This window comes from Bradyrhizobium centrolobii (assembly GCF_001641635.1).
In the GTDB taxonomy this organism is placed as follows: Bacteria; Pseudomonadota; Alphaproteobacteria; order Rhizobiales; family Xanthobacteraceae; genus Bradyrhizobium; species Bradyrhizobium centrolobii.
Genome location: NZ_LUUB01000028.1, coordinates 14,256 through 68,942 on the forward strand (window position 1 = coordinate 14,256; position 54,687 = coordinate 68,942).

The window sequence follows — 54,687 nt, forward strand, 5'->3', positions numbered from 1 at the left end:
GGCGGGCGCGGCGGCGCCCGCGCGGCCGCCAAAGACCATCATCACGATAGTGATCGCGATGCGCAGCACGAAGCGAAGGATGATGTTCATCTGCGATACCTTTCGTTGAGTGGGTTGCGGCGTCAGTTCAACTGCGCCATCAGCGCATCGGCGCCTTTGTCGACGCCGGCTGTGGCGGCCGCGAGCGAGCCGACGCTGGCCTTGATGTCGTAGGCGCCCGGGTACTGCTTGGTGACGTAGGCGCTAAGCAGGCGCGAGGTCGCGGCGTCGAAGATCTCGACGCCGTAGATGACCGAGCCGGTCATCATCCCCTCGCCGTCGCGCGCGGCCTGCACGCCGTTATAGACCGCGCCGGCGAGATCGAAGCGGGAGAGCGTGCCGAGCACCGGCGTGTTGGTGACGGCGCCGGTGAGCGTCAGCCGGATCCGCAGCGTGTTCGGCCCGCGCTCGCGCACGAGCGCGAAGCGGCCGCGCAAGCGGTCGGCGAAGCGGGTTTGCATGTAGGCGGCGAGCGTCGCCTTGTCCTTGTCGGACATGTCGCCGAACTGATGATCCCTGCCGCGGTAGATCACGACCGGTTCGAGGATCACCCTGTTATAGGCGCGCCAATCAACCGCCGTTGAATAGCGGTAGGGCACGCGGCCGGAAGCGTCCGACCTGTCCGGCGCCATGTAGGCTGAGGACGCCATCTCCGAATAGGGCACGGGCGCGACCGAGGCGCAGCCGACCACGACCGCGCACAGCAATAGCGTTCCCAGACCGCGCAGGGCGATCGAGCGATCCATTCCAGACTCCTCTTGCGGCTTTTAGGTAAGGCAATGGCGACCGCAGCCGCGTGCGGGACCAGACGCGGCTGCGGCGCTCACCATCGCCGGCTCAAGGCATCGTCCGGGGCCATCTCAGACGCCTTGGGCCGCCTCAGTGTTTCCACTTATAAAACCGACCAGTTGGTTTGTAAAGTACCGAAATGACGGCCTGACGCATTTGGCCACAGGCGCGGCTTTGGGCAGCGATCGGTCGGAGACTGTTAACGATGAATCAGGCGCGCTTGCGCGGCCTTGCGGTCTTTGCCGCCGGCGCAGCGGCCTTGACGCTGCGCGACCTCGTCGGCTTTTCCAGCGTGCTCCACTGGCTGTCGTCGAGCAGGCGTTCGAACAGGCGTTCGCGCTCCGCCTTGGGCAGCGGCGACATGCCGAACAGCGCGCCCAGCAGGAGGCCGCGCGCCGCGGCCCAGCGCAGCATTGCGAGATCCGGGTCCGTGGCCTCGGCCTTGATCGCCGCGATCGTCTTTTCATCGCTCGCGCGGGGCATGGCCATCAGGTCGGGATTCTCGACCATCGCCGCGAGCAGTGCGAGCGCGGCCGAATTCGGCGCGTTGACGGCTTCCCGCACCGTGGCGATCTCTGTGGCGAGCTCGGGATTTGCAGACTCCGCGCGCGCCTTCGCGCGGTAAGGCGTCGAGAACTCCTCGAAGCGCGCCATCTCCCGCTCGAGCAGCGCCTTCAGCACCGCTTCCTTGGTGCGGAACTGGTGCATCACGCCGCCCTTGCTGAGGCCGCTCTCGCGCGCAATCGCGTCGAGCGTCAGCCGGCCCGGCCCGTCGCGCGCGATGATGGCTAGGGCCGCATCGAGCGCAGCGTTGCGGGATCGTTCGGAGCGCGTCGCATTGTCCATGCCCCGACTTGTCTCCGTGACAAGAGAATGAATCAAGTGAAAACAGGACGCGCTGTACATTTTTTGTGCGATCGCTGTCGAGACTTTCATCTTGCGGCGCCGAATGCGACTGTGTGAGCCTCGATACTGGATGGGGACTGGGATGGGCCGGCCGTAGCTTTGCGCGCGAGGACGTTGCGAAGCGTTTACGGCTGGTCTCGCTTGAGAAAGATACGACATGCCAAAACGAGTGTTGCTTGGTCTCCTCCTGGCTTGCGGTCTCACGGCTTCGGCGCTGGCGCAAGAGCCGAAGACAGGGGGCGTGATCAATGCGGTGATCCAGCCCGAGCCGCCCGGCCTGATGCTTGCGATGATCCAGAACGGTCCGACCCAGATGGTGTCGGGCAACATCTTTGAGGGACTGCTGCGCTACAGCCCCAAGCTCGAGCCGCAACCCGAGCTCGCCGAGAGCTGGAGCGTCAGCGAGGACGCCAAGACCTACACCTTCAAGCTCAAGAAGGGCGTGACCTGGCATGACGGCAAGCCCTTCACCGCCGCCGACGTGCTGTTCTCGATCGAGATGCTGAGGCAGACGCACGCGCGTGCGCGTAACAACCTCGGGCAGGTCGACAAGGTCGAGGCCCCCGACGACGACACGGTGGTGTTCACGCTGAAGCAGCCGTTCGGCCCCTTCCTCGGCATCTTCGAGGTCGGCTCGATGCCGATGGTGCCGAAGCATCTCTATGAAGGCACCGACTGGAAGACCAACCCCTACAACAACGCGCCGGTCGGCACCGGCCCCTTCATGTTCAAGGAATGGCAGAAGGGCTCGTTCATTCGCCTGGTCAAGAACCCGAACTACCACGAGAAGGGCAAGCCCTATCTCGACGAGATCTACTGGCAGATCATCCCCGACGCCGCCGCGCGCTCGGTGGCGTATGAGACCGGCAAGGTCGACGTGCTGCCCGGCGGCTCGGTCGAGAATTTCGACGTGCCGCGCCTGTCCAAGCTGAAGGACACCTGCGTAACCGGCGCCGGCTGGGAGTTCTTCTCGCCGCTGGCCTGGCTGTGGCTCAACAACCGCCAGGGCCCGCTCGCCGACAAACGGGTGCGGCAGGCGATCATGTATGCGATCGACCGCGATTTTGCCAAGGACGCGATCTGGAACGGGCTTGGCAAGGTCGCCACCGGACCGTCGGCCTCGACCATCAGGTTCTACACCGACGACGTGCCGAAATATCCGTATGACCCGGCCAAGGCCAAGGCGCTGCTGAAGGAAGCCGGCTACAAGGGCGAGAAGATCCGCCTCCTGCCGCTCGCCTATGGCGAGACCTGGCAGCGCTGGGGCGAGGCGGTGAAGCAGAACCTCCAGGACGTCGGCATGAACATCGAGACGATCGCCACCGACGTTGCCGGCGGCAACCAGAAGATCGGCGACTGGGACTACGACATCGCCTTCACCTATCTCTACCAGTACGGCGATCCCGCGCTCGGCGTCGGCCGCAACTACGTCTCCAGTGCCATCGCCAAGGGCCAGATCTTCAACAACGTCGAGGGCTACTCCAATCCCGAGATCGACAAGCTCTTCGCCGACGGCGCGGTCGCAACGCCCGATTCCAGGCGCAAGGAGATCTACGAGAAGGCGCAGAAGATCCTGGTCGACGACGTGCCGGTGGCCTGGATGCTCGAGCTGCAATTCCCGACCATCACGCGCTGCAAGGTCAAGAACCTGATCACCACCGGGATCGGCGTCAATGACGGCTTCAAGGACGCATGGCTCGACAAGTGATGGCGCTTCGCGTCCAATCTCTCGTGCTATAGCTTTTGCCGAATGATTGCTGTTCGAGCCGCCGACAAGGTGCACCTCTCCCGCTTGCGGGGGAGGTCGACGCGCGCCGGGCGATGCGAAGCATCGTCCCAAGCGCGGCGGGTGGGGGCTCTCTCCACTCGGAGACCTTCTCCGCGGAGACACCCCCACCCCTGCCCTCCCCCGCAAGCGGGAGAGGGAGTGCACCGTGATCGCGGTGACACGCAACCCAATCTCACTGCGCTATAGATATGCTCTCCTTCGTCGCTCAGCGTGTCCTCAAGGGCGTGATCGTCCTGCTCGCGATCGTCGTCCTCAATTTCTTCCTGATCCGGCTTGCGCCCGGCGACCCCGCGGTCGTGATGGCGGGCGAGGCCGGCGCCAGCGACCAGGTGTTCGTCAAGCAGCTCAGGGAAAAGTTCGGCCTCGACAAGCCGCTGCCCGAGCAGCTCTTCATCTACGTCAAGGGCGTCGCGACCCTCGATCTCGGCTTCTCCTTCCGCCAGCAGGCGCCGGTATCGAAACTGATCCTCGAACGGCTGCCCGCGACGTTGCTGCTCACGCTGACGGCGTTCGCGATCTCGCTCGCGCTCGGCATCCTGTTCGGCACCTTCGCGGCGCGCTTTGCCGGGACCTGGCTCGACACCGCCGTCACGATCTTCGCGCTGATCTTCTACGCCATGCCGATCTTCTGGGTGGCGCTGATGGGCATCCTTCTGTTCTCCGTCACGTTCGATTGGCTGCCGAGCTTCGGCTACGACACGGTCGGCGGCAATTACACCGGCTTCGCCCACGTGATCGACGTCGCAAAGCACCTGATCATGCCGGCCATGACGCTCGGCCTGTTCTTCATGGCGACCTACACGCGCATGACGCGGGCCTCGATGCTGGAGGTGAAGCGGCTCGACTTCGTCAAGACCGCGCGCGCCAAGGGCCTCAGCGATGCCGTGATCCAGCGCCGCCACGTGCTGCGCAACGCGCTGCTTCCGGTCGTGACGCTCGCGGGCGTGCATTCCGGCACGCTGATCGGCGGCGCCGTCATCACAGAGACCGTGTTCGCCTGGCCCGGCATCGGGCGGCTGATGTACGACGCGCTGTTGCAACGCGACTACAACCTCTTGCTCGGCGTCTTCGTGATCTGCTCCGCCATGGTGCTGATCTTCAACCTCATCACCGACCTCGTCTACCGCCTGGTCGATCCGCGCATCGAATTCGCATCATGAAACAGTTCTGGAAGTCGATGCTGCGCAGCCCGAGCGGCGTCATCGGGCTCATCATCCTGCTCTTTGCGATCGCGGTCGCGGTATTCGGGCCGATGCTATTCCCGAACTCGCCCTGGCGCATGGTGCAGCGGCCGTTCCTGCCGCCCTTCACGCTCTCGACGGTGCCGCTCGGCACCGACGCGCTCGGCCGCGATGTCTTCGCCGGCATGATCTTCGGCGCGCGCGTGTCGCTGCTGGTCGGCCTCATCTCGACGCTGGTGGCGCTGATCGTCGGCGTGCCGATCGGCGCCATGGCGGGCTATTTCGGCGGCAACGTCGACGACGCCCTGATGCGCTTCACCGAATTCTTCCAGACCATTCCGAGCTTCGCGCTCGCGATCGTGCTGGTCGCGATCCTGCAGCCCTCGATCTATTCGATCGTGGCCTCGATCGCCGTGGTGAGCTGGCCGCCGGTCGCCCGCCTCGTCCGCGGCGAGGTGCTGTCGCTGCGCACGCGCGAATATGTCCAGGCCGCCGTCGTCACCGGCCAGAGCAACACCTGGATCATCCTGCGCGAGATCTTGCCGAATGCGCTGTCGCCGGTGATCGTGCTGGCCTCGCTGATGGTCGCAACCGCGATCCTGCTGGAATCCTCGCTGTCGTTCCTCGGCCTCGGCGATCCCAACCTGATCTCCTGGGGTTACATGGTCGGCGCCGGCCGCACCGTGATCCGCCAGGCCTGGTGGATCACCGTGTTTCCCGGCGTCGCGATCCTGATTTCGGTGCTCGGCCTCAACCTGATCGGCGAAGGCCTCAACGACGCGCTCAATCCGCGCCTGTCGCGCGAGGGACGCTGATGATGACCGCGCCGCCCGTCGTCTCGATCAAGAGCCTCAAGATCGCACTGCCGAAGGGCGCCGAGCGGCCGTTTGCGGTCGACGGCGTCTCGCTCGACCTGAAGCCCGGCAAGATCGTCTGCGTCGTCGGTGAATCCGGCTCCGGCAAGTCGATGTGTGCGCATGCGCTAACGGGCCTCTTGCCCGACACGGTGAGTGTCACCTCCGGCGAGATCCAGTTCGAAGGCCGCGACCTGCTCAAGCTCGACGACGACGCCTGGCGCGACCTGCGCGGCCGCCGGCTCGCGATGATTTTTCAGGAGCCGATGACCGCGCTCAATCCGTTGATGCGGATCGGCGACCAGATGGCGGAGATGTTCGAGGCGCACGGCCTGCTCACGCCGAAGGAACGGCGCGCCAAGGCACTGGCGCTGGCGCGCGAGGTCGGCCTGCCCGACCCCGAGCGAATCGTGCGCGCCTATCCGCACCAGCTCTCCGGCGGCCAGCGCCAGCGCGCGATGATCGCGATGGCGCTCGCGCTCGAGCCCGCGGTGCTGGTCGCGGACGAGCCGACCACCGCGCTCGACGTCACCACCCAGGCGCAGATCCTGAAGCTGATCCGCAACCTCCAGCGCAACCGCAAGATGGCGGTGATGTTCATCACCCATGATTTCGGCGTGGTCGCTGATATCGCCGACCAGGTCGTGGTGCTGCGCCACGGCAAGGTCGTTGAGGAAGGCCCCGCCTCCGTCGTCTTCAATGAGCCGCAGCACGACTACACCAAGGCGCTGCTCGCGGCGGTGCCGTCCATGGATCCGCCGGCACGCACACCGCTCGACGATCAGGCCAGGGCCGTCGAGGTAATTGGGCTTGACAAGACCTATGTGACGTCAGGCGGATGGTTCCGCGAGGATCGAAGGGTCGATGCCGCGCGCGAGGTCAACTTCACGATCCTGAAGGGCGAGACGCTCGGCCTCGTCGGCGAGTCCGGCTCCGGCAAGTCCTCGGTGGCCCGCCTCGTGATGCGACTGATCGAGCCCGACCGCGGCACGGTGCGGATCGGCGAGACCGATCTCACCGCGCTCGAAGGTAAGGCGCTCCGTGCCGAGCGCCATCGCATCCAGATGATTTTTCAGGATCCGTTCGCTTCCCTCAATCCGCGGCGCAAGATCGGCAGCATCATCGCCGACGGCCCGATCGCAGCCGGCACCGCGCCGAAGGTGGCGTTCGATCGCGCCCGCGATCTCCTGAAGATGGTCGGCTTGGACGCCGGCGCGCTCGACCGTTACCCGCACGAATTCTCCGGCGGTCAGCGCCAGCGCATCGGCATCGCGCGGGCGCTCGCGCTCGAGCCCGAGATCATCGTCGCCGACGAGGCCGTCTCTGCGCTCGACGTTTCCGTGCAGGCGCAGGTCTTGAGGCTGCTCGAAGATCTCAAGGTGCGCCTCGGCCTGTCGATGCTGTTCATCACCCACGATTTGCGCGTCGCCGCCCAAATCTGCGACCGCATCGCGGTGATGCAGCGCGGCGCCATCGTCGAGCTGAAGCCGACCGCGCAGCTCTTCGCCGCGCCGGAGCACGCCTATACGCGCCAGCTGCTGGCGGCGGTGCCGGGACGGAAAGAGCGCGCGCCGGCGGCATAAGGCGCAGTCGGTCGCCGGGACGATCCGCCCTGGCTGAGTTGGCATCGCTCCGACGCCTGCGAGTGCGAATACGGAGGCACAGCGCCACTTCACATTGCCGGCGCGGGCGTGATTGAAGAGTTTCGCGGCAGCGTTCGCCGCGACGGCGCGTTCTTCGACGAACCGACCAACACGGAGAGCTATCTGGTCGCTGATCCGGCGACGAAGAAAGCCGCCATCATCGACCCGGTATTTGAGCTCGGGTGAGGTGGACACTCGCTCGGTCGAGGCGATGTTGAAGGCCGGCGAAGAGGCGGGGTACCGCCTTTGACCCGGAACTGATATGGGACCGAATCGGACCGTGCGCGCCGGCGCAGTCACGCGCTTTTTATTCTTCGTGACCGCCGCACAGCTTCAAAGCTGCAAGCGACATCCCACTTCAACATCGAATGATTTCCATCATCTCATGATGGACGCCAGTTAATGTTTGGAGTCGACATGGGCGAAGTTATTCAGTTTGTCTCAAGGTCCGAGCGCGAGCGATTGCGCCTCATTAAGGAGGCGCGCGCGATCTATGACAGCATCTTCCCGCCGGCTGCTCCGGTGAGCGCGCAGCAGGACAACGCAACGATCACTCGCGCGGCTAGGGGCAACGACGGGGGCAACCTCTCGTGATCAAGATCATCGCCGTGCTTTGCAGCCTCTCCTCTCCGGCAAATTGCCACGAGCAGATCGTCACCACCTCGGACTTCGCTGACATCTCGGTGCAGTCCTGCCTGATGGGCGCGCCACAGCTCGCCGAATGGATGAACCAGCATCCGGCCGAGCGCCTGGCGGCATGGCGCTGCGTGATCGGCCAGCAGAACGGCAGGGGAATTTAGGTGGAAGGGCGCTTCCCCGGTCGCTACGAGCGGCCTAATCGTAAACGCTGCGGCGACTGACGAGGCTCGAGCGCCACTGGCGCGCCTGAGCACTCGTAACAAAGACGGCAAGAACGTTCAGGACGCGACAACGGCCTACAAGAGGGCGGCCTGTTTCAACGTCACGCTGGTCGTCGAAATTCACCAACTGGATCAGAACGGACGCGGGTGTAGCCGCATTGTCGGGCCTTGACCCGGCAGTCCATCTTTCTGAAGAATGATGGATGCCCGGATCAGGTCCGGGCGTGACAACGTGGTGTCGAGACGTCATGGTCGATAAATCCGGCAAGCAGACAATCGAATACGGCGTTGTGCCCATCGACGTGATGGCATCGATGTCGGGGCTTGACTTCGTCCGCGCGATCTTCGCGAGGCGATTGCCTGAGCCCCCGATCATGCAGACGGTCGAGCCGTTCGACCCGCACGGGCTGCAACGGCTCGACCAAGTTGAGCGGTGACGACAATACACCGCCAGAGTAACATACCCTTTGGCTGCCTGGTCTGAGTATCGTCGACGAGCAAGCAGTAGAAGGGGAAACCGGATGGAAGTCGCCAGCCTCGTTCTTCCCGTGTTCGCGATCATTGTCACCGGTTGGCTGGCCGGGGCGCTCGGCTACCTGTCCCGCTCGCTCGCCGACGCCCTGGTGCATTTTGCCTACAACGTGGCGATGCCGGCGCTGCTGATCGTCACGATCGCCCAGGAGCCGGCACGCAATCTCCTGGAATGGCGCTTTCTGCTCGCATTCGGCGGTGGCTCGCTGCTCTGCTTCGCGCTCGTCTTCCTGGTGGTTCGCGCCAGAAGCGAGCATGATATCGCCAGCAGCACGATCTATGGCATGACGGCAGCGATGACCAATACCGGGTTCGTGGCGCTGCCGATCCTGCACGCCATCTACGGCCAGCCTGCTGTCTTGCCAGCCGCGGTGGCAACGGTGTTCGTGGCAGCCGTGATGTTCCCGATCACGGTCATCCTCCTCGAAAGGCGGGATGCTCGCGGGCCGTCTGCGCACGCTGCCGGACTGGTGAAGCAGATCCTGCTCAATCCGATGGTCCTGTCGACCCTCATCGGTCTCGTGTGGGCGATCACAGGCTTGCCGATTCCGGCGCCGGTCGCTGCCTATCTGAACATGATCGCAGCCGCACTCACGCCCTGCGCGCTCCTTGCCATCGGACTTGGTCTGTCGGTCGAAGGCCTGCGGTCCAAGCTCACGGCAACGTTCGCGCTCGCGACCGTGAAGCTGGTGATCATGCCGCTGATCGTCTACGGACTTTGCGTGGTCTCCGGCCTCAATCCGCTCTACACCGTCGCCGCAGTCGTGTGCGCGGCCGTGCCGACGGCAAAGACCGTGTACGTCCTGGCTCACGAGCACAAGGTCGAGGAGGCGCTGGTCGCGGCCACGGTCTCGATCACGACGATGCTGTCAGTCGGGACATTACTGGTCGCGCTCTACCTGCTTTCCGGATTGGCGACGGGCGTGCGCTAAAGCATGATGAAATTAGGTTCAGTCGGCTGTCCGGGGTTCACCTCTCCCCAACGGGGAGAGGTCGGATTGCGCAGCAATCCGGGTGAGGGGCCGCGGCGTTCGGTAAGTCCGTAACTCACCCGGATCGCATCTTTCGATGCGATCCGACCTCTCCCTACGGGAGAGGTGATCCGAATTCTGGGCTCGCATCGATTCAACCGAAACTCATCCCGCGCTAGGTCACACGTCCGATTGAGCATCGGCAAGAACTTGCCGGCGTCGGCATCGCCGAAATTGCCCTCTACCTGACCGGCGGGTTCGTATTGCGCCAGGTCGGGACCGCGTTGGTCACGCCGACTGACGGCCAGTTGTACGATCCGATCGACGGGGCCGTGACGGTCCCAATGGCCTGTCCAGAGCTTCCGTAGGTCCTGGGTTGCGTTGTTGCCGCCAGTCCGGCGCTCCCATGGGTCGGAGCCACAACAGCGGTGCCATAGCTATGGTGTCTGGCGGACCTGTGCTTCTTCGCCTCGGCAGCGAACGGCGCTATGGCCAGCCCGACAGTGATGAGTGCGGCAATGGCGAGTCTGGTGCTTGTCATGGCTGATCCTTTCATCGACGTGATCCCCACCGGCCGCTCGTCGATCGAACGGGCGCGGTGCGGGCCAGACTGGTAACGCCGCACAGATCGAAATGTGCCGCAACGCAGCGATGCTGCACGATCAACGCCGCTTCGGGCGGCACGCCTTGCGGTTATGCCGCTCCTTCACGGTCGCGACCGCATGCATCATATCCTTGAAGGCCGCGATCGCCTTGTTGTCGCCGATCACGTTCTCGGGATGCACCTCCAGATGCTCGATCACGGCGAGCAGCGCATCTGCGATCTGGCCGATCTGCTTGCCGTAACTGGCGACATCCGACAGAACGTCGCCCTCGACCTCCGGCGCCGAGGATTGCCCGATCGTAATGTTGACGAGGCCGAACCGGCCACCGGCCGGGCTGAAGAACGAGGTGATCGGCTTGATGGTCTGCACGACATCCCCCGACAAGGGCAGCTTGAACACAGGCATGCGACATCCCTTCCTTCACAGCCCGGCGCGCGCGAGACCAGCGCGCCGCGCGGGTCGCTACGTGCGACCGCCCGCCTTCGGATGGACCCGAATCAGCGTTACTGCATTGCCTCGGTGACTTCCCTGGACGCGACTGAGATGACGGGCCCCGAACTGAAGCAACTCCGCAGCGACCTCTCCGACGCCATCGACAGGAAGCTGACCGCGGCCGACATGGCAAAACTGTGCGGATTGTCGGAGAAGGGCGGCGCCGACACCATCCGGCGGTGGGAGGTGAGCGGCCCGACGGTGGCCGCAACCAAGGTGCTGCGCGTGCTCGCGATGGCGAGCGAGCGCTATCCGATCCTGGAGAACTTCAACGTCTTCGATCGCCATGACGTGCGCGAGGAAGACCGCCCCGCCCGGCGCGCGGCGTTCCGCGAGCAGATGCGCGACGAGGTGCGGCGCCGTCTTGGTTAATGAAAGCTGCTTGCAAGTTGCCGGAAGAGCGCAAAGTTAAGCCTTCCTTCATCACTTCTTAAGCCGCCATTAAGCACGAAAATCATTTGCAGCCCAATAAGTTAGGTTGACTGACGCTGTGCCACGGATGTGACAGCATTTTCCTCAAAAGCGAGCTATCTGCGAAAGCAACGACGGCGCGGCAAGCGCGCCTGCCGGGGATGAAGTGTTGGAGTTCAAGACAATGAAGAAGATTCTGTTCGCGACCGTGGCGCTGTTCGTGCTGGGCGCGGCCGCGCCCGCCGTTGGCGCCGATCTCGGCGCGCGCAACTATTACAAGTCGCCCGCGCCGGCCTATGCCGCGCCGATCTACAACTGGACGGGATTCTATCTCGGCGCCCATGTCGGCGGCGCGTTCTCCAGCGACAACAATTTCAACGGCCTCTCTACCGGCAACAACGGCAACGGCCGTTTCCTCGGCGGCGTGCAGGTCGGTGCGGACTGGCAGTTCAACCCGAACTTCGTGGTCGGCCTCGAAGGCCAGTATTCCTGGCTATCCGGCAATGTCGGCGCGGTTTTCCCCGGCGGCTTTGCCTACACCAACGACCAGCGCGGGCTCGGCTCGATCACCGGCCGCGTCGGCTACACCTGGGGCCCGGGCCTCATCTACGTGAAGGGCGGCTACGCCTATTCGGACAACAACGAGAAGGTGACGTTCGGCGGCGTGCCGATCGGCTTCGTCATCGACGGCGATCACCGCAACGGCTACACCGTCGGCGCCGGCCTCGAATACATGTTCGCGCCGAACTGGTCGGCCAAGGCCGAGTACCAGTACTACAATTTCGGCGACGCGCATTTCATCTCGCCCGGCGCGCTGGTGCCGGCCGGCAACTTCACCACCGACGACCACACCTTCAAGGCGGGCGTGAACTACCGCTTCAACTGGGCAAGCCCGGTCGTCGCGCGTTACTGATCGGTTAGCAAAACCTTATCCTGATGAAGGGCCGGCATTGTTGCCGGCCCTTCTTTTTCGCTCTGCGGAACGAGCGCAACCGATTGCGCGAATTGCGATTTTTTAACCGGCGCCGCCGATACTGCCGGCCGCAAAATATAAGCAAGAGCGTTGGGGGAATTTCGATGGCGATCCGTTTGAGTCTGGGCCGCTTCAGGCCTCGTTTCTCGTTGCCGAAATGGGGCGTGCGCGGCAGCCTGTTCGCAGCCTTCGCGGTGATCGCTGGCATGGGTCTCGTGATCTCCGCCGGCGCCGGCTTCGTGTTCAAGCATCTCGGCAACACCATGATGGACCTGAGCGGCCGCGACATTCCGCGCCTCTCCGCAAGCCTTCAGCTCGCCTCGCAAAGCGCAACGCTCGCCGCGCAGGGTCCGGGCCTCCTGGCGTCGGCCTCCGACGAGGCGCTGAACGAACGCACCAAGAAGGTGCAGGAGATCCAGCAGCTCGCCATGGGCAAGCTCGGCGAGATCATCGAGCTCGGCGCCGACCAGCAGATCGCCGGCGCGCTGCGCGACACCGTCAAGAGCATCGACGAGGCGACGCAGAGCCTGGTATCGGCCGCGCGCGAGCGCCTCGAAACCGGCGCGCTGCACGACAAGCAGTATGAAGCGCTGCGCAAGGCGCAGCTCGCCTTCGTCGGCGCAGCCGGTCCTGCGATGCTGGATGCGCAGACGCGCCTCAACGCGATCCTGGGCTCGGCGGAAGTCTCCGCCGACGATGCCACCGAGGCCGCGCGCACCGTCGCGCAGATCTCGACCATCTCCGCCAACGGCAATTTGATGGCTGCCGACATGATGGCGGCGCTGTCGGCCAACAACAGCGACACGCTGGAGGTGATCGAGAAGGAATTCAAGACCACTCGCGACCGCGTCAAGTCGAACCTCGAGGACCTCCCGAACGTTGCCTCGATGCAGGCGGTCCGTGACGCCGTGCAAAAGCTGTTCGCGTTTGGCGAGGGCAAGACCGGCGTGTTCAAGATCCGCCAGAAGGAGCTCGACTCCATCGACTATGGCCAGACCATCCTCGACGAGACGCGCAAGCTCAATGTCGGCCTCGGCATCAGCGTGCAGCAGCTCGTCGACGGCGTGCAGAAGGAAACCAACGCATCGACCTTCCAGGCGCGCCAGGAGATCTCGCTCGCGACCACGGCCATGCTGGCGCTGGGCTTGCTGACGCTGGTCGGCTCGGCCCTGTTCGTCTGGCTCTATGTCGGGCGCAACATCCTGCGCCGGATCGGCTCCCTGCAGCGCGCGATGCAGCTGCTCTCGGCCGGCGATCTCGACACCGAGATCGCGCGCTCGAGGCACAGTGACGAGATCGGCGCGATGACCGACACGCTCCAGGTGTTCCGCCAGAGCATGATCGAGGCCCGCGCGCTGTCGGGCGAGCAGGACAAGGACCGCGCCGCCAAGGCCGAGCGTGCCGCGCGCATGGAGGCGAAGATCGCCGAGTTCGAGGGCATGGTGCGCACCGCACTCGACAATCTCGCGCAGTCGGCCGATTCGATGCAGGCGACCGCGCAGAGCATGTCGAACACGGCCGACCAGTCCAACGCGCTGGTGAACGCGGTTGCTTCCGCCGCCGAGGAGACCTCGGTCAACGTCCAGACCGTGTCGGCCGGCACCGAGCAGCTGTCGTCTTCGATCCAGGAGATCAGCCGCCAGGTGGTCACCTCGGCCGAGATCGCCAAGAAGGCGGTCGGCGAAGCCGGCGCCACCGACACCACCGTGCAGAGCCTCGCCGACAGCGCGAGCCGCATCAGCGTCGTGGTCGACCTGATCCAGACCATTGCCTCTCAGACCAACCTGCTGGCGCTCAACGCCACCATCGAGGCGGCTCGCGCGGGCGAGGCCGGCCGCGGCTTCGCGGTGGTCGCCTCGGAGGTGAAGAGCCTCGCAAGCCAGACAGCAAAGGCGACGGAAGAGATCCGCACCCAGATCGCCAGCATGCAGTCGGTCACGACCTCGGCGGTCGGCGCCATCAGGGGCATCGGCCAGACCATCGGCGAGATCAACGATGTGACCACCGCGATTGCTGCCGCGGTCGAGGAACAGGGTGCGGCAACCCGCGAGATCGCCCGCAACATCCAGCACGCGGCCGGCGGCACCAGCGAGGTCTCCAGCAACATCGTCGGTGTGTCCACCGCTTCCGCCGAAGCCGGCGCTGCCGCCACCGAAGTGCTGAGCGCCTCCGACGCGCTCCGCCGCGAGGCCGACATGCTGCGCGGAGAGATCGACGCGTTCCTCAACAACATGCGGGCGGCGTAAGACGTCGGCCCGTCATTCCGGGGCGGCGTGCAGCACCGAAGCCCGAATCTCGCGCCACAACCTCCGGATTCCGGGTTCGCGGCTTTGCCGCGCCCCGGAATGACTGCTTGTGGAGACGCGTAGCCCGGATCGAGCGAAGCGTAATCCGGGGACCTTTCGCGCAAGATTCCCGGGTTTCGCTTGCACTCTATCCGGGCGACGGAAAAACACCGTCGGTATGACGGCCATGCACGCCGCCTCGCGTCGTTTTTCGGCTGGCGCGGCGCGGCAGGTCGGTTTAAGCGGGTAGCATGCATTCGAAGACCGACACCGTGCAGTCCTCGGCCGAGGCCCTGCGCTACCCCTGGGAACAGCACCCCGGCCCCGAAGAGGTCGTAGAGGTGAAGCCCGGCGTATTGTGGGTGCGGCTCAAGCTGCCGTTCCGCCTCAACCACGTGAACATCTACCTGCTCGCCGACGGCGACGGGTATGCGATGGTTGATGCCGGCTTCGGCAATGAAGAGACGATCGAAGCCTGGACAAAACTGTTCGACGGCCCGCTGAAGGGCGTCAACATCACCCGGCTTATTGTCACCCATTCCCATCCTGACCATGTCGGGCTCGCCGGCTGGATCGTCGAGCGGTTCAACTGCCCGCTGGTGATGTCGCAGGTCGAATACCTGCAATCGGTCTATCACCAGAACTGCGGCACCGAGGAGCGGCGCAACGCGCAGGCGTTGTTCTTCCGCCGCCACGGCATGGACGAGTCGCTCACCGAAAAACTGCTCGGGCGCGGCCAGGATTATCTCAAGCGCGTCTCGGTGCTGCCGCCGTCCTATCGCCGCATCTCGCACGGCGACGAAGTCGTGATCGGCACGCGGCGCTTCAAGGTGATCACCGGCGGCGGGCATGCGCTCGACCAGGTGATGCTCTATTGCGCCGACGACAAGCTGTTCCTGTCCGCCGACCAGGTGCTGAGCAGGATCTCGCCGAATGTCAGCGTCTGGGCGGTCGAGCCCGACCAGAATTCGCTCGGCGAATATCTGGCTTCGCTGGCAAGCCTCACCACCACGCTGCCCTATGACGTGCTGGTGCTGCCCGGCCACGGCGTGCCCTTCTACGGCCTGAAGACCCGCATCAAGCAGCTCGCCGATCATCACGAGGAGCGCTGCCGCCTGATCGCGGAAGCCTGCCGCGAGGTACAGCAGACCTCGCGAGCGTTGGTGCCGGTGGTGTTCAACAAGCACGTGCTGGACGAGCACCAGATGGGCTTCGCCGCCGGCGAACTGGTCGCCCACGTCAACTACATGATTGTCGAGGGCCGGCTGACGGCCGAGACCAAGGACGGCGTGCTCCAGTTCAGGACGACGTGAGCATGGGCTTCGCCTCTCCTCGCTCGCGGGGAGAGGCCGACGCGCGGCGGGTGAGGGGGACTCTCCGCGAGTCCGACTATCACCGTCCCCGTGGAGACGCCCCCTCACCCCAACCCTCTCAGCGCGAGCGAAGCTCGTCGCGGCCCCGTAAGAACGGGGCGAGGGAGGCCACCGTCACTGCGGCGCCAGCTCACTTCATGTTCGCGATCGCGTGCATCGCCGCGATGTAGCCATACGGCCCGAGGCCGCAGATCACGCCCGTCGCCACGAACGAGATCTTCGAGTGGCGGTGATATTCGTCGCGGGCGTGGATGTTGGAGATGTGGACCTCCAACACGGGGCCCTCGAACACCTTGATCGCGTCCATGACCGCGACCGAGGTGAAGGAGAAGCCGGCCGGATTGATGATGATGGCGTCCGCATCCTGCCGCGCCGACTGGATCAGGTCGACGATGACGCCTTCATGGTTGGACTGGTGGAAGGCCACACTGAGCCCGAGCTGGGCGGCATTCTCCTCACAGCTCGTCTTGATCTGATCGAGCGTCGTCGTGCCGTAGATATGCGGCTCACGGATGCCCAGCAGATTCAGGTTGGGACCGTTGAGGATCTTTACGCGTTTCATGGGGCATCCTTTCGCATGGAATATCAGCTGAGCTGACGCCCATGCCCCGTTTTGAAAAGAGGGACCACCGCGCCGGCTCAGCCCGCTCAGGCAATCATGAACGGCTGGACGCGTGGACAAAATGTCCATGCCAGGCGTGGCGACGTGATCGCCTGATCGATCCGGCTTCAGGCGCGCCAAGCCGGCGCTAGCCGCTTGATCCAAATCAAGAATTACGGACGGTCGGCCCGTTATCAATTTGCCCGATCGGCGCGCCCGAAATGTGGGCTGGCGCATAGACATTGGAGCTGGAAAAGCTCTAAAAATAAACGGCCGCGTTGGCCGGGTTCCCTGCAGGTTTTGCCGATGGATTACAGCCAGTTCTTCAATTCCGCCCTTGATCGTCTCCATGCCGAGCGGCGCTACCGCGTGTTCGCCGACCTCGAGCGCATGGCCGGCCGGTTTCCGCATGCGGTCTGGCACTCGCCCAAGGGCAAGCGCGACGTCGTGATCTGGTGCTCCAACGACTATCTCGGCATGGGCCAGCACCCGAAGGTGGTCGGCGCCATGGTCGAGACCGCGACCCGGGTCGGCACCGGCGCCGGCGGCACCCGCAACATCGCCGGCACGCATCATCCGCTGGTGCAGCTCGAGGCCGAGCTCGCCGACCTTCACGGCAAGGAAGCCGCGCTGTTGTTCACCTCGGGCTACGTCTCGAACCAGACCGGGATCGCGACCATCGCCAAGCTCATTCCGAACTGCCTGATCCTGTCGGACGAGCTCAACCACAATTCGATGATCGAGGGCATCCGCCAGTCCGGTTGCGAGCGGATCGTATTCCGCCACAACGATCTCGCCGATCTCGAGGAGCTCTTGAAGGCTGCGGGCCCGAACCGGCCGAAGCTGATCGCCTGCGAGAGCCTTTATTCCATGGACGGCGATGTCGCCCCGCTCGCCAAGATCTGCGATCTCGCCGAGAAGTATGGCGCGATGACCTATGTCGACGAGGTCCACGCGGTCGGCATGTACGGCCCGCGCGGTGGTGGTATCGCCGAGCGTGACGGCGTCATGCACCGCATCGACATCCTTGAAGGCACGCTCGCCAAGGCGTTCGGCTGCCTCGGCGGCTACATCGCCGCCAACGGCCAGATTATCGACGCCGTGCGCTCCTATGCGCCGGGCTTCATCTTCACCACCGCGCTGCCGCCGGCGATCTGCTCGGCCGCGACCGCCGCGATCAAGCATCTGAAGACCTCGAACTGGGAGCGCGAGCGCCACCAGGACCGCGCCGCCCGCGTCAAGGCGATCCTCAACGCCGCCGGCCTGCCGGTGATGTCGAGCGACACCCACATCGTGCCGCTGTTCGTCGGCGATCCCGAGAAGTGCAAGCAGGCCTCCGACCTGCTGCTTGAGCAGCACGGCATCTACATCCAGCCGATCAACTATCCGACGGTCGCCAAGGGCACCGAGCGACTGCGCATCACGCCCTCGCCCTATCACGACGACGGCCTGATCGATCAGCTCGCCGACGCGCTGCTGCAAGTATGGGACCGCCTCGGCCTGCCGCTGCGCGAAAAGTCGCTGGCAGCGGAGTAGGGCCTTCTTCGTAGTCGTCTTGGCGAAAGCCAGGACCCATTACCCCGACTGTCAGTTGCTGCAGCAGGCTGGGTCCACCAGTGTGCCCATAACCGTGTCCTGTGGTTATGGGTCCGGCTTTCGCCAGGACGACGGTGAACGGGCACTGCGCCCCGCGAATCCAACTCTCATCGAGCCCGGGGCTCCCCCTCCCCAGCAAGGGACCAGCAAGGGAGGGAGCGCAGCGGTGCTTGCGGCACCAGGGGGCAAGGCCAGCTCCCCTGTATTCGCGTTAGCCTCGCCAGCGCGATGAAGCTACTGAGTGGCACAGTCTTCCAACCGCTCACTCCGCTCTCGCCGTTCCCTCCCCCCCTTTGCGGGGGAGGTCAGGGAGGGGGGCGCCACACGGGGATTCTCTCGGTATTCCCGAGACCGCCGCACACGGCAGCGCGCTCGCGGCTTAACGACGATGATAGTTCCTAGACTCCCCGGGAAAATCGCTGTCGCTTGCGGCGGCTTAACGCGCTAAATTTGCTCGGAAAATGACATCCGGCGCGGCGTTTCGCGCCGAGGGAGAGCGCGCTCGCCATGCTGCACGACTGGAGCGTGATTGTTGCCGCCTTCGGCTATATCGGCTTCCTGTTCCTGGTGGCGAGCCATGGCGACCGTCGCTCGCGGGCCAGGCCCGGCCGTGCCTCCGGGCTGATCTATCCGCTGTCGCTGGCGATCTACTGCACCTCCTGGACCTTCTTCGGCTCGGTCGGCTTCGCCACCCGCACCTCGACCGACTTCCTCGCGATCTATGTCGGCCCGGTCCTGATGATCGGGCTCGGCACCGGCGTCCTGCGCCGCGTGATCCAGCTCGCCAAGGCCCATAACATCACCTCGACCGCCGACTTTATCGGCGCGCGCTACGGCAAGAGCCAGGCGGTGGCGGCGACCGTGGCGCTGATCGCGATCATCGGCTCGGTGCCCTACATCGCGCTCCAGCTCAAGGCGGTGGCCTCCTCGCTGGAAACGATCCTGAGCGAGGACCAGGCCTTCTCCCACATCCCGATCCTCGGCGACATGGCGCTGATGGTGACGCTGGCGATGGCGGCCTTCGCCGTGCTGTTCGGCACGCGGCAGACCGACGCCACCGAGCACCAGCACGGCCTCATGCTCGCGGTCGCCACCGAATCCATCGTCAAGCTGGTCGCCTTCCTCGCCGCCGGCATCTTCGTCACCTTCTGGATGTTCTCGCCGCACTCGCTGATCGAGCGCGCCTTGAAGACACCGGAAGCGGTGCGCACGATCAACTATTCGCCCTCGATCGGCAACTTCCTCACCATGACGCTGCTGTCGTTCTGCGCGATCATGCTGCTGCCGCGCCAGTTCCACGTCAGCGTGGTCGAGAACTCCTCCGATGCCGAGGTCGGCCGCGCGCGCTGGCTGTTTCCGCTCTATCTCGTCGCCATCAACCTGTTCGTGATCCCGATCGCGCTCGCCGGCCTCGTCAGCTTCCCGTTCGGCGCCATCGATCCCGACATGTATGTGCTGGCGCTGCCGATGGAGGGCGGCGCGGAACTGCTCAGCGTCGCGGTCTTCGTCGGCGGCCTGTCGGCGGCGACCGCGATGGTGATCGTCGAATGCGTCGCGCTCTCCATCATGGTCTCGAACGACCTCGTGGTGCCGCTGGTGCTGCAACGGCGGCCCGAGGGGCGCACCGGCGGCGCCGATTTCAGCGACTTCCTCTTGCGCTCGCGGCGGCTCGCGATCTTCGCCATCATGGTGATGGCCTATTTCTACTACCGCGCGCTCGGCAACACCCAGCTCGCGGCGATCGGCCTGCTCTCCTTTGCCGCCATCACCCAGCTCGCACCCAGCTTCTTCGGCGGCCTGTTGTGGCGGCGGGCGACCGCGCGCGGCGCAATCGGCGGCATGCTCGTCGGCTTCGCGGTATGGGTCTACACGCTGTTCCTGCCGAGCTTCATGGACTCATCGACTTCGGGCATCCTGCTCCTGCAGCACGGGCCGTTCGGCATCGAGGCGCTGCGGCCGCAGGCGCTGTTCGGCACCGACCTGCCGCCGCTCATGCATGGCGTCGCCTGGTCGCTGTCGCTCAACATCCTCACCTATGTGCTGCTGTCGCTGGCGCGCCAGCCGAGCTCCATCGAGCTCGTACAGGCCGACCTGTTCGTCCCGAACACGCTTGCCCCGATCGCCCCGAACTTCCGCCGCTGGCGCACCACCATCACGGTGCAGGACATCCAGGCCACGGTCGCGCAATATCTCGGACCCGACCGCGCGCGACACTCCTTCGAAGCCTTCGCAGCCCGGCGCAACATGCGGCTTGAGCCTGCAGCGCCCGCCGATTTCGAGCTATTGCAGCACGCCGAGCACCTGATCGCCTCCTCGATCGGGGCGGCGTCCTCGCGGCTCGTGATGTCGCTGCTCCTGCGCAAGCGCACGGTTTCCGCGAAGGCCGCGCTAAAACTGCTCGACGATTCCCATGCGGCGCTGCACTTCAACCGCGAGATCCTTCAGACCGCGCTCAACCACGTGCGCCAGGGCATCGCGGTGTTCGACGCCGACCTGCAACTGATCTGCTCCAATCGCCAATTCGGCGATCTCCTGAACGTGCCGTTGCATTTCATCCAGTTCGGCACGCCCTTGCGCGAGATCCTCGAGTTCATGGGCGTGAGCAATCCGTCCGATCCAGTCGAGCGCGAGGCCATGCTGGAGCGGCGGCTTGCGGCCTACACGACCGACAGCGAGCCCTATCTTGAGCGCCTGCCCGACCGGCACATGGTGATCGAAGTGCTCACCAACCGCATGCCCGGCGGCGGCTTCGTCATCACCTTCACCGACGTCACGCCGACGTTCGAGGCGGCGGAAGCGCTGGAGCGTGCCAATGCGACGCTGGAGAAGCGCGTGCGCGACCGCACCGAGGAGCTGACGCGGCTGAACTCGGAACTGGCGCTGGCCAAGAGCACGGCGGAAGACGCCAACATCTCCAAGACGCGCTTCCTGGCGGCCGCCAGCCACGACATTCTCCAGCCGCTGAACGCGGCAAGGCTCTATGTCACGAGCCTGGTCGAACGCCAGCACAACGGCGAGGAGACCCGGCTGGTCGAGAACATCGACGAGTCGCTCCAGGCGATCGAGGAGATCCTCGGCGCGCTCCTGGACATCTCGCGGCTCGATGCCGGCGCGATGACGACCTCGATCTCGAGCTTCAAGATGGCCGACCTGATGCGTTCGCTGGAGATCGAATTCGCGCCGATCGCACGCGCCAAGGGCCTGGAGCTCGTCTTCGTGCCCTGCTCGCTGCCGGTACAATCGGACCGGCTTCTGCTGCGCCGGCTGCTGCAGAACCTGATCTCCAACGCGATCAAATACACCCCGCGCGGGCGCGTGCTGGTCGGCTGCCGCCGCCGCGGTCCGTCGGTCAAGATCTGCGTCTACGACACCGGCGTCGGCATCCCGCCGGTCAAACGCGGCGAGATCTTCAAGGAATTCCACCGCCTCGAGCAGGGCGCGCGGATCGCGCGCGGCCTCGGGCTGGGCCTGTCGATCGTCGAGCGGCTGGCGCGCGTGCTCAAGCATGGCATCGCCATCGACGCCAATGCGGGGGGCGGCTCGGTGTTTTCCGTGATGGTGCCGACGGCGAAGGCGGTGACCCACACCGCGGCCGTGACCAGCGCGACGCCGCTCGCGCGCACGCCGATCGCAGGCGCGCTCATCGTCTGCATCGAGAACGATGCGGCGATCCTCGACGGCATGCGCACGTTGCTGAAGGCCTGGAATGCCGAGGTCATCGCGGTCACCGACCCCGAAGCCGCGATCGCGGCGATTGAGTCCGCCGGCCGCCGCGTCACCGGCCTTCTCGTCGACTATCACCTCGACCGCGGCAACGGCATCGCTGCCATCCGAGACATCCGCCGCCGCTTCGGCGACAGCATCCCCGCGATCCTGATCACCGCCGATCGCAGCCCCGCGGTGCAAATGGCCGCGCGCGAGGAAAAGATCGCGGTGCTGAACAAGCCGGTGAAGCCGGCTTCGCTGCGCGCCCTGCTCGGGCAGTGGCGCACGCAGCAGATGGTGGCGGCGGAGTGAAGCGCGAGGCCGATCAGTGGTCGGTCGATACGCAGGGCGGGGCGTCAAAGGTGACCTCGCCATCCAGCGGGGAGACGCGCGCGGCGGTGTCGAGACGATAAGAGGTTGCCTTCAGGAACTCCACGACGCCGGCTACGAACTCCTCACCACGACCTTCAACATCGCGCTGGTTCACGGCCTGCTGGCGCTCGGGCAGCTCGAGCAGAGCGCGCGTTTGATCGACGACGCGATCCGCCTTGTCGAGCAAAGCGGAGACCATCTGTACATGCCCGAGCTGTTGCGCATGAAAGGCAGGGTCCTCTCATCCCTGCCGCAGCCGAGCAGCGACGCAGCAGAAGTCCATCTCGTGCAGGCGCTGGAACTGAGCCGCCGCCGGGGCGCGACGGCCTGGGAATTGCGAATCGCGATCGATCTTGCGGAGCTCTTCGCCGGACGGCGCCGGCGCAAGGCGGCGAAGCTGTTGCTTCAATCGGCACTCGGAGGCTTCGTCGAGGGTTCGGATACCGCGGATATCAGGGCTGCCACCGAGCTGCTGGGCATGCTGTAACAGACGAACCGGAAGCTCCGTCCGTGCTTCGCGCGCCCCGGAAATGACGGGGCAAGGGTCAGCCCGTCGGCGTGCCCTGGTTCCACTGGCCGCCGGCGATCTTGGCAGCGGCGATCACAGCCTGGGTGCGGCTCTCCACGCCGAGCTTTTGCAGGATCGCCGAGACATGCGCCTTGATGGTCGCCTCGGAGACGCCGAGCTCGTAGGCGATCTGCTTGTTGAGCAGCCCTTCCGACAGCATCATCAGGACCCGCACCTGCTGCGGGGTCAGCGTCACCAGGCGGTCGCGCAGGCGGGTCATGTCGGGATCGGCAGCGGCCGACAAATCAGTGTCGGCCGGAACCCAGACATCGCCGTCCATGATCTTGAGGATGGCGTCGCGCAGCGTCTCGACGCCGAAGCGCTTCGGGATGAAGCCGGAGGCGCCGAAATCGAGCGAGCGGCGGATCGTGGCGCTGTCGTCGGAGGCCGAGACGATGACCACCGGGATCGCCGGATATTGCGCGCGCAGATAGATCAGGCCGGAAAAGCCGGAGATTCCGGGCATCGAGAGGTCGAGCAGTATCAGATCGACCTCGGAAGTCTGTTCCAGGAGCTTGGTCAGGTCCTCGAACGATCCGGCCTCGTCGATCTTCGCCGAGGTCAGAACGCCCGCCACCGCTTGCCGCAGTGCATCGCGGAACAGGGGATGATCGTCGGCAATGACGAGATGGGTGGTGGGAGCGTTCATCGATCTCTTGCTGTGGTTCGCCGGGCCAGTAAGCCGGACCCTCGCCTTGTCAATTCTTTCCCGGCCGGCCGTGGCATGCAAGTGCACATTATCCCTTTGCTGCAAAGGGGTTAATCCGCGGTGCCGGCCCGGGCTACCGGCGGCGTCAGGCCGATGTCAGTGCGCAAGGCCGAAAGTCGTATTGGGACGGGTTTCACGCCGATGTTACCTTGGCGGCAAGATCCGGATCGGCCGGCAGCTCCGGACTTCCGGGACGCGAGGAAACGAATTTTCGGGGAGCGATTGAACATGTCGACAGTGGCTGTGTCTCAGGCAGGCGCGGGGGGGATGACGAAGGACGAACGGTTCGTCATTCTCGCCTCCTCGCTCGGTACCGTCTTCGAGTGGTACGACTTCTACCTCTACGGCTCGCTGGCCGGCATCATCGGCGTGCAATTCTTCTCGGATTATCCGCCAGCCACCCGCGACATCTTCGCGCTGCTGGCCTTCGCGGCAGGCTTCCTGGTGCGCCCGTTCGGCGCCATCGTGTTCGGCCGCGTCGGCGACATCGTCGGCCGCAAATACACCTTCCTCGTCACCATCCTGATCATGGGTCTGTCGACCTTCATCGTCGGCCTGTTGCCGAACGCCGCGACGATCGGGTTCGCGGCTCCCGTGATCCTGATCGCACTGCGCCTCGCCCAGGGTCTCGCCCTCGGCGGCGAGTATGGCGGTGCAGCGACCTATGTCGCCGAGCACGCGCCGAACGGCAAACGCGGCTACTACACCTCCTTCATCCAGACCACCGCGACGCTCGGTCTCTTCCTGTCGCTGCTGGTGATCCTGTTCACCCGCACCGCAACCGGCGAAGCCGACTTCGCCAAGTGGGGCTGGCGTATCCCGTTCCTGGTCTCGGTGCTCCTGCTTGGCGTCTCGGTCTGGATCCGGCTCCGCCTCAATGAATCGCCGATCTTCCAGAAGATGAAGGACGAAGGAAAGAGCTCGAAGGCGCCGCTGACGGAGGCCTTCGCCAACTGGCAGAACGGCAAGCTCGTGCTGCTCGCTCTGCTCGGCGGCACCATGGGCCAGGGCGTGGTCTGGTACACCGGCCAGTTCTACGCGCTGTTCTTCCTGCAATCGATCCTGAAGGTCGACGGTTACACCGCGAATCTGCTGATCGCCTGGTCGCTCTTGCTGGGCACCGGCTTCTTCGTCGTGTTCGGCGCGCTCTCCGACAAGATCGGCCGCAAGCCGATCATCCTCGGCGGCTGCCTGATCGCGGCGCTGACCTTCTTCCCGATCTTCAAGATGATCACCACAAACGCCAACCCGGCGCTGGAAAAAGCGATCGAATCGGGCAAGGTCGAGGTGTGGGCAGATCCCGCGGGCTGCGGCGACCTGTTCAACCCGGTCGGCACCCGCGTCTTCACCGCGCCTTGTGACACCGCGCGCGCCTTCCTGTCCCAGTCGTCGGTCAAATATGTGACGATGCCCGGCGCAGCCGGCTCCGGCGTCAAGGTCGTCGTCAACGGCAAGGAAGTGCCCTACGCCAACGCCAAGGACGGCAACCCGGCCGTCCTCGCGGCGGTGCAGGCGGCCGGTTATCCCAAGGCGGGTGACCCCGGCATCGTGAAGATGTCGAACCCGTTCGACATCTTCCGTCCGCAGGTGGCCGCGATCATCGGCCTGCTGTTCATCCTGGTGATCTTCGTCACGATGGTGTACGGGCCGATCGCGGCGATGCTGGTCGAACTGTTCCCGACCAAGATTCGCTACACCTCGATGTCGCTGCCCTACCACATCGGCAACGGCTGGTTCGGCGGCCTCTTGCCCGCGACCGCGTTTGCGATCGTGGCCTCGACCGGCGACATCTATGCCGGCCTCTGGTACCCGATCGTGTTCGCGGTGATCACCGCAGTGGTCGGCTTCCTGTTCCTGCCCGAGACCAAGGACGTCGACATCAAGGCGACATGATCGGCAATCCGATCCCAGCCAATACAAGCCGGCCGCGGAGCGATCCGCGGCCGGTTTTGCTTTGCCGGCTACTGATTGCTGCCGATGAACTGCAGCACGATCTCGCGCCGGTGCGGGCGCTTGCGGTGCTCGATGAGGTAGATCGCCTGCCACGTGCCGAGTGCAAGCTTGCCGTTCAGGACCGGCACGTTGAGCGAGGTCTGCGTCAGCATCGTCTTGATGTGCGCCGGCATGTCGTCCGGCCCCTCGGTGTCGTGGGTCCAGGGCACATTCTCCGGCGCGAGCCGCGACAGCGCGGTGGTGAGATCGACGAGCACGGAGGGATCGGCATTTTCCTGGATCGTCAGAGAGGCCGAGGTGTGACGGATGAACAGCGTCAGTGCGCCGTCACCGGCGCCGACCTCGGCGATGAACTTCGCGGCGTCGGCGGTGAGATCGGTGAAGCCGCGGCCAGGTGTCGGCACCGTCAGCAATGAGGTGCTGATGGCCGTGGCCTGCACGGTCGATGGTGCGGAGCGCGTGGTCGATGTCATGAAAGGTCTCGTTGTCTCAAATGCCATTGTAGGGTGGGCAAAGCGACTTGTCCGCCGTAGCTCGACGCGCGGAGGCGGAAGCGTGCCCACCTCGTCTGTCGCAATCGCGGAAAGATGGTGGGCACGGCGCTGATGCGCCTTTGCCTACCCTGCGAGGAATCAACGCAGCAGCGAGCGAGCGGGTCCTCAAATCTTCCCCGACACGTCCTTCTGCACGCGGTTGGCCATCTCGATCAGCCGCCGCCATGCTCGTTCAAGGAACGACATCACGCGATCCATGTCCTGGTCGCTCGGCAGCGGAATCTCGATCCTGCGGTCGCCCTCGGCGACCTTCGGCGGAGCCTTCTTCAACTGATCGGATTTCGGCAGCGCCTCGTCGACCTTGCCCGACGCGGTCGGCCCCGCCGCAAGCTCCGCCTTCAGCTTCTCGACCTCGGCCTGGAGCCTGCCGATCTCGGCGTCGAGCGCGGAACGTTCGTCGGGCACCGCGTAGCAGGCCCAGCCGACGCCGTCATTCGTGCATGTCGAAACCGTGCCGGTGCGGGTATCGAGCCGCAGCACACCCTCGGGGATCGGGCTCATCGTGAAGCGGCCGTTTTCATTGTCGGGCGCGGATTGCGCGGCCACCGGCCCTCCGCCAATCGCAAGCATCGCGGCGACCACCGCCGCCAGGGCCCATGGTGTTGCGAATGACGTCGCTGCTGGTTTCATTGCGCTGCTCCACCACGACGCGCCCGTGGCACACTGCAATTCTACACCCCCGCAAAACAACGCGCACGGCCTCGACGCGGAAAACGCACCTGCGGAATCAACGATCGCGACGGTCAGTTTGATCCCGGAAACAGCGGCGAAAGCTCGACTGTGCCGGCATATCGCGACGCAAGCTGCTGCGGTGCGGCGTCACGCTGTGTGCGGCGCTGGCGCGCGCGGCAATATCACCAATCAAATCAACAGCATAACAGAACACGACGCAATCGTGACTTGGCTTGACTTGATTATGAGCGGTCAGTATGGTCCGCGCGGCTTTTAAGGGTGGTGGGCGTAATTTCCATTCAACCGCGACGTTTCGGGTCTTCGTTGCATGGCACAGGGCACGGGACACGGCGACAATGGAAGTGGCGATAGATCGCCCGAGGAAGCTGCGCTTTCCGAACGGCTCGGAAGTCTTAATCAGCGGTTGTCCGAAATTCGCGACCGCAGGATCAAGACCGAGCAACCCGCAGGTGACGGTGGAGACGGAGCGGCCAGAGCCTCGGCGATGGCGCTTGGTTTCCGGTTATCCTCCGAGTTGATCGCCGGCGTCGTTGTCGGAGCGGGGATTGGCTGGGGGTTCGACCGCTTGCTGTCGACGTCGCCTTTCGGATTTATCGCGTTCACGCTGCTCGGCTTCGTGGCCGGCGTCGTGAATGTGGTGAGATCGGCGGGCGCGGGTCAAAACAGGCGCGGTGGTTCGTAGCCCCTCTGGCCAGAGCAATTGATCGTGCCGGCCTCGCCGGTACGGGCCGGCCCGGCCGGCCGACCGAGACCAGCCGGCTAGCCCGGCAGACCGAGAGATGCCGCGCGGATGACAATCGACCCGATCCACCAGTTCAACATCGAGCCTCTCTTCACGATCGGCCATATCGGCAATCACACGATCGCCTTCACCAATTCGTCGCTCTACATGCTCGTGGCGGTCGCGGTGATCTCCATCCTGATGCTCGCCAGCGGCACGCAGCTCGTTCCCGGGCGCCTGCAGTCGGTCGCCGAAATCTCCTACGAATTCGTCGCCACCATGATCCGCAGCAACGCCGGCGCGGAAGGCATGAAGTTCTTCCCGCTGATCTTCTCGCTGTTCATGTTCATCTGCGTCTCGAACCTGGTGGGCATCATCCCCTACACCTTCACGGTCTCGAGCCACCTGATCGTCACCGCGGCGCTCGCGCTGCTGGTCTTCTTCACCGTCCTGATCTACGGCGTCTACAAGAACGGCCTGAAATTCTTCAAGATTTTCGTTCCCCACGGCGTCCCCGGCTACATCCTGCCGCTGGTGATGTTCATCGAGATCCTGTCCTTCTTCCTGCGCCCGGTCTCCCACAGCGTCCGTCTCTTCGCCAACATGCTGGCGGGCCACATCGCGCTGAAGGTGTTCGCGGGCTTCGTCGCCATGCTCGGCGTCTCGCTCGGCGCCATCGGCTGGATCGGCGGCGTGATGCCGCTGGCGCTCACGGTCGCGCTCACAGCGCTGGAACTCCTGGTCGCGTTCCTCCAGGCCTACGTGTTCGCGATCCTGACCTGCATCTACCTCAACGACGCCCTTCATCCCGGACACTGAGCGGTCCGGGGAATTTCCCACCCACAACGCAATCTTTCTTCCAAGGAGTCTAAAATGGATCCGGCAGCAGCAAAACTTATCGGCGCGGGCATCGCGTGCATCGGCATGGGCGGTGCGGGCGTCGGTGTGGGCGTGATCTTCGGCAACTACCTCGCCGCAGCGGTGCGCAATCCGTCGGCTGCTCAGGGCCAGTTCGGCAACCTGATCTTCGGCTTCGCCGTGACCGAAGCGCTCGGCATCTTCTCGCTGCTGATCGCGCTGCTGCTGCTGTTCGTTCCGCTCTGAGAACGACGTTTTTCGCGCCGTTCCATGCTTCAATGGGACGGCGCGCCTGACAGCAACAGGAGATCTCCATGGCTGAGAGTCATGGCGGCGCAAAAGGTCCGACGGCGGGCGCTCACACCGAGGCTGACGGTGGTCACCACGGTGGCGGCTTTCCGCCGTTCGAGAGCAGCACCTTTGCTTCGCAACTGGTGTCGCTCGCGATCTTCTTCGTCGTTCTTTATGTAATCGTGTCCAAGCTCGCTCTGCCGCGCATCGGCGGTGCGATCGAGGCGCGTCAGAACAAGATCGAGGGCGACCTCGCCGAAGCGCAGAAGCTGAAGGACCAGTCCGACGCGGCGCTGAAGGCCTATGAAGGCGAGCTCGCGTCGGCGCGCGCGCGGGCTCAGGCGATCGGCAACGAGACCCGCGAAAAGCTGAATGCGCAGGCGGAAGCCGAGCGCAAGGCGCTGGAAGAGCAGTTGGCGGCCAAGCTCGCCGGGGCGGAGAAGACCATCGCCTCGACCCGCGAGACCGCCATGAGCAACGTCCGCGGCATCGCGGCCGATGCGGCCGGCACGATCGTGCAGCAGCTCTCGGGCGTCGTTCCGGATGCGGCGTCGGTCAAGGCCGCGATCGATGCGTCCCTGAAAGGTTAGTCGATATGTTCCTCGAACCTGAGTTTTGGGTCGCCGTCGCCTTCGTGGTCCTGATGGTGATCTTCGGCTATCTCGGCATCTTCAAAACCGTGATGTCGACGCTCGACAATCGCGCCGTCCGTATCAAGGCCGAGCTCGACGACGCAGAGCGACTCAAGCAAGAGGCCGCCAAGGTGCTCGCCGACTACAAGGCGCGCAGCGCCACGGCCGAGCGCGAGGCCGCCGACATCATCGCCAACGCCAGGGCCGAAGCCGAGCGCATCGCGGCCGAAGCGAAAGCGAAGATGGAAGACTTCGTCGCCCGCCGCACCAAGACCGCGGAGGGCAAGATCGCCCTCGCCGAGGCCCAGGCGCTGGCCGACGTCCGTGCCGCAGCCGCGGAAGCCGCCGTCCAGGCCGCCTCGACGATCCTGTCGCAGTCGGTCAAGGGCCAGGTCGCCGACGACCTGCTCGCCAAGGGCATCACCGAGGTTCGGCAGAAGCTGAACTGAGGGCGTCGCCTTCACCAATGAAAAAGCCGGCGCGAAAGCGCCGGCTTTTTTGTTTGATGGCAATCCATGAGGACTGAACTGCTCTCGTGTCCCGGACGCGGCGCGGCATGAAATGACGCGACGCAGAGCCGGGACCCATGCGCTCGTGACGACTGGGCCCCGGCTCTGCGGTGCACCGCTAAGCGCTGCACCGCGTCCGGGGCACGAGACCTACTTCTTCCGCGCTCTCGGCTTCGGTTCGGGCGACAGAGCCTGCGGGTCGAAACCGACATAGAAGATGTACGAATCGGCCACTGCGGCCGAGGGCATCGGATAGACGATATCCTCGGCGACGAAGGTGAAGGGCACGCTGCCGCCTTCCGGCAGCTCGACCGTGGTCCGGTAGGCCTTCGAGGCGATCACCTTCTCGCCGACGCCGCCCTGCACGACGGCGACGCGCAAGGGGACCTCGATCGAGCTCGGCGCGCCGGCGGGGCCCGCGATGACGCGGCCCTGGATGCCGACCCGCGCGGTGATCTCGCCTCCGTTGCGGACGCATTCGCGCGCCATCTTGGTGATGGTGGCCTGGAAGCGTACGTCATTGCCGACGGCCTGTTTGCCGGGGGCCGCGGCCGCATAAGTGGACGCGCCGGCGCGGACGGTGACCTGAGGACAATCGACGTCGTCATCGGCCGGCGGCTGGCCCGGGGCGGGCGCCGGCTTGGTCTCGGCAGGCGCGTCGGACTTGCCTCCGAACAGGCTCTTGAAGCGGTCGGTGAGCGACTGCGCCGCGACCGGCGAGACGGAAGCAAGCGCAACTGACAGCGCCAGCGCGATCACCGGACCTCGCCGCAGCGCATTCCGCGATGATCGAAGCTCCTTCACCATGAACGGCCGTACTCCATGACAATGTCCCGGCTCGAGGCCGGCTGGTTGCGCGTTATATCGTCAAAATCGGCGAACCCAAGGCAGGAAAGAGGGCGGCGAAGTCGACTTTGGCCGCATGGACGCCCGGCTCAGCCGCGGAAATCCTCGTGCAGCAGGCCGAACAGCAGGTGGTCCTGCCAGACCCCGTTGATGCAGAGATAGCGGCGCGCCAGCCCCTCGCGGGAGAAGCCGCATTTCTCGAGCACCCGGATCGACGGCGCGTTGGTGGGGATGCAGGCGGCCTCGACCCGGTGCAGGTTGAGTTCGCCGAACAGCGTCGGCAACAGCACCCGCAGCGCCGCCGTCATGTAGCCGCGATGGGCGTAGGGCTGGCCGACCCAGTAGCCGATGGTGCCGGCCTGCACGATGCCGCGCCGGACATTGGCGAGCGTGATGCCGCCGACCATGGCGCTGTCGAGCTCGCGGAAGATCAGGAACGGATAGGAGCGGTCGGCGGCGATATCCTCGGCATAGCGGCGCAGGCGGCGGCGGAAGCCGGACCGGGTGAGATCGTCCGAAGGCCAGATCGGCTCCCAGGGCGTGAGATAGTCGCGGCTGCTCTCGCGCAGATGGGCCCATTGCAGGAAGTCCGACATTTGCGGGGCACGCAGCAACAGCCCGTTGCCGCGCGGCGCGAGGGCGGCGGGTCCACTGGATGGCAGGCGAAAGAGGGCCATGGTGATGCTTCCGGGGGGCGGGGCGCCGTCGCGCGGCTCCTAATGCAGCCGTGCCTTGGCGCGCGCCCGGGTCAATCCTTCCGCAAAAGACACCGCCGTGTCCAGCCCCCTGCCGCTGCCCAATGCAACCACCGCGGGACGGCTCCGCGAAAGCAGTGCACGCGCCGCATCGCGCGTCGATTCGACATTGACGGCGTCGATCCGGGCCACCAGTTCCTGCACCGTCTGCGGCCGCCCATAGGCCAGCACGTGCCGGGCAAGCTGCTCGGCGCGCGAAGAGCAGCTCTCCAGCGCCATCAGGAGGCCCGCCTTCATCTGCGCCTTGGCCCGCGCCACCTCGGCTTCGGTGAGCGTCTCCACCGAATCATTCATGATGTCGACGACGACTTCCATCATCTCGGGCGCATCGGCCGGGTCGGTGCCGGTGTAGAGGCCGAAGAAGCCGGTATCGGCATAGGGCGCGTGGAAGGTGTAGATCGAGTAGCAGAGACCACGCTTCTCACGCACCTCCTGGAACAGCCGCGACGACATTCCGCCGCCGAGGACGTTGGTGAAGACCTGGAGCGAGAACAGCGACGAATCGGTCTGCGGCACGCCTTCCAGCGCCAGCGTGAGATGCGCCTGCTCGAGCTCGCGATGCACCACCTTGGCGCCGCCCTGGCCGAAGGTCGCCGCCTGCGGCTTCGGGCCCGCCGCCGCCTCGAAGCTCGCAAACCGCTTCTCGACCTCGGCGACGACCTGCTTGTGATCGACGGCGCCGGCGGCCGCCACCACCATGTCGGGGCCGCGGTAATGCGTCGAGAGATAGCCGCGCAGCATGTCGCGGTTGAAGCCGCGCAGCGTCTTCGCCGTGCCTAGCAGCGAGCGGCCCATCGGCTGGTCCGGATAGCAGAGCTCGTTGAGGTGCTCGAACACAACATCGTCGGGCGTGTCCTGGGCCGCGCCGATCTCCTGCACGATGACGTTCTTCTCGCGCTCGAGCTCCTCCGGCTCGAAGGCGGGATTGGCGAGGATGTCGGCAAGCACGTCGAGCGCGAGCGGCACGTCGGCCTTCATCACCCGCGCATAATAGGATGTCGTCTCGGTCGAGGTGCCGGCATTGAGGTCGCCGCCGACGGCCTCGATCTCCTCGACGATCTCGCGCGAGGAACGCCGCGTTGTGCCCTTGAACGCCATGTGCTCGAGCAGATGCGAAATCCCGTGCTCATTCGGCTTCTCGTCGCGGCCGCCGACGCCGGCCCAGACGCCGAGCGCGGCGGTCTCGACGTGAGGCATGTTGTCGGTGACGATGGTGAGGCCGGACGGAAGCTTGGAAATCTCGACGCTCATCCGGCTACTCCCTGTTTTGCGGCGCGGCTGATCGACAGCACGAACCGCTCGACCTCGGCCTGATCGTTCTTCATCACCTTCATGTGTTCGGATTTGGTCATCAATCCATCGAGCCAGGCCGGCAGTTGCGGCCGCTGGCCGCAGGCCGCCTCCACCGCATCGGGGAATTTGGCCGGATGGGCGGTGGAGAGCACGATACCGGGCACGGTCGTGTCGGTGGTGTCGCGGTCCGCCACCGCCAGCGCCACCGCGGTGTGGGGGTCGACGAGCTCGCCGGCCTCGCGCCACGCTGCACGGATCGCAGCCGCAGTCTCGGTTTCGTCGGCGCGTCCGGCGTCGAACTCCTCGCGGACCGCCGCGAGCATGGCATCGGGCAGGACGAAGCGCCCCGACTGTTTCAGCGAGTCCATCAGACGGCGCACCGCGGCCGCATCGCGCCGGCTCGCTTCGAACAGCAGCCGCTCGAAGTTCGAGGAGATCTGGATGTCCATCGACGGCGAGGTCGTGGCGTGCACCTCGCGCACCTCGTAGATCCCGGTCTTGAGCGTGCGCGCGAGGATGTCGTTGACGTTGGCGGCGATGTGCAGGGTCCGCACTGGCAGGCCCATGCGCTTGGCGACGTAACCGGCAAAGATGTCGCCGAAATTGCCGGTCGGGACGACGAAATCCACTGCGCGCGCCGGCGCGCCGACCGCGACCGCGGAGGTGAAGTAGTAGACCACCTGCGCCACGATGCGCGCCCAGTTGATTGAATTGACACCTGACAGCGCGGTCGCATCGCGGAAACGGTGATTGTTGAACATCCCCTTCACGAGCGCCTGGCAATCGTCGAACGTGCCTTCGATGGCGAGCGCGTGGACGTTGCCCGCACCCGTCGTCGTCATCATCCGCTGCTGCACCTCGGAGATGCGCCCGTGCGGGAACAGCACGATGAGATCGACATTCTCCAGCCCCGCGAACGCTTCGACCGCGGCGCCGCCGGTGTCGCCGGAGGTCGCGACCACGATTGTGGTACGCTCACCGCGCTTGGCGAGCACGTGATCCATCAGCCGCGAGATCAGCTGCATCGCCACGTCCTTGAAGGCGAGCGTCGGACCGTGGAACAACTCCAGCACGAACTGATGCGGCGACATCTGGCGCAGCGGCACCACCGCCGGATGGCGGAAGGTGGCATAGGCCTCGTTCGCCATGCGGCCGAGCTCGGCATCCGAAATCTCGCCGCCGGTGAACGGGCGGATCACGTCGACCGCGACCTCCCAATAGGGACGGCCGAAGAAGCCCGCGATCGTCTCAGGCGAAAGTTGCGGCCAGGTCACCGGCACGTAGAGGCCGCCGTCACGGGCAAGCCCGGTCAGCATCACGTCGCAGAAGCCGAGTTCGGGGGCCTCGCCCCGGGTCGAGATATAACGAGTCAAAACCGCCCTCCAAAGGCCGGCCCAAGACTGAGCTTGCGCCTTAAGCCTTTGATTTCATGATATTCCTAGTTCTTTAGCCAGAGGCTTTGTCGGCACCATAAAGTGTTTTGCGGCCTCGGGAAACCGCTTCCCGCTCCACGAGAGCGACCACGAAAAAGGGCTGCGGCGATGCCGCAGCCCTCTCTTGGAAGGTCTGTCGTTGACAATTGTGCAGACCGCTTTTGCCTCGTCGGGGTCGCCTACCCCTTGAACTATTCCCGCGAGCTTCCTTCGCCTGTCATCGGATCGTCAAGGACAAAAACGACGTGCCGCGGCAAATGTTCCTATTTTTCCCGACGCCCACTTGATCGCGACCGCCTGCAAGCCGGCACAGACCGCTGCCAATTTGCCGTTTTGTCCCGATCATTCGGGCAAGGTCAGGAACAAAGGCGGCGCCGGCTGATTGTGTCGGCGGACGGTGTCCGTCTTGTCCGACCGAAAAGCGGCATCGATCCCCGCCGACCGAGCCGGCTGCATCCCCGAGCAGCCGGTTCGGTCTCTGCGGAAATGTCAATTCATGCCGATTTCGACGGCGATCCGGATCAGGTCAGAATGGTTCTTGGCGCCAAGCTTCTGCTTGAGCAGGGACGTGGTGTTGGCGACCGTCTTGTAGGAGATGCCAAGCGCCTCGGCGACCTCGACAATCTTGTCGCCGCGCCCGAGCAGGCGGAGAATTTCGAGCTCCCGCGGCGTCATCTGCGAAGCCGGATTGGCCTTGATCGCGGCGCCCGAGAACGTCACGGCCTCGGCAAGCTGCGGCGAGATGAAATTGTCGCCCGCGACCACCTTGCGCACCGCCTTCAGCAGGATCCTGGGGTCGTCGCCCTTGGAGACATAGCCCTGCGCGCCGAGCTCGACCGCCCGCACCACGAAGGCCGGATCGTCGTTCATGCTGAACATGATGATCTTGGCGTCCGGGTCGTCCTTGCGGATCCGCCGCATCAGCTCGAAGCCCGAGACGTCCGGCAGGCTGATATCGATGACCGTCACGTCGGGACGCTTGCTGATATAGGCGCGATGGCCGGATTTGGCGTCGCTCGCCTCGTCGATGCGGATCGACTGATCCGAGGCGAACAGGGTCCGGCAACCGGACAGGACCACGGGATGGTCGTCGACGATCAGGACCCTGGTTGCGGGCTTGGCGGTATCTTGCATCGCGCGCTCTCGTTTTTTGAACTCATAAACCGGCGGGAACAAATGGAAAGAGAGAATCCCGCCATAACGCGTTAGAATTGACCTAATGTGGCAGCGGCTCTCCTTCAGGACACAACTCTTTCTCCCGCTCGGCGTGATGTTCATCACGGCGCTGATCATGGGCGGCGTGCTGCTGTACGCCTTCACGACCGGTCAACTGGCCGACGAGAACGAACCGGGACGGCGCTCGGCGGTTGTCATCGCTGCGGCATTGAACAATGCGCTCCGCGCCTCCGACAATCCGCAGCGGACGCTGGACGCATTCGTTCAGTCTCTGGACCCATCCTCCGATATCCAATTCCGCCCGGTGGAGGCGGGTCCCGCGCCTTCCCCGAAGGATGCCTTGCACGACCTGCATGGCATCCCGCAACGGTTCGTCGAACTCCTCACCATTCCGGATATCAATACCACATCTCCTGTGCTGATCGACGGCAAGCGTGTCGGCGACATCCTATTCCAGCCCGATCTGACGGCAGACGTGTTCGAAAAATGGGTGGCCTTCCTCGCGCTGGCCAGCTTCATCGCCCTGCTCACTGGGCTGACGGGAATCATCGCTTATATGTTCGCGGGATCGGCATTGCGGCCCCTGCAGAATCTTGGCGAAGGCCTGACGCGGATGCGCCGCGGCGACTACGCAAAGCCGATTCCGCTCGAGGGGCCACCCGAGATCCGGCAGGGCTGCGAGGAAGCCAATGCGCTGGCCCGCACGCTCGCACAATTCAGCCAGGACAATCGCGAGCTGTTGCACCGGCTGGTCTCGCTCCAGGACGACGAGCGGCGCGATCTCGCGCGCGAGCTGCACGACGAGCTCGGGCCGTTGTTGTTCAGCATCCGTGCCGGTGCGATCGCACTGATCGAGGCCGCGCAGGATGGAGCGGGAAATCTCGGCAGTTCGGCGCAAGACGTGCTGCAATCGGTCGAGACGCTCCAGCAGACCAACCGCCGCATCCTCGACCGGTTGCGGCCGCTCTACATCGAGGATCTCGGGCTCGAGACCAGCGTGCAGACGCTGCTCCAGAATTTCCGCAAGCAGGCGCCGCACCTCGCCTTGACGGCAACGATCGATCGGGCGCTCAACCAGATCGAGGGGCCACTGGCGCAGACCGTTTATCGCGTGATCCAGGAGGCGCTGACCAACGTTCTGCGCCACGCCAAGGCGAACAACGCCTATGTGCAGGCGACCATCGCCGGCGACGTCCTCGCCATCGAGATTTCCGACGACGGCCGCGGCTTTCCGGCCGATAACGTGTTCGGCCGCGGTCTGACCGGCATGCATGAGCGCGTGCGCGCACTCAGTGGATCGCTTTCACTTCTGCGCGCGGACGAGCGCACCTATGTGCGTTGCCGCCTCCCGGTGGGAGCGACGCGCGAGGCACCGGCATCCGGCTAGCATGCGCAGCCATCGGGCGAGTTCTGCCGCGCAGGCTCGCAGAGCGTGCTGTAGATCTTGCCTTCCGGGCTGAAGCGAAATGAGGCGTGAATGCGCAGCGAGCCTGCCACGGAATATTCGAGATCGACGCCGTAGGGCACCGGCGTGATCTCCTCCAGGCCGAAGCCGGCCGACGAGAACGTGTTGAGCTGCGACCGCCAATAGGTTTCGAGCTCGCCGCGGCCGCGATAGCGATGCGTGCCATTGCATGTGCATTCGAGCTGACCGTCATCCGCATACAGGTCGAGCAGTGTCGACAAGTCGCCCTTGCGACAGGCATCCACCCAATCGACGACAATTCCCATCTGGTCAAAATCGCTCACGCCCTTAATCCTGTCTGCCGCGGAAAATTTTGTGCCGTGTAGGCCCACCCTCGTGAATGCGCGCTGAATGGTAAACCCCGGGTGATTCCGGGTTCCGGCACGGAAACTTCGGGCCGGCTCAGCTCTGCCGCCGTCCCCTCACCCAGACGCCGAAGGCGATCAGCACGGCACCCGCGAGTGTGAACCAGGTGATGGCATATTGCAGGTGATCGTCCTTCAGATGCACGTCAAGCGGGCCCGGACGCGGAATCCCGTTCTCGGGCACCGGCTGCTCCAGGTCGACGTAGAACGGCGCGACCGTACCCCAGCCGAGTGAGCTCGCGATCACCAGATGATCGCGCGCGAACCACAGCCGCTTGTCGCGATTTTCGCCCGGCGTCAGCCACCCCGGCGCCTCGAGGAAGCGCAGGTATCCGGTGAGCGCGACCGGCTGCCCGGTCACGAGCTTCTTCACCGCGCGATCCTCGACGGACCGGTCCTGCATCGTGTTCTCGACGAAGCCCGCATCGATCACGACCATCTCGCCGGTCGAAAGGCGCGCTGGCAGGAAGGCCCAGGTGCCGGGACCCGAGGCGTCCTTGCGCACGGCGGAACCGGACGAGTAGACCATCGCATCCGGCAGCGGCGCGTAAGTCGCCGTGAAGCTGACGCGGCGGAACTCGTCGCTTGCAGGGCTCAGCGTGGGCCATCGCGCCGGTGGCGGCAGCGCGATCGGTGCGGCCGCGAGCCGTTCCGTCAACGCCGCGATCAATTCATGCTTGGCAACCCGGCGCTGCAATTGCCAGACGCCGAGCGCGATGAACACCGCCGCCATCGCGAGCGTGAACAGCGCGAAGCCGGCCACGCGAGGCTTGCGCGCGGTATCGTTCATTTCGCGCGGTCGATCAGCCGGCCGGGCGCCGCCTTGTGGTGAAATTGCAATGCGATCAGAAGCGACTTCATCGCGCGCAGCGGCAGCAGCGTGGTCGCGAGGATCAACGGCAGCCACAGCACCGCATGGACCCAGAACGGCGGCTGGTACTTGACCTCGACGACGAGCGCACACCCGACCACGATCGCGCCGGCAAGCATAATGATGAAGATCGCAGGACCGTCACCGGAGTCGATGAAGGCGTAGTCGAGGCCGCAATGCTCGCAAGAGGGCGCGAGCGTCAGGAAACCCGCATAGAGCCTGCCCTGGCCGCAGCGCGGACATTTGCAGGCGAGCCCGCGCATCGCGCTTTGCAGGACGGTGGTCTGGGGTTCGGGCGAATTGGCCGTATCGTTCATGATGGAGGAATCTATCACAGTTCTGCCGAAACCCAGTCGGCCTGAAAGCGAAAGGGCGGCCCTGCGGCCGCCCTTTCCAAGGTCGATCCGTTGCGGCGTCAGTGCGCGCCGTGGGCCATCGTCTCGGCGCCGCGTCCCCAGACGTAGATGCAGAGGAACAGGAACAGCCAGACCACGTCGACGAAGTGCCAGTACCAGGCGGCGAACTCGAAGCCGAGGTGCTGCTTCGGCGTGAAGTGGCCGGCATAGGCCCGCGCCAGGCAGACGATCAGGAACACGGTACCAACCAGCACGTGGAAGCCGTGGAAGCCGGTCGCCATGAAGAAGGTCGCGCCGTAGACATTGCCGGCGAATGAGAACGCCGCGTGGCTGTACTCATACGCCTGCACGCAGGTGAAGGTCGCGCCGAGCAGGATGGTGAGGATCAGGCCGTATTTCAGGCCCTGGCGGTCATTCTCGAGCAGAGCGTGATGCGCCCAGGTCACCGTCGTGCCCGAGGTGAGCAGGATCAGCGTGTTGAGCAGCGGCAGATGCCAGGGATCGAAGGTCTCGATGCCGTGGGGCGGCCAGGTGCCCGGCACGTTGCAGGCGCCGGCCTGGGTGCCGAGGCCGCAGCCGAACACGGCGTCGCGGGTGGCGTGGACGGCGTCGGCCGGGAACAGCGCTGCGTTGAAATAGGCCCAGAACCAGGCGACGAAGAACATCACCTCGGAGGCAATGAACAGGATCATGCCGTAGCGGTGATGGAGCTGCACGACCCGGGTGTGGTCGCCCTTGTACTGGGCTTCCTTGATCACGTCGCCCCACCAGCTCGCCATGGTGTAGATCACGCCGACGGTGCCGACGCCGAAGATGATCGGCGCGGCCGCGAACATGTGGTGCATCCAGGCGATCGCCCCGAACGCCATGACGAAGGCCGAGACGGAGCCGACCGCCGGCCACGGCGAGGGATCGACCAGGTGATAGTCGTGATGCTTGCCTTGCGCTGTGGCCATTGCCGTCTCTCTCCTCAATCCTGTGCCTGTCGGGCACTTATCCCCTTGGATCCAACCCCCGGACGAAGCCCGGCAATCAGAGATTTCCCTTGCGTTTGTCGCCCTCGCCCGATGCGAGCGGCTTCACCACCGGATCGCGCAGCGGGTAGAACGTATAGGACAACGTGATCGTGCTCAGCCCGTCATTGTCGTGATCGTCGACGATCGACGGATCGACATAGAACACCACCGGCATCTCCCGCTTCTCGCCGGGCGCCATGGTCTGCTCGGTGAAGCAGAAGCAGTTGATCTTCTGGAAATAGGATCCGACCGTCAGCGGCGCGACATTGTAGGCAGCCTGGCCGGCGGTGGTGCGCGCGGCCTGGTTGGTCACGGTGTAGTAGATCGTCGTGACCTGGCCGATATTGACCTCGACCTCGCTCTGCTCCGGCTCGAACTTCCAGGGCAGTCCGCCCGCGACATTGGAGTCGAAACGCACGGAGATCTTGCGCGCGATCGGTCCGGTGGCCGGCGCCGAAGTCGCGACCTGGGTGGTGCCGTTGAAGCCTGTGGCGCGGCAGAACCAGTTGTAGAACGGCACCGCGGCGTAGGACGCGCCGACCATCAGCGCAACCACGCCGCCGCAGATCGAAGCAACCACCACATCGCGACCCAGGCCGCGGCCGTTCGGCTTGGCGCTCACGTCTTGCGATATGGTCGGCTTCTGATCCATCACATCACAACGGCCGGTTCAGCACCGCCGGTCCCTTGACCATGGTGACAGCGAAGAAGAGTACGACGAGCACGCCGAGCGCGAGTGCGATCGCGATCGAGCGGTTACGACGGCTCCGCTTCTGCGCCTCGGTGAGGACGATTCCATCTGGATCTTGTTTGTCGGCCATTCCGTTATCATGCGCCCCCTACCATCGGAGCAAGCGCCCGGAAGACGACCTCGGCGAGGAGGGTCGCAAACAGCGCGAACAGATAAAGGATGGAAAAAGCAAACAGCTTGCGGGTCGCGCGCAGCGACTGGCTGCGCTCGCGGCGCATATAGACATTGATCGCGAGCACCAGCATGCCGGCGCCAAGGATCAGCGAAGTGACGCCGTAGATGGCGTCGAAATAGCCGAGCGCCCAGGGCGCCGCGGCCACCGCGATCAGGACGACGGTGTAGAGCAGGATCTGCATCCGCGTCGCGTCGGGACCGGCGACGTTGGGCAGCATCGGAATGCCGGCGCGGGCGTAATCGTCGGAGCGGAACAGCGCCAGCGCCCAGAAATGCGGCGGCGTCCATAAGAAGATGATGGCGAACAGCAGCAGCGGCTCGACGTCGACCGTGCCGGTCACGGAGGCCCAGGCCACCACCGGCGGCAGCGCGCCGGCGGCGCCGCCGATCACGATGTTCTGCGCGGTCCAGCGCTTCAGCCACATCGTGTAGACCACGACGTAGAAGAAGATGGTGAAGGCGAGCAACGCGCCTGCGATCCAGTTGACGAGGATGCCGAGCGTCATCACCGAGAAGAAGGCGAGCGTCATGCCGAACGCCATCGCCTCGGGCCTGGTGATACGGCCGCGCGGGATCGGCCGGTTCGCCGTGCGCGACATCTTGGCGTCGATGTCGCCTTCCAGCGCCATGTTGAGCGCACCGGAGGCGCCGGCGCCGACAGCGATGCAGAGCAGCGAGGTGATCGCCAGCACGGGGTGGAAATGCCCCGGCGCCATCGCCATCCCGACCAGCGCCGTGAAGATCACGAGCGACATCACCCGCGGCTTCAATAGCGCGATGTAATCACCAACCTCCGCCTCGGAGATCCGGGGACCGATATCGATGGCGTTATGATCGAGGACCGACACTTAATTTTACTCGCTTCGTTATAGAGCCGCGGCGCCCGTCTCAAGGCGCCGCGGGAGTTTGCTTACTGCACGCGCGGCAGCACTTCGAACTGGTGGAAGGGCGGCGGCGAGGACAGCGTCCACTCCAGCGTGGTCGCGCCGGCACCCCAGGGGTTGTTGCCCGCCGGCACCTTCTTCATGAAGGCGTCGAGCACGCAGTAGAGGAAGATCAGGACGCCGAAGCCGGAGATGTAGGAGCCGAGCGACGAGATCAGGTTCCAGCCCGCGAACGCATCGGGATAGTCGACGTAGCGGCGTGGCATGCCCGACAGACCGAGGAAGTGCTGCGGGAAGAACACCATGTTAACGCCGACGAAGGTGACCCAGAAGTGCGTCTTCGCCAGGGTCTCATTGTACATGTAGCCCGACATCTTCGGGAACCAGTAGTACCAGCCGGCGAAGATCGCGAACACCGCACCGAGCGACAGCACGTAGTGGAAGTGCGCGACGACGTAGTAGGTGTCCTGCAGCACGCGGTCGACGCCGGCGTTCGCCAGCACCACGCCGGTGACACCGCCGACCGTGAACAGGAAGATGAAGCCCACCGCCCAGATCATCGGGGCGCGGAACTCGATCGAGCCGCCCCACATCGTGGCGATCCAGGAGAAGATCTTCACGCCGGTCGGAACCGCGATGACCATCGTGGCGGCGACGAAATAGGCCTGCGTCGCCGACGACATGCCGACCGTGTACATGTGGTGCGCCCACACCACGAAGCCGATGCCGCCGATCGCGACCATGGCGTAGGCCATGCCGAGATAGCCGAACACCGGCTTGCGCGAGAACGTCGACACGATCTGGCTGATCATGCCGAAGCCCGGCAGAATCAGGATGTACACCTCGGGGTGACCGAAGAACCAGAACAGGTGCTGGAACAGCACGGGGTCGCCGCCGCCGTCGGGCGCGAAGAAGGTGGTGCCGAAATTGCGGTCGGTGAGCAGCATGGTGATCGCACCGGCGAGCACGGGCAGCGACAGCAGCAGCAGGAACACCGTCACCAGGATCGACCACACGAACAGCGGCATCTTGTGCAGGGTCATGCCCGGCGCGCGCATGTTGAAGATCGTGGTGATGAAGTTGATGGCCCCCAAGATCGACGAGGCACCGGCAAGGTGCAGCGACAGGATCGCGAAGTCGACGGCCGGTCCCGGATGACCCGAGGTCGACAGCGGCGCGTACATGGTCCAGCCGGCGCCGACGCCGTTGCCGCCCGGCTCGCCCTCGACGAAGGTCGAGATCAGCAGCAAGGCGAAGGAGGCCGGCAGCAGCCAGAACGAGATGTTGTTCATGCGCGGGAACGCCATATCAGGCGCGCCGATCATCAGCGGCACGAACCAGTTGCCGAAACCGCCGATCATCGCGGGCATGACCATGAAGAAGATCATGATCAGGCCGTGGCTGGTCACGAAGACGTTGTAGGTGTGCGACTCGTGAAAGATCTGCACGCCCGGATACATCAGCTCGGCGCGGATCGCGATCGACATGGCCGCGCCGATGATGCCGGCGATGACCGCGAAGATCAGGTACATCGTGCCGATGTCCTTGTGGTTGGTCGAATAGACGTAGCGCCGCCATCCGGTCGGATGGGCGTGCTCGTCATGCGCGTGATCGCCGTGTGTCGCTGCGCTCGTTGCCATTTTCAAAATCCTGCCTTGCGTCCCATTCGGACCTTGTTGCGGTCCCGCCCTTCAAGTCGCGTTCAGTCCCCCTGCCCGGCGCCTATTGCGTCGGGCCGGCGGCGGAGGCGTAGGTGCTGGTGCCGCCGCTCGCAAACTTCTTCTTTGCCGACTCAACCCAGGAGGCGAACTCCTGGTCGCTCACGACGCGCACCGCGATCGGCATGAAGGCGTGATCCTTGCCGCAGAGCTCCGAGCACTGGCCGTAATACATGCCGGTCCTGGTCGCCTTGAACCAGGTCTCGTTCAGGCGGCCGGGGATGGCGTCGATCTTGACGCCGAAGGCCGGCACCGCGAAGGAATGGATGACATCGGCGCCCGTGGTCTGCACCCGAATCACCTTGTTGACCGGCACCACCATCTCGTTGTCGACGCCGAGCAGCCGCGGCTGCTTGTCCTGCGCGAGCAGCGAGTCGAACTCGAACTTGCCGTTGTCGGGATAGGCGTAGGACCAGTACCACTGCTTGCCGGTTGCCTTGATGGTCAGGTCCGCCTTCGGCACGTCGAGCTGGAGGAACAGGAGGCGGAACGACGGCACCGCGATGCCGACCAGGATCAACACCGGAACCAGGGTCCAGACCACCTCGATCAGCGTGTTGTGAGTGGTCCGCGACGGCACCGGATTGGCCCTCGCATTGAACTTGATGACCACGGTCACCAAGAGCGCCAGCACGAACAGCGTGATGACGGCGATGAGGACGAACAGGAAATTGTGGAACCAGACGATGTTGTCCATCACCGGGGTGGCGGATTCCTGCAGATGCCATTCCCACGGTGCCGGCTGCCCCAGCTCGGCAAATGCCGCACCGCCCGTCGCCAGCGTCAGGCCAGCTACGGCCAATCCCAGCAAGTGCCGGCCCATCCGGCCCATCGACATCCTCATGCCGTTCGCGCTCCCCTTACGAAATCACCCCAAGTGCATTCCCTTATTGATGGGGAACGCTTATTCGATCCGCCCGTCCGACAAACCGCCGCTCAAGAATACCTCTAAGAGGTAGTGGGGCCAGATCGCGAGAACGCCGAAATCAAGCCTCTCAAACCATAATTCTTGATCTATCGCAATGCAGTCTTGAGCCCTCTCCGCCAACCGTCACCCGCAAGATATTTCCCAGTAACATCAGACAAAAATACCGTTTCCCGGCATGCCGCGGCTTGACAGCGGGATTACCCGCGGTAGGCACTGGTCAATCGCCGCGTCGGAGCCTGATTCGCGCGGCGGCGAGGCTGCCGGCGCGGCGCGGGATTTGCTTGGGAAACGCCTTCAAGCCGCCGTCATTGCCGTATCAGTCCTCAGTGCGAGCGACCCAAGCGAACAGAGGGATCGACCCCGATGGGGCTTTCGACATGCGTGGCAAGGCCGGCCAACCGCCTCAGGACCCTCGCGGCCCTGCTGACCGCGGTCGTGCTCCTTGCCCTGCCCGGTCTCGCCCATGCGCAGGGCGCGGTGCGCTCCGTCCATGGCGACTGGCAGATCCGCTGCGACACCCCGCCGGGCGCCCAGGCCGAGCAATGCGCCCTGATCCAGAGCGTGGTCGCCGAAGACCGGTCCAATGCCGGCCTCACCGTGATCGTGCTGAAGACCGCCGACCAGAAGAGCCGGCTGATGCGCGTGGTCGCCCCGCTCGGCGTGCTGCTGCCCTCCGGCCTCGGCCTGAAGCTCGACAACCAGGACGTCGGCCGCGCCGGCTTCGTCCGCTGCCTGCCCAATGGCTGCGTCGCCGAGGTCGTCATGGATGACAAGCTGCTCGGCCAGCTGCGCAACGCCAAGACCGCCACTTTCATCATCTTCGAGACCCCCGAGGAAGGCATCGGCTTCCCGCTCAGCCTGAACGGGCTGGGTGAGGGGTATGACAAGTTGCCGTAGGGGGCGACTTCAACATTCGGTGTCGTCCCGGCGAAGGCCGGGACCCATACCGCGTGATCTATCCATCGCAGTCGGTGGTCGTCCCAACGACGGCCAGTTACTACTAGTCTTCGCCAAAGTCCTCCCTGGGGTTGGGTCCCGGCCCCCCGTGCGCAATTGCGCACTAGGCCGGGACGACGTTGGATGAAACCCGACGCAAATCTCAACCCGCGAAAATGCGTCAGCATTCTCGCGGCATGGTTTGCCAAGCTTTGCTCATCTCCTTGCTTGGACAGACTATGCGCAGTCGACGCGGTAAAGCTCGGTCTCGCACCAGCCGCAGCGATAGATGCGGCCTCTGCCGGCCACTGGCCCTACCAACGCCTTGCGCCGGCACGTCGCGCAAACGACGCCGTCCACCGTGTCGCAGCCGGGGTGGGCTGCGAGATAGGCCGCGCGCGTGGGATAGGATGTCCAGTAGCGGCGATAAATGAGCTGATTGGCAAGCAAGACCAAACCCAGCACGGAAAAGCCGATGATCAGGCCGTGATACTGGTCCCAGAAACCAAGCAGGGAATTCCACATGCTTTTGCCGGCGGCTCCGACCCAAGGGTTCGCCCGTCATAGCCGAAAAACTTGAAAGCCGGCTTAAGGCGAAGGCCCACCTATCGTTTCCGTAATGTGACGGTCGGCCCCTCGCGGAACGCACCGGAAACCATTATCTTGCCCAACATCCCCCGATAATGGACGGACGCATGACCAACCCTGCCACGACCTCCCTGCTCGACCGCGCCAATCTCGATCGCGACCAGGTTCGCAACGAGGTCGCGCGCGGGCTTTCGGGCGCTGACGACGGCGAATTGTTCCTGGAATACAGCCAGACCGAAGCGCTGATGTTCGACAATGGGCGGCTCAAGCAGGCGACCTACGACACCTCGCAGGGCTTTGGCCTGCGCGCGGTGAAGGACGATGCGGTCGGCTATGCGCATTCCTCCGACGTATCGCTGCCGGCGCTGATCCGCGCCGCCGACGCTGTGGCGGCCGTGCGCGGCGGCTACTCCGGCAGCTTCGCAAGCCCCCCTCCGCACACCAATGTGCGGCTCTACGGCGACGACAATCCGCTGGATGCGCCGGGCTTCGAGACCAAGGTCAAGCTGCTCGCCGAGATCGACGGGTACCTGCGCGACAAGGACCCGCGAGTGCGGCAGGTCAGCGTCAGCCTGGGCGCGACCTGGCAGGTCGTCGAGATCCTGCGCCCCGACGGCGAGAGCTATCGCGACATCCGCCCCCTGGTGCGCGTGAACATCTCCGTCGTCGCCGGACAAGGCGACCGGCAGGAGAGCGGCAGCAAGGGCTACGGCGGCCGCGCCGGCTATGCCGAATTCATCGAGTCCAGGAGCTGGCGCGAGGCTGCCGACGGCGCGCTGCGCGAGGCGCTGGTCAATCTGGAATCTGTCCCGGCACCTGCCGGAGAAATGGACGTCGTGTTGGGCGCCGGCTGGCCCGGCGTGATGCTGCATGAAGCGGTCGGCCATGGCCTCGAGGGCGACTTCAACCGCAAGAAGACCTCGGCCTTCGCCGGCCTGATGGGCCAGCAGGTCGCAGCGAAAGGCGTCACCGTTGTCGACGACGGCACCATTGCTTCAAGGCGTGGCTCGCTCTCGATCGACGACGAGGGCACGCCGACCAACCGCACCGTGCTGATCGAGGATGGCATCCTGGTCGGCTACATGCAGGACCGCCAGAACGCGCGCCTCATGAACATGAAGCCGACCGGCAACGGACGCCGCCAGGGCTATGCCCACGTGCCGATGCCGCGCATGACCAACACCTACATGCTCGCCGGCGACCGCGAGCCGGGCGAGATCATCGCCTCGGTGAAGAACGGCGTGTTCGCCGCGAACTTCGGCGGCGGCCAGGTCGACATCACCTCGGGCAAATACGTGTTCCAGTGCACCGAGGCCTATAAAATCGAGAACGGCAAGATCGGCGCGCCCCTGAAGGGCGCCATGCTGATCGGCAACGGTCCCACCGACCTGCATCGCATCCGCATGATCGGCAATGACCTCGCGCTCGACACCGGTATCGGCACCTGCGGCAAGAACGGCCAAGGCGTGCCGGTCGGCGTCGGCCAGCCGACGCTGCTGATGGAACGCATTACGGTCGGAGGCACCGGCGCATGAGCGTAGAGAAAGTGACTGCGACCACCAGCAAGCCGAAGACAAGTACCTGGCGCGGGCAGATCGTGCAGCTCGCCGGCATCGTCGCCGCCGTGTTCATCGCAAAGGGCGCGCTGGCCGAGCCGTTCTACGTGCCGTCCGGCTCGATGGAGCCGACGCTGCTGATCGGCGATGCGCTGCTCGCCTCGAAATTCCCCTATGGCTACGGCACCTCGTCGCTGCCGATCCAGATCAACCTGCCCGAAACCGGCCGCGTGTTCGCAGAAACACCGAAGCTCGGCGACGTCGTGGTGTTCCGCTGGCCCGGCGACCGCTCGCAGGCCTGGGTCAAGCGCGTCGTCGGGCTACCCGGCGACCGCATCCAGATGCGGCAGGGCCAGCTCTTTATCAACGACCGTCCCGCCGAGCTGAAGCCGGACGGCGTCGGTGCGGCCGAGGACGACAATGGCGGTAGCGAGCCCGCCCACCGCTACGTCGAGACGCTGCCGAACGGCGTATCGCATCTGATCTTCAAGATGCGCGACAACGGTCCGCTCGACAACACACCGGAGGTGACGGTGCCCGCCGGCCATCTCTTCGTGCTCGGCGACAACCGCGACAATTCCGCCGACAGCCGCGTGCCGCTGCGCTCCGGTGGCGTCGGGCTCTTGCCAATCGACAATCTGGTCGGACGCGCCGATGCCGTGCTCGGCTCCTGGGATCTCGGGATGCGCAGCCAGCCGGTGTGGACCTGGCTGTCCGGCTTCCGCCTCGCGCGGTTCTTCACCGCCGTGCACTGAGCCTCCGCTCATGACCTTCGACGACGTCAGAAAGATTGCGCTGACGTGGCCGGAGGTCGAGGACGGCACCTCCTACGGCACGCCGGCACTGAAGGTGCGCAAGAAGATGCTGGCGCGCCTGAAGGAGGACGGCGACAGCCTGGTCATGCCGGATGTGCCGATCGACGAGCGCGCGATGCTGGTCGAGAGCCAGCCGAAGATATTCTACTTCACTGATCACTACGCCGACTATCCGATCGTGCTGATCCGCCTGTCCAAGGCGAAGCGCGCGATCGTCGAGCCGTTCCTGCGCCGACGCTGGCGCGGGCTCGCATCCAAGGCGGTGCTGGCGAGCTATGATGCGCGCGAGGGCGCGTGACCGACGCCATGGATGAATTTCTCCGCCGCGAATTACGCCGCGAAGGCCGCGCGATGGAAGGCGCTGTGGCCAGAGCTCACGGTGATCGCGGTGGAGTGAGAGGCCGGTAGGGTGGGTTAGCGAAGCGTAACCCACCTCTTTCGCTTCCGCGGAGACAAACAGTGGTGGGTTACGCCTTCGGCTAATCCACCCTACGCGACCGAATGTTTGGCGCGCAGCCGGGCTTACCGCACCACACCCGACGCGAACCCCGCCTTCCTGCGCGGCGGCTTGATTTCCTTTTTCAGGAAGCAGCGCGCTTCGCGGCCGGTGTAGCCGGGACGGGCGAAGGTGAAGGCGCGGCACTTGTTGTCGGCGGTGCAGGCGGCCTTGCAGGCCTCCACGCCCTCGCCGGCCTTGAGCTCGAAATTGCGCAGATCGCCACCGGGACGGTCGATCGACGTCTCCACGCCCTCGATCCGCGGCTCGATCACGCCGGCACCACGCACGCCGGAGATGCAGCAGCTTTCCGGCACGCGCGGCGGCACCGTGTTCTTGAGCCAGCACAACGCCGATCCACCTTCGATATCGGGATAGCTGAAGCTCCAGGACCGGCAACGGCGGTCGCGCTCGCACAGCAGCGCACAATCCTCCGGATCGCCCGAGGTCACTGGCGTGTTGAAATAGTCGCCACCGGGCCGGTCGAACGCCGTCTGGGCGCGCACAGGCAGGCACGCAAGCGCGAGCACCAGCGTGACGCATGCCACGACGCTTGCCATGACGGCCCCAGGCAGGAGGCCCTTCCCCATCCGAACAGCTTTCGAGTTATTGACGACGCTCAGGTTTTTTCAGCCGACCATTTGATCGCCGCAAACCTGTATGGGCGATGAACGGCCTAAACCGTGGGCGTTGGTCTATCGGACTAGAAAGCGTAGTCCTCGTAGGCCGGTTCCACCGAGCCCTTCCAAGGTCCGTTGAATTTGTCCAGCATCTCCTCGGCCGGTGTTCGGCCGGCATCGATGATGCGGTCGAGCGGCTCGAGATGGCGGGTTTCGTCGCGGCCGAGATGGTCGATTCGACCCCGCCGACGCAGGCCGGCATGTGCCAGAACGAGGCACTCCTTGGCGATCTCGAAGAGATAGCGGTCCTTGATCCGCGCCTTGAAGCCGAAACGCGGCACGTCGTCGCGCAGCGCCTGGCGTTCATGCGCGGACCAGTGCTTCACGATCTCCCAGGCGGCATCGAGTGACACATCGTCGTAGAGCAGCCCGACCCAGAACGCCGGCAGCGCCGGCAGCCGGTCCCACGGGCCGCCGTCGGAGCCGCGCATCTCGAGATAACGCTTCAGCCGCACCTCGGGGAAAATCGTCGAGAGGTGGTTGGCCCAGTCCGACAGCGTCGGACGCTCACCGGGCAGGTTGTTGTTGCGACCATCGAAGAAGGCGCGGAACGAGGAGCCGGACATGTCGATGTATTCGTCGCCGCGCTTGACGAAATACATGGGCACGTCGAGCGCATAGTCGACATAGCGCTCGAAGCCCATGCCGTCCTCGAAGGCAAAGGGAAGCATGCCCGAGCGCGCGTTGTCGGTGTCACGCCAGATCTCGGAGCGGAAGGAGAGGAAGCCGTTCGGCTTGCCCTCGGTGAAGGGCGAGTTGGCGAACAGCGCGGTCGCGACCGGCTGGAGCGCGACCGACACCCGCAGCTTCTTGACCATGTCGGCTTCTGAGGAGAAGTCGAGATTGGTCTGCACCGTGCAAGTCCGGTACATCATGTCGAGGCCGTATTGGCCGACCTTCGGCATATAGTTGGTCATGATCTTGTAGCGGCCCTTGGGCATCACGGGGATGTCCGAGCGCGACCAGGACGGCGTCATGCCGAGACCGAGGAAGCCGATGCCGAGCGGCGCTGCGATCTCGCGCACTTGCGCCAGATGCGCCATCAGCTCGGCCTGCGTCTGATGCACGTTCTCGACCGGCGCGCCGGAGAGCTCGAACTGCCCGCCGGGCTCGAGCGAGATCGCGCCGCCGCCGGTGACGTCGTAGAGCCCGATGATGTTGCCCTTCTCCATGATCGGCTCCCAGCCGAGCAGGAGCTTCATGCCTTCGAGCAGCGCGCCGATGCCGCGCGCGCCCTCGTAAGGCACGGGCCGGTGCCCTTCGAGCGTGAACGGCGTCTTCTCGTGCTCGGTGCCGAGGCGGAATTCGGAGGGGTCCTTGCAGCCGGCCTCGAACCACGCAACGAGCTCATCGCGCGATTGCAGCGGCGTCATATCGATCTGGTCTCGCGCCATATCAAACTCTAATCAAAAGCGCTTCGACCGAACGCGCGGGTGACAGGGATGGTCCGCGAACCGTTGGGTGCGCGGCCGTGTTGGTTTGCCGCGCGATCATCGCGACGGCGTGCTTTCGTGGACGGACGGCAGTTTCATCTCGCCGCAAGAGCAGCCCAGGCGGTCGAGCAGGGCGCTGAGCTTGACGGCGTCGGTATCGGAGAGTTTCGAGCCGACATATTTCTCGATCGCGGCGGAATAGGCGCCCCACATCCGCTTCTGCAACTCACGCCCCGCTTCCGTGATCTCGACGAACTGGCCGCGCTTGTCGATCTTGCATTCGCGCCGGGAGGCAAGCCCCTCGTCGACCAGGCGGTCGATCAGCCGCGAAGTCGAATATTGCGGGATCAGCATCTGCCGCTCCAGCTCCACCGGCCGCAGTTCGCCGGACGGAGCGCGCGACAGTTCCAGGAGCGCGTCATACCAGGCCAGAGGCGGAAAGCCGGCCTTCTTCAGGTCCTGCTCGACGCAGTCGAGCACACGGCTCTGCACCCGCATCAGGCGGATCCAGGCGGCCGTTGCCTCGGTCGATGGTTTGCGTTTCATGATTCCGCTCAAACTCGTCGCCCGCTCTTACTCCATTCGATGCACGTGCATCAATCTTGACTATTACATGCAAGTGCATGTAGGCGTACTTTCGCTCCAACCAAGCGTCAAGAGGAGGAAATTCCATGAAACTGTATTATTCACCCGGCGCCTGCTCACTGTCCCCCCACATCGCGCTTCTGGAGGCCGACCTGCCCTATGAGCTGGTCAAGGTCGATATCCGCGCCAAGAAGCTCGAAAATGGTGAGGATTACCTGAAGGTGAATCCGAAAGGTCAGGTCCCCGCGCTGGGCCTCGACAGCGGAGAGATCGTGACTGAAGGACCGGTCATTGTCCAGATGATCGCCGACCAGGCTACGGCTAAGGCGCTGGCGCCCGCCCGCGACAGTTCCGAGCGTTACAAGCTGCTGGAGTGGCTGAACTTCCTCACCTCGGAGGTACACAAGAGCTTCAGCCCGCTGTTCTCGCCGGTGCTCGCCGACGACGCCAAGGCGTTCTTCAAGGATCGCGTCATGGGCAAGCTGAAATATATCGACGGCCAGCTCGCTGGCCGCGACTATCTGATGGGCAACCAGTTCACGGTCGCCGACGGCTATCTCTTCACGATGCTGACCTGGGGCGACCGCATGAAATTCGACCTCTCGGCAATGCCGAACCTTACCGCCTACAAGGCCCGCGTCGCGGCGCGGCCGAAGGTGCAGGAAGCGCTGAAGAAGGAAGGGCTGGCGCAGGCGGCCTGAGAGCCGGCCTGCCATCAAGCTCCGAAGGGCCGGATCCATGATCCGGCCCTTTCTATTGGCCTATTGGCGCCGTCGGAAATGCGCCCCCCAACGGGGTACCTCCCCTTGGACTTATGAATTAAGGTTCGCCAAGTGTAAGTAGTGCTGCCTTGTTACCGCCCAGGAAGCCGGCAAAGCTGATCGGAGCTGATTGAGGATTGTTTTTGCTCTTTTCGGAGTTGAACTTGACGATTGCCTTGGTCCTGATCGTTGCAAGTGCGTTGGTGGGAACAGCGATCGGCCTTTTTTTCAAGTTTTGGGCTCTGATCCTGATCTCACCATTGATCGCAATCTTTTCCGCGGTCGTGCTCCGGTTCTACGAATTCGGCCTCGTTAAGGGCGTCGCCGTCACTGCTGCCTGCCTTGCCGTCTGCCAGCTCGCCTATGTGGCTACGGCCTATCTGCTGCACGCGCGGGAAATCTCATTTCATGACGAGATCGACGGCGAGCCAGGCGAGCAGAGCGAGCAGAAAATCCGCCGCCAGCACAAGTAACGCCAGCATTGCCCAAAACACCGGCCCCTTGCGGCGCAGGCGCGCAGGCTTCTGCTGCGGCAAGAGGCGGCTTGGTAAGGATGGAATCGCGTATTTTGCCGTCAGATCACGATCGATCGCAGTCTTCTGGAGCACCAGAGAGTTCATTGCGGAACACTTTCTTCGTTGATTTTCAACTTGCCCGTTGATCGGCGCGTCCCAACAAGGTTGCTGAACAGGTTCCTGACCTGGTCCGGCAGCAAGAGTAGTGCCATGGGTGAGCAAAAGGACGGCGCCGCTTTGGCGCGCATATGACAACATGCGCGACACCGCGGCGTTCCAACCCTGCAAGCTTTTCCGGCTGAGTTCTGTGACGGGTTCCACAAACCGGAGAAAAAATCCAGACACGCGTTGGCGGCGATGGGCCGCGTGGCATTCGCGCCGCTCGGATTAGTGATTCGACACGACGAATCAGAAAGGCCGGATCGGTGATCCGGCCTTTTTCATTTCACTATCGGATGCGTTGCCCGGATGGAGCGAAGCGTAATCCGGGCTGCACAAGTACGTCTTAGGCCGCCTTCTTCGGCGCGAAGCGTCCGTAGAAGGTTTCGCCCTTCGCGGCCATCTCCTCCAGAAGCTTTGGCGGCGTGAAGCGCGAGCCGTATTTGGCTTCGAGCTTGTGGCAGAGCTCGACGAACTTCTTCGCGCCCATGAAGTCGATGTAGGACAGCGTGCCGCCGGTGAACGGCGCGAAACCGAAGCCGAGGATCGAGCCGACATCCGCTTCGCGCGGATCGGTGATGACGTGGTCCTCCACCGTGCGCGCGGCCTCCACCGCCTGCACCACCAGGAAGCGCTGCTTCAACTCCTCGACGTCGAGCGTATCGGGGTCAAGCTGCTTCGGCTGCAGCGCGGAGAGACCCGGCCACAGGCTCTTCTGGCCCTTGCCCTTCTCCGGATAGTCGTAGAAGCCCTTGCTGTTCTTGCGGCCGAGCCGGCCCTGCTTCTCGACCATCTCCACCATCAGCTTCTTCTGATCGGGATTGATGGCGTTGGGGCCGAGATCGGCCTCCGTCGCCTTCATGATCTTGAGGCCGAGGTCGAGCGCGACCTCGTCGGACAACGAAAGCGGGCCGACCGGCATGCCGGCCATCTTGGCGCAGTTCTCGATCATCGCCGGCGGCACGCCCTCGAGGAACATCTCGTTGCCTTCGGCGACGTAGCGGCCGACGCAGCGGTTGGCGAAGAAGCCGCGGCTGTCGTTGACCACGATCGGCGTCTTGCCGATGGTGCGGACATAGTCGAGCGCGGTCGCGAGCGCGACGTCGCCGGTGTTCTTGCCGAGGATGATCTCGACCAGCATCATCTTCTCGACCGGCGAGAAGAAGTGGATGCCGACGAACTTGCCCTGGTCCTTGAACGATTCGGCAAGCGAACTGATCGGCAGCGTCGAGGTGTTGGAGGCGAAGATCACATCCGGCTTCAGATACTGCTGTGCCTTGGCAAAGGTCTCGGCCTTGACCTTGCGGTCCTCGAACACGGCCTCGATGACGAGGTCGACGTCCTTGAGTGCTGCGTAGTCGGCGGTCGCCGTGATCCGCGCAAGCAGCGCTTCGGCGTCAGTGGGCTTGGCGCGGCCCTTTTTGATCTGCTCCTCGATCACCTTCTGCGCATGCGCCTTGCCCTTGTCGGCGCTCTCCTGGTCACGGTCGATCAGGACGACGTCGAGGCCGGCACGGGCCGAGACGTAGCCGACGCTCGCGCCCATGAAGCCGGCGCCGATCACGGCGATCTTCTTCACCTTGGTCGGCGGCACGTCCTTCGGACGACGCGCACCCTTGTTCAGCTCCTGCATCGACAGGAACAGGCTGCGGATCATCGCGGCCGCTTCCTTCGAGCGCAGCACGGAGGTGAAGTAACGCGACTCCACGCGCAGCGCGGCGTCGATCGGCAACTGGAGGCCTTCATAGACACAGCTCATGATCGCGCGCGCGGCCGGATAGTTGTCGTAGGTCTCGCGGCGATAGATCGCGTTGCCGGCCGGGAACATCATCATGCCGTTCTTGGAGAACACCGGACCGCCGGGCAGCTTGAAGCCCTTCTCGTCCCACGGCGCGACCGCCTTGCCGCCGGCCTTGATCCAGTCCTTCGCCGCCTTGATGAGGTCGGCGGCCGGCACGATGGCGTGAATGAGGTTGAGCGCCTTGGCCTTCTCGATCGTCACCGGATCACCCTTGAGCAGGATGGTCATCGCATCCTGCGGCGGCACCAGGCGCGGCACGCGCTGCGTGCCACCGGCGCCGGGGAACAGGCCGACCTTGACCTCGGGCAGGCCGAGACGCGTCTTGGGATTCTCCGCCGCCACGCGATAGTGGCAGCACAGCGTGATCTCGAAGCCGCCGCCGAGCGCGAGGCCGTTGATCGCGGCCGCCCACGGCTTGCCGGAGGTCTCGATGGAGCGCAGCACCTGCGAGAAGCGCCGGCTCTGGTCGAACAGCATCTGGTTCGCCGCGGTCTCGCCCTGCTCCTTGAACACCTTGGCATAGGCCTGGTTCATGCCCTCGAGCATCGAGAGGTCGGCGCCGGCGCAGAACGCATCCTTGGCGGAGGTGATGACGACGCCCTTCACCGCGGCGTCAGCCGTGGTCTCCTTGACGATCGCATCGAGCTCGCTGGTCGAGGTCTCGTCGAGCACGTTCATCGAACGGCCCGGGATGTCCCAGGTGACGAGCGCGATGCCGTCGGCGTCGGTCTCTACTTTGAAATTCTTGAAGGCCATGTGGTGCTCCCTCGGTGCCGCAGCCGATCTCAGGCGCGGCGGTTGACTTAAGATCTCGTAGGTGGGTTAGCCGAAGGGTAACCCACCATTCCACGGCGAAAGAAGAGATGG

The 54,687-nt window shown here is 64.7% G+C and carries 56 protein-coding genes and 4 pseudogenes; 31 read left to right on the forward strand and 29 right to left on the reverse strand.

Going from position 1 to position 54,687, the window contains the following annotated elements; all coding sequences use genetic code 11:
* The 3 genes and pseudogenes from AYJ54_RS53855 to AYJ54_RS05095 all read right to left on the reverse strand — a co-directional run.
* Positions 1 to 90, reverse strand: a pseudogene (locus AYJ54_RS53855) (DUF2147 domain-containing protein); the annotation flags it as partial.
* A 32-nt stretch (positions 91 to 122) separates the two neighbouring features.
* Complete coding sequence (locus AYJ54_RS05090; protein ID WP_063697049.1) at positions 123 to 785, reverse strand: DUF3313 domain-containing protein; 663 nt, start codon at positions 783 to 785, stop codon at positions 123 to 125.
* Positions 786 to 1,038: 253 nt separating this feature from the next.
* On the reverse strand, positions 1,039 to 1,674 hold the full coding sequence (locus AYJ54_RS05095) for a TetR/AcrR family transcriptional regulator (RefSeq protein ID WP_063697051.1): 636 nt from the start codon (positions 1,672 to 1,674) through the stop codon (positions 1,039 to 1,041).
* Between the two features lie 217 nt (positions 1,675 to 1,891).
* On the opposite strand from AYJ54_RS05095, the gene AYJ54_RS05100 reads away from it, so the two are divergent.
* From AYJ54_RS05100 to AYJ54_RS05135, 9 genes and pseudogenes are all read left to right on the forward strand, one after another.
* Positions 1,892 to 3,442, forward strand: coding sequence for an ABC transporter substrate-binding protein (locus AYJ54_RS05100; protein WP_063697053.1), 1,551 nt, complete (start codon positions 1,892 to 1,894; stop codon positions 3,440 to 3,442).
* Between the two features lie 269 nt (positions 3,443 to 3,711).
* A complete protein-coding gene (locus AYJ54_RS05105) occupies positions 3,712 to 4,683 on the forward strand; it encodes an ABC transporter permease (protein WP_063697055.1) in 972 nt (323 codons plus the stop codon).
* On the forward strand, positions 4,680 to 5,519 hold the full coding sequence (locus tag AYJ54_RS05110) for an ABC transporter permease (protein ID WP_063697057.1): 840 nt from the start codon (positions 4,680 to 4,682) through the stop codon (positions 5,517 to 5,519). Before AYJ54_RS05105 ends, AYJ54_RS05110 begins: the two co-directional genes overlap by 4 nt.
* A gap of 2 nt (positions 5,520 to 5,521) precedes the next feature.
* On the forward strand, positions 5,522 to 7,141 hold the full coding sequence (locus AYJ54_RS05115; RefSeq protein ID WP_063697150.1) for an ABC transporter ATP-binding protein: 1,620 nt from the start codon (positions 5,522 to 5,524) through the stop codon (positions 7,139 to 7,141).
* Positions 7,142 to 7,252: 111 nt separating this feature from the next.
* Positions 7,253 to 7,442 (forward strand): annotated as a pseudogene (locus AYJ54_RS46715) (hypothetical protein); the annotation flags it as partial.
* A gap of 161 nt (positions 7,443 to 7,603) precedes the next feature.
* Complete coding sequence (locus AYJ54_RS51680; RefSeq protein ID WP_063697059.1) at positions 7,604 to 7,795, forward strand: hypothetical protein; 192 nt, start codon at positions 7,604 to 7,606, stop codon at positions 7,793 to 7,795.
* Positions 7,792 to 8,001 (forward strand): hypothetical protein, encoded by a 210-nt coding sequence (locus AYJ54_RS05125; protein ID WP_063697061.1) that lies wholly within the window; start codon positions 7,792 to 7,794, stop codon positions 7,999 to 8,001. Before AYJ54_RS51680 ends, AYJ54_RS05125 begins: the two co-directional genes overlap by 4 nt.
* 308 nt (positions 8,002 to 8,309) lie before the next feature.
* A pseudogene (locus AYJ54_RS05130) lies at positions 8,310 to 8,459 on the forward strand (PaaI family thioesterase); the annotation flags it as partial.
* 123 nt (positions 8,460 to 8,582) lie between these two features.
* Positions 8,583 to 9,524, forward strand: a complete 942-nt coding sequence (locus AYJ54_RS05135) for an AEC family transporter (RefSeq protein ID WP_063697064.1) — start codon at positions 8,583 to 8,585, stop codon at positions 9,522 to 9,524.
* Between the two features lie 280 nt (positions 9,525 to 9,804).
* Here AYJ54_RS05135 and AYJ54_RS51985 read toward each other — a convergent pair whose 3' ends face one another.
* On the reverse strand, positions 9,805 to 10,104 hold the full coding sequence (locus AYJ54_RS51985; RefSeq protein ID WP_082905491.1) for a hypothetical protein: 300 nt from the start codon (positions 10,102 to 10,104) through the stop codon (positions 9,805 to 9,807).
* 121 nt (positions 10,105 to 10,225) lie between these two features.
* A complete protein-coding gene (locus AYJ54_RS05140; protein WP_063697066.1) occupies positions 10,226 to 10,573 on the reverse strand; it encodes a hypothetical protein in 348 nt (115 codons plus the stop codon).
* Between the two features lie 138 nt (positions 10,574 to 10,711).
* On the opposite strand from AYJ54_RS05140, the gene AYJ54_RS05145 reads away from it, so the two are divergent.
* From AYJ54_RS05145 to AYJ54_RS05160, 4 genes are all read left to right on the forward strand, one after another.
* Positions 10,712 to 11,032 carry a helix-turn-helix domain-containing protein gene (locus tag AYJ54_RS05145; RefSeq protein ID WP_063697068.1) on the forward strand — a complete coding sequence of 107 codons (321 nt, stop codon included), beginning with the start codon at positions 10,712 to 10,714 and terminating at the stop codon, positions 11,030 to 11,032.
* A 223-nt stretch (positions 11,033 to 11,255) separates the two neighbouring features.
* Positions 11,256 to 11,984 (forward strand): outer membrane protein, encoded by a 729-nt coding sequence (locus AYJ54_RS05150; RefSeq protein WP_063697152.1) that lies wholly within the window; start codon positions 11,256 to 11,258, stop codon positions 11,982 to 11,984.
* Between the two features lie 164 nt (positions 11,985 to 12,148).
* Positions 12,149 to 14,290 carry a methyl-accepting chemotaxis protein gene (locus tag AYJ54_RS05155; RefSeq protein WP_063697070.1) on the forward strand — a complete coding sequence of 714 codons (2,142 nt, stop codon included), beginning with the start codon at positions 12,149 to 12,151 and terminating at the stop codon, positions 14,288 to 14,290.
* A gap of 290 nt (positions 14,291 to 14,580) precedes the next feature.
* Positions 14,581 to 15,642 (forward strand): MBL fold metallo-hydrolase, encoded by a 1,062-nt coding sequence (locus AYJ54_RS05160; RefSeq protein WP_063697072.1) that lies wholly within the window; start codon positions 14,581 to 14,583, stop codon positions 15,640 to 15,642.
* Positions 15,643 to 15,832: 190 nt separating this feature from the next.
* Here the strand turns inward: AYJ54_RS05160 and aroQ are convergent, their stop codons facing one another.
* Positions 15,833 to 16,264 (reverse strand): type II 3-dehydroquinate dehydratase, encoded by a 432-nt coding sequence (gene aroQ, locus AYJ54_RS05165; RefSeq protein WP_063697074.1) that lies wholly within the window; start codon positions 16,262 to 16,264, stop codon positions 15,833 to 15,835.
* Positions 16,265 to 16,609: 345 nt separating this feature from the next.
* Here aroQ and hemA point away from each other — a divergent pair, with 345 nt between their 5' ends.
* The 3 genes from hemA (at position 16,610) to AYJ54_RS46725 (ending at position 22,463) form a co-directional block, all read left to right on the forward strand.
* Entirely contained in the window at positions 16,610 to 17,839 is a 1,230-nt protein-coding gene (gene hemA / locus AYJ54_RS05170; protein ID WP_063697076.1) for a 5-aminolevulinate synthase, read from the forward strand.
* Positions 17,840 to 18,406: 567 nt separating this feature from the next.
* Positions 18,407 to 21,916 (forward strand): PAS domain-containing hybrid sensor histidine kinase/response regulator, encoded by a 3,510-nt coding sequence (locus tag AYJ54_RS05175; RefSeq protein ID WP_063697078.1) that lies wholly within the window; start codon positions 18,407 to 18,409, stop codon positions 21,914 to 21,916.
* 16 nt (positions 21,917 to 21,932) lie between these two features.
* Positions 21,933 to 22,463, forward strand: a complete 531-nt coding sequence (locus tag AYJ54_RS46725; protein WP_245328897.1) for a hypothetical protein — start codon at positions 21,933 to 21,935, stop codon at positions 22,461 to 22,463.
* 58 nt (positions 22,464 to 22,521) lie between these two features.
* Here AYJ54_RS46725 and AYJ54_RS05190 read toward each other — a convergent pair whose 3' ends face one another.
* Entirely contained in the window at positions 22,522 to 23,193 is a 672-nt protein-coding gene (locus AYJ54_RS05190) for a response regulator (protein ID WP_063697084.1), read from the reverse strand.
* 327 nt (positions 23,194 to 23,520) lie between these two features.
* On the opposite strand from AYJ54_RS05190, the gene AYJ54_RS05195 reads away from it, so the two are divergent.
* Positions 23,521 to 25,146 (forward strand): MFS transporter, encoded by a 1,626-nt coding sequence (locus AYJ54_RS05195; protein ID WP_201724136.1) that lies wholly within the window; start codon positions 23,521 to 23,523, stop codon positions 25,144 to 25,146.
* Between the two features lie 68 nt (positions 25,147 to 25,214).
* Here AYJ54_RS05195 and AYJ54_RS05200 read toward each other — a convergent pair whose 3' ends face one another.
* Both AYJ54_RS05200 and AYJ54_RS05205 read right to left on the reverse strand, forming a co-directional pair.
* Positions 25,215 to 25,679 carry a secondary thiamine-phosphate synthase enzyme YjbQ gene (locus AYJ54_RS05200; protein WP_063697087.1) on the reverse strand — a complete coding sequence of 155 codons (465 nt, stop codon included), beginning with the start codon at positions 25,677 to 25,679 and terminating at the stop codon, positions 25,215 to 25,217.
* A 186-nt stretch (positions 25,680 to 25,865) separates the two neighbouring features.
* Complete coding sequence (locus tag AYJ54_RS05205) at positions 25,866 to 26,390, reverse strand: hypothetical protein (protein WP_063697089.1); 525 nt, start codon at positions 26,388 to 26,390, stop codon at positions 25,866 to 25,868.
* Between the two features lie 25 nt (positions 26,391 to 26,415).
* On the opposite strand from AYJ54_RS05205, the gene AYJ54_RS51140 reads away from it, so the two are divergent.
* From AYJ54_RS51140 to AYJ54_RS05230, 6 genes are all read left to right on the forward strand, one after another.
* Positions 26,416 to 26,709 (forward strand): hypothetical protein, encoded by a 294-nt coding sequence (locus tag AYJ54_RS51140; RefSeq protein ID WP_201724137.1) that lies wholly within the window; start codon positions 26,416 to 26,418, stop codon positions 26,707 to 26,709.
* Positions 26,710 to 26,760: 51 nt separating this feature from the next.
* Complete coding sequence (locus AYJ54_RS05210; protein WP_063697090.1) at positions 26,761 to 27,135, forward strand: AtpZ/AtpI family protein; 375 nt, start codon at positions 26,761 to 26,763, stop codon at positions 27,133 to 27,135.
* A gap of 108 nt (positions 27,136 to 27,243) precedes the next feature.
* The gene (locus AYJ54_RS05215) at positions 27,244 to 27,993 is read left to right on the forward strand and encodes a F0F1 ATP synthase subunit A (RefSeq protein ID WP_063697092.1); all 750 of its coding nucleotides are present in this window, start codon (positions 27,244 to 27,246) and stop codon (positions 27,991 to 27,993) included.
* 54 nt (positions 27,994 to 28,047) lie between these two features.
* Complete coding sequence (locus AYJ54_RS05220) at positions 28,048 to 28,278, forward strand: F0F1 ATP synthase subunit C (protein ID WP_007599451.1); 231 nt, start codon at positions 28,048 to 28,050, stop codon at positions 28,276 to 28,278.
* A gap of 68 nt (positions 28,279 to 28,346) precedes the next feature.
* Entirely contained in the window at positions 28,347 to 28,913 is a 567-nt protein-coding gene (locus tag AYJ54_RS05225; protein WP_063697093.1) for a F0F1 ATP synthase subunit B, read from the forward strand.
* Between the two features lie 5 nt (positions 28,914 to 28,918).
* Positions 28,919 to 29,404, forward strand: coding sequence for a F0F1 ATP synthase subunit B family protein (locus tag AYJ54_RS05230; RefSeq protein ID WP_063697095.1), 486 nt, complete (start codon positions 28,919 to 28,921; stop codon positions 29,402 to 29,404).
* 210 nt (positions 29,405 to 29,614) lie between these two features.
* Here AYJ54_RS05230 and AYJ54_RS05235 read toward each other — a convergent pair whose 3' ends face one another.
* The 5 genes from AYJ54_RS05235 to AYJ54_RS05255 all read right to left on the reverse strand — a co-directional run bounded on the left by AYJ54_RS05235 (position 29,615) and on the right by AYJ54_RS05255 (position 34,925).
* Positions 29,615 to 30,271, reverse strand: coding sequence for a hypothetical protein (locus AYJ54_RS05235; protein WP_063697097.1), 657 nt, complete (start codon positions 30,269 to 30,271; stop codon positions 29,615 to 29,617).
* 128 nt (positions 30,272 to 30,399) lie between these two features.
* Positions 30,400 to 30,987: a GNAT family N-acetyltransferase gene (locus AYJ54_RS05240; protein ID WP_063697098.1), complete on the reverse strand. Its 588-nt coding sequence runs from the start codon at positions 30,985 to 30,987 to the stop codon at positions 30,400 to 30,402.
* 39 nt (positions 30,988 to 31,026) lie between these two features.
* Positions 31,027 to 32,316: a M16 family metallopeptidase gene (locus AYJ54_RS05245; RefSeq protein ID WP_063697100.1), complete on the reverse strand. Its 1,290-nt coding sequence runs from the start codon at positions 32,314 to 32,316 to the stop codon at positions 31,027 to 31,029.
* Entirely contained in the window at positions 32,313 to 33,731 is a 1,419-nt protein-coding gene (gene thrC / locus AYJ54_RS05250) for a threonine synthase (protein ID WP_063697102.1), read from the reverse strand. Before thrC ends, AYJ54_RS05245 begins: the two co-directional genes overlap by 4 nt.
* A 549-nt stretch (positions 33,732 to 34,280) precedes the next feature.
* Positions 34,281 to 34,925: a response regulator transcription factor gene (locus AYJ54_RS05255; RefSeq protein WP_063697153.1), complete on the reverse strand. Its 645-nt coding sequence runs from the start codon at positions 34,923 to 34,925 to the stop codon at positions 34,281 to 34,283.
* Positions 34,926 to 35,010: 85 nt separating this feature from the next.
* On the opposite strand from AYJ54_RS05255, the gene AYJ54_RS05260 reads away from it, so the two are divergent.
* Positions 35,011 to 36,354, forward strand: coding sequence for a histidine kinase (locus tag AYJ54_RS05260; RefSeq protein ID WP_063697104.1), 1,344 nt, complete (start codon positions 35,011 to 35,013; stop codon positions 36,352 to 36,354).
* Here AYJ54_RS05260 and AYJ54_RS05265 read toward each other — a convergent pair.
* From AYJ54_RS05265 to coxB, 9 genes are all read right to left on the reverse strand, one after another.
* Positions 36,351 to 36,716, reverse strand: a complete 366-nt coding sequence (locus tag AYJ54_RS05265; protein WP_063697106.1) for a nuclear transport factor 2 family protein — start codon at positions 36,714 to 36,716, stop codon at positions 36,351 to 36,353. The genes AYJ54_RS05260 and AYJ54_RS05265 overlap by 4 nt on opposite strands.
* A gap of 118 nt (positions 36,717 to 36,834) precedes the next feature.
* Positions 36,835 to 37,587 (reverse strand): SURF1 family protein, encoded by a 753-nt coding sequence (locus AYJ54_RS05270; protein ID WP_063697108.1) that lies wholly within the window; start codon positions 37,585 to 37,587, stop codon positions 36,835 to 36,837.
* The gene (locus AYJ54_RS05275) at positions 37,584 to 37,985 is read right to left on the reverse strand and encodes a DUF983 domain-containing protein (RefSeq protein ID WP_063697109.1); all 402 of its coding nucleotides are present in this window, start codon (positions 37,983 to 37,985) and stop codon (positions 37,584 to 37,586) included. The genes AYJ54_RS05270 and AYJ54_RS05275 overlap by 4 nt, the downstream gene beginning before the upstream one ends.
* 98 nt (positions 37,986 to 38,083) lie before the next feature.
* A complete protein-coding gene (locus AYJ54_RS05280; RefSeq protein WP_063697111.1) occupies positions 38,084 to 38,980 on the reverse strand; it encodes a cytochrome c oxidase subunit 3 in 897 nt (298 codons plus the stop codon).
* A gap of 76 nt (positions 38,981 to 39,056) precedes the next feature.
* Positions 39,057 to 39,692 carry a cytochrome c oxidase assembly protein gene (locus AYJ54_RS05285; protein ID WP_063697112.1) on the reverse strand — a complete coding sequence of 212 codons (636 nt, stop codon included), beginning with the start codon at positions 39,690 to 39,692 and terminating at the stop codon, positions 39,057 to 39,059.
* A gap of 4 nt (positions 39,693 to 39,696) precedes the next feature.
* The gene (locus tag AYJ54_RS05290; RefSeq protein ID WP_063697114.1) at positions 39,697 to 39,861 is read right to left on the reverse strand and encodes a hypothetical protein; all 165 of its coding nucleotides are present in this window, start codon (positions 39,859 to 39,861) and stop codon (positions 39,697 to 39,699) included.
* 7 nt (positions 39,862 to 39,868) lie between these two features.
* Positions 39,869 to 40,813: a heme o synthase gene (locus AYJ54_RS05295; protein WP_063697115.1), complete on the reverse strand. Its 945-nt coding sequence runs from the start codon at positions 40,811 to 40,813 to the stop codon at positions 39,869 to 39,871.
* A 62-nt stretch (positions 40,814 to 40,875) separates the two neighbouring features.
* On the reverse strand, positions 40,876 to 42,489 hold the full coding sequence (ctaD, locus tag AYJ54_RS05300; protein ID WP_063697117.1) for a cytochrome c oxidase subunit I: 1,614 nt from the start codon (positions 42,487 to 42,489) through the stop codon (positions 40,876 to 40,878).
* Between the two features lie 82 nt (positions 42,490 to 42,571).
* Positions 42,572 to 43,411: a cytochrome c oxidase subunit II gene (gene coxB / locus AYJ54_RS05305; protein WP_063697119.1), complete on the reverse strand. Its 840-nt coding sequence runs from the start codon at positions 43,409 to 43,411 to the stop codon at positions 42,572 to 42,574.
* Between the two features lie 447 nt (positions 43,412 to 43,858).
* On the opposite strand from coxB, the gene AYJ54_RS05310 reads away from it, so the two are divergent.
* Positions 43,859 to 44,392, forward strand: a complete 534-nt coding sequence (locus tag AYJ54_RS05310) for an invasion associated locus B family protein (RefSeq protein ID WP_063697121.1) — start codon at positions 43,859 to 43,861, stop codon at positions 44,390 to 44,392.
* Positions 44,393 to 44,668: 276 nt separating this feature from the next.
* On the opposite strand, the gene AYJ54_RS05315 is transcribed toward AYJ54_RS05310, so the two are convergent.
* Positions 44,669 to 44,956, reverse strand: coding sequence for a hypothetical protein (locus AYJ54_RS05315; RefSeq protein WP_063697122.1), 288 nt, complete (start codon positions 44,954 to 44,956; stop codon positions 44,669 to 44,671).
* A 170-nt stretch (positions 44,957 to 45,126) separates the two neighbouring features.
* Between AYJ54_RS05315 and tldD the strand changes: the two genes are divergently transcribed.
* From tldD to AYJ54_RS53860, 4 genes and pseudogenes are all read left to right on the forward strand, one after another.
* On the forward strand, positions 45,127 to 46,554 hold the full coding sequence (gene tldD, locus AYJ54_RS05320; protein ID WP_063697155.1) for a metalloprotease TldD: 1,428 nt from the start codon (positions 45,127 to 45,129) through the stop codon (positions 46,552 to 46,554).
* A complete protein-coding gene (lepB, locus tag AYJ54_RS05325; RefSeq protein ID WP_063697123.1) occupies positions 46,551 to 47,330 on the forward strand; it encodes a signal peptidase I in 780 nt (259 codons plus the stop codon). The genes tldD and lepB overlap by 4 nt, the downstream gene beginning before the upstream one ends.
* A gap of 10 nt (positions 47,331 to 47,340) precedes the next feature.
* Positions 47,341 to 47,688 (forward strand): MmcQ/YjbR family DNA-binding protein, encoded by a 348-nt coding sequence (locus AYJ54_RS05330; RefSeq protein WP_063697124.1) that lies wholly within the window; start codon positions 47,341 to 47,343, stop codon positions 47,686 to 47,688.
* Positions 47,689 to 47,787: pseudogene (locus tag AYJ54_RS53860) on the forward strand (nucleotidyltransferase family protein); the annotation flags it as partial. It abuts the gene before it with no gap.
* A gap of 125 nt (positions 47,788 to 47,912) precedes the next feature.
* On the opposite strand, the gene AYJ54_RS05335 reads toward AYJ54_RS53860, so the two are convergent.
* The 3 genes from AYJ54_RS05335 to AYJ54_RS05345 all read right to left on the reverse strand — a co-directional run bounded on the left by AYJ54_RS05335 (position 47,913) and on the right by AYJ54_RS05345 (position 50,545).
* Positions 47,913 to 48,476: a PAN domain-containing protein gene (locus tag AYJ54_RS05335; protein ID WP_063697125.1), complete on the reverse strand. Its 564-nt coding sequence runs from the start codon at positions 48,474 to 48,476 to the stop codon at positions 47,913 to 47,915.
* Between the two features lie 113 nt (positions 48,477 to 48,589).
* The gene (locus AYJ54_RS05340; RefSeq protein WP_063697127.1) at positions 48,590 to 49,960 is read right to left on the reverse strand and encodes a glutamate--cysteine ligase; all 1,371 of its coding nucleotides are present in this window, start codon (positions 49,958 to 49,960) and stop codon (positions 48,590 to 48,592) included.
* Between the two features lie 96 nt (positions 49,961 to 50,056).
* Entirely contained in the window at positions 50,057 to 50,545 is a 489-nt protein-coding gene (locus tag AYJ54_RS05345) for a MarR family winged helix-turn-helix transcriptional regulator (RefSeq protein WP_063697129.1), read from the reverse strand.
* A 125-nt stretch (positions 50,546 to 50,670) separates the two neighbouring features.
* Here AYJ54_RS05345 and gstA point away from each other — a divergent pair, with 125 nt between their 5' ends.
* Together gstA and AYJ54_RS05355 are read left to right on the forward strand one after the other, a co-directional pair.
* Complete coding sequence (gene gstA, locus AYJ54_RS05350) at positions 50,671 to 51,285, forward strand: glutathione transferase GstA (RefSeq protein ID WP_063697131.1); 615 nt, start codon at positions 50,671 to 50,673, stop codon at positions 51,283 to 51,285.
* Between the two features lie 224 nt (positions 51,286 to 51,509).
* Positions 51,510 to 51,818, forward strand: a complete 309-nt coding sequence (locus AYJ54_RS05355; protein WP_082905492.1) for a hypothetical protein — start codon at positions 51,510 to 51,512, stop codon at positions 51,816 to 51,818.
* Here the strand turns inward: AYJ54_RS05355 and AYJ54_RS51990 are convergent.
* Positions 51,747 to 52,127: a hypothetical protein gene (locus AYJ54_RS51990; protein WP_245328898.1), complete on the reverse strand. Its 381-nt coding sequence runs from the start codon at positions 52,125 to 52,127 to the stop codon at positions 51,747 to 51,749. The genes AYJ54_RS05355 and AYJ54_RS51990 overlap by 72 nt on opposite strands.
* 238 nt (positions 52,128 to 52,365) lie before the next feature.
* On the reverse strand, positions 52,366 to 54,576 hold the full coding sequence (locus tag AYJ54_RS05360) for an FAD-dependent oxidoreductase (protein ID WP_063697133.1): 2,211 nt from the start codon (positions 54,574 to 54,576) through the stop codon (positions 52,366 to 52,368).
* Positions 54,577 to 54,687: the final 111 nt, after the last annotated feature.

Bases quoted from the DNA above. Each gene is read 5' to 3' on its own strand.
- lepB (WP_063697123.1), top strand. From the start codon at position 46,551: ATGAGCGTAGAGAAAGTGACTGCGACCACCAGCAAGCCGAAGACAAGT.
- AYJ54_RS05290 (WP_063697114.1), bottom strand. From the start codon at position 39,861: ATGGCCGACAAACAAGATCCAGATGGAATCGTCCTCACCGAGGCGCAG.
- AYJ54_RS05330 (WP_063697124.1), top strand. From the start codon at position 47,341: ATGACCTTCGACGACGTCAGAAAGATTGCGCTGACGTGGCCGGAGGTC.
- AYJ54_RS05175 (WP_063697078.1), top strand. From the start codon at position 18,407: ATGCTGCACGACTGGAGCGTGATTGTTGCCGCCTTCGGCTATATCGGC.
- AYJ54_RS05205 (WP_063697089.1), bottom strand. From the start codon at position 26,390: ATGAAACCAGCAGCGACGTCATTCGCAACACCATGGGCCCTGGCGGCG.
- AYJ54_RS05095 (WP_063697051.1), bottom strand. From the start codon at position 1,674: ATGGACAATGCGACGCGCTCCGAACGATCCCGCAACGCTGCGCTCGAT.
- AYJ54_RS05240 (WP_063697098.1), bottom strand. From the start codon at position 30,987: ATGGCCCTCTTTCGCCTGCCATCCAGTGGACCCGCCGCCCTCGCGCCG.
- AYJ54_RS05360 (WP_063697133.1), bottom strand. From the start codon at position 54,576: ATGGCCTTCAAGAATTTCAAAGTAGAGACCGACGCCGACGGCATCGCG.
- AYJ54_RS05115 (WP_063697150.1), top strand. From the start codon at position 5,522: ATGACCGCGCCGCCCGTCGTCTCGATCAAGAGCCTCAAGATCGCACTG.
- AYJ54_RS05190 (WP_063697084.1), bottom strand. From the start codon at position 23,193: ATGAACGCTCCCACCACCCATCTCGTCATTGCCGACGATCATCCCCTG.
- AYJ54_RS05280 (WP_063697111.1), bottom strand. From the start codon at position 38,980: ATGGCCACAGCGCAAGGCAAGCATCACGACTATCACCTGGTCGATCCC.
- AYJ54_RS05260 (WP_063697104.1), top strand. From the start codon at position 35,011: ATGTGGCAGCGGCTCTCCTTCAGGACACAACTCTTTCTCCCGCTCGGC.
- tldD (WP_063697155.1), top strand. From the start codon at position 45,127: ATGACCAACCCTGCCACGACCTCCCTGCTCGACCGCGCCAATCTCGAT.
- AYJ54_RS05195 (WP_201724136.1), top strand. From the start codon at position 23,521: ATGACGAAGGACGAACGGTTCGTCATTCTCGCCTCCTCGCTCGGTACC.
- AYJ54_RS05310 (WP_063697121.1), top strand. From the start codon at position 43,859: ATGGGGCTTTCGACATGCGTGGCAAGGCCGGCCAACCGCCTCAGGACC.
- AYJ54_RS05155 (WP_063697070.1), top strand. From the start codon at position 12,149: ATGGCGATCCGTTTGAGTCTGGGCCGCTTCAGGCCTCGTTTCTCGTTG.
- AYJ54_RS05105 (WP_063697055.1), top strand. From the start codon at position 3,712: ATGCTCTCCTTCGTCGCTCAGCGTGTCCTCAAGGGCGTGATCGTCCTG.
- AYJ54_RS05235 (WP_063697097.1), bottom strand. From the start codon at position 30,271: ATGGTGAAGGAGCTTCGATCATCGCGGAATGCGCTGCGGCGAGGTCCG.
- AYJ54_RS05200 (WP_063697087.1), bottom strand. From the start codon at position 25,679: ATGACATCGACCACGCGCTCCGCACCATCGACCGTGCAGGCCACGGCC.
- AYJ54_RS05340 (WP_063697127.1), bottom strand. From the start codon at position 49,960: ATGGCGCGAGACCAGATCGATATGACGCCGCTGCAATCGCGCGATGAG.
- AYJ54_RS05245 (WP_063697100.1), bottom strand. From the start codon at position 32,316: ATGAGCGTCGAGATTTCCAAGCTTCCGTCCGGCCTCACCATCGTCACC.
- AYJ54_RS05255 (WP_063697153.1), bottom strand. From the start codon at position 34,925: ATGCAAGATACCGCCAAGCCCGCAACCAGGGTCCTGATCGTCGACGAC.
- AYJ54_RS05285 (WP_063697112.1), bottom strand. From the start codon at position 39,692: ATGGATCAGAAGCCGACCATATCGCAAGACGTGAGCGCCAAGCCGAAC.
- coxB (WP_063697119.1), bottom strand. From the start codon at position 43,411: ATGAGGATGTCGATGGGCCGGATGGGCCGGCACTTGCTGGGATTGGCC.
- AYJ54_RS05100 (WP_063697053.1), top strand. From the start codon at position 1,892: ATGCCAAAACGAGTGTTGCTTGGTCTCCTCCTGGCTTGCGGTCTCACG.
- AYJ54_RS05220 (WP_007599451.1), top strand. From the start codon at position 28,048: ATGGATCCGGCAGCAGCAAAACTTATCGGCGCGGGCATCGCGTGCATC.
- AYJ54_RS05275 (WP_063697109.1), bottom strand. From the start codon at position 37,985: ATGAACGATACGGCCAATTCGCCCGAACCCCAGACCACCGTCCTGCAA.
- AYJ54_RS51985 (WP_082905491.1), bottom strand. From the start codon at position 10,104: ATGACAAGCACCAGACTCGCCATTGCCGCACTCATCACTGTCGGGCTG.
- aroQ (WP_063697074.1), bottom strand. From the start codon at position 16,264: ATGAAACGCGTAAAGATCCTCAACGGTCCCAACCTGAATCTGCTGGGC.
- AYJ54_RS05110 (WP_063697057.1), top strand. From the start codon at position 4,680: ATGAAACAGTTCTGGAAGTCGATGCTGCGCAGCCCGAGCGGCGTCATC.
- AYJ54_RS05140 (WP_063697066.1), bottom strand. From the start codon at position 10,573: ATGCCTGTGTTCAAGCTGCCCTTGTCGGGGGATGTCGTGCAGACCATC.
- AYJ54_RS05145 (WP_063697068.1), top strand. From the start codon at position 10,712: ATGACGGGCCCCGAACTGAAGCAACTCCGCAGCGACCTCTCCGACGCC.
- AYJ54_RS05335 (WP_063697125.1), bottom strand. From the start codon at position 48,476: ATGGGGAAGGGCCTCCTGCCTGGGGCCGTCATGGCAAGCGTCGTGGCA.
- AYJ54_RS05210 (WP_063697090.1), top strand. From the start codon at position 26,761: ATGGCACAGGGCACGGGACACGGCGACAATGGAAGTGGCGATAGATCG.
- gstA (WP_063697131.1), top strand. From the start codon at position 50,671: ATGAAACTGTATTATTCACCCGGCGCCTGCTCACTGTCCCCCCACATC.
- AYJ54_RS05225 (WP_063697093.1), top strand. From the start codon at position 28,347: ATGGCTGAGAGTCATGGCGGCGCAAAAGGTCCGACGGCGGGCGCTCAC.
- AYJ54_RS05230 (WP_063697095.1), top strand. From the start codon at position 28,919: ATGTTCCTCGAACCTGAGTTTTGGGTCGCCGTCGCCTTCGTGGTCCTG.
- AYJ54_RS05215 (WP_063697092.1), top strand. From the start codon at position 27,244: ATGACAATCGACCCGATCCACCAGTTCAACATCGAGCCTCTCTTCACG.
- AYJ54_RS05345 (WP_063697129.1), bottom strand. From the start codon at position 50,545: ATGAAACGCAAACCATCGACCGAGGCAACGGCCGCCTGGATCCGCCTG.
- AYJ54_RS05090 (WP_063697049.1), bottom strand. From the start codon at position 785: ATGGATCGCTCGATCGCCCTGCGCGGTCTGGGAACGCTATTGCTGTGC.
- AYJ54_RS05150 (WP_063697152.1), top strand. From the start codon at position 11,256: ATGAAGAAGATTCTGTTCGCGACCGTGGCGCTGTTCGTGCTGGGCGCG.
- AYJ54_RS05270 (WP_063697108.1), bottom strand. From the start codon at position 37,587: ATGAACGATACCGCGCGCAAGCCTCGCGTGGCCGGCTTCGCGCTGTTC.
- AYJ54_RS05315 (WP_063697122.1), bottom strand. From the start codon at position 44,956: ATGTGGAATTCCCTGCTTGGTTTCTGGGACCAGTATCACGGCCTGATC.
- hemA (WP_063697076.1), top strand. From the start codon at position 16,610: ATGGATTACAGCCAGTTCTTCAATTCCGCCCTTGATCGTCTCCATGCC.
- ctaD (WP_063697117.1), bottom strand. From the start codon at position 42,489: ATGGCAACGAGCGCAGCGACACACGGCGATCACGCGCATGACGAGCAC.
- AYJ54_RS05135 (WP_063697064.1), top strand. From the start codon at position 8,583: ATGGAAGTCGCCAGCCTCGTTCTTCCCGTGTTCGCGATCATTGTCACC.
- AYJ54_RS05160 (WP_063697072.1), top strand. From the start codon at position 14,581: ATGCATTCGAAGACCGACACCGTGCAGTCCTCGGCCGAGGCCCTGCGC.
- AYJ54_RS51680 (WP_063697059.1), top strand. From the start codon at position 7,604: ATGTTTGGAGTCGACATGGGCGAAGTTATTCAGTTTGTCTCAAGGTCC.